At 36.5% G+C, this 45905-nt stretch carries 65 protein-coding genes and 1 pseudogene; 5 read left to right on the forward strand and 61 right to left on the reverse strand.

The features are described 5' to 3' along the window. The 43 genes and pseudogenes from C7Y47_RS21975 to C7Y47_RS22175 all read right to left on the reverse strand — a co-directional run. Positions 1–635, reverse strand: a pseudogene (locus C7Y47_RS21975) (phage tail tape measure protein); the annotation flags it as partial. Between the two features lie 225 nt (positions 636–860). Then, positions 861–1190 carry a hypothetical protein gene (locus C7Y47_RS21980; protein WP_142510691.1) on the reverse strand — a complete coding sequence of 110 codons (330 nt, stop codon included), beginning with the start codon at positions 1188–1190 and terminating at the stop codon, positions 861–863. Positions 1191–1265: 75 nt separating this feature from the next. Next, on the reverse strand, positions 1266–1871 hold the full coding sequence (locus tag C7Y47_RS21985; protein ID WP_142510692.1) for a major tail protein: 606 nt from the start codon (positions 1869–1871) through the stop codon (positions 1266–1268). 15 nt (positions 1872–1886) lie between these two features. After that, on the reverse strand, positions 1887–2210 hold the full coding sequence (locus C7Y47_RS21990; RefSeq protein WP_142510693.1) for a hypothetical protein: 324 nt from the start codon (positions 2208–2210) through the stop codon (positions 1887–1889). Next, a complete protein-coding gene (locus C7Y47_RS21995; protein ID WP_142510694.1) occupies positions 2207–2596 on the reverse strand; it encodes an HK97-gp10 family putative phage morphogenesis protein in 390 nt (129 codons plus the stop codon). Before C7Y47_RS21995 ends, C7Y47_RS21990 begins: the two co-directional genes overlap by 4 nt. Beyond that, positions 2593–2967, reverse strand: a complete 375-nt coding sequence (locus C7Y47_RS22000) for a phage head closure protein (protein ID WP_142510695.1) — start codon at positions 2965–2967, stop codon at positions 2593–2595. The genes C7Y47_RS21995 and C7Y47_RS22000 overlap by 4 nt, the downstream gene beginning before the upstream one ends. After that, positions 2964–3239 carry a hypothetical protein gene (locus C7Y47_RS22005; protein ID WP_142510696.1) on the reverse strand — a complete coding sequence of 92 codons (276 nt, stop codon included), beginning with the start codon at positions 3237–3239 and terminating at the stop codon, positions 2964–2966. Before C7Y47_RS22005 ends, C7Y47_RS22000 begins: the two co-directional genes overlap by 4 nt. Beyond that, positions 3229–3426, reverse strand: a complete 198-nt coding sequence (locus C7Y47_RS22010) for a termination factor Rho (RefSeq protein WP_142510697.1) — start codon at positions 3424–3426, stop codon at positions 3229–3231. Before C7Y47_RS22010 ends, C7Y47_RS22005 begins: the two co-directional genes overlap by 11 nt. A gap of 44 nt (positions 3427–3470) precedes the next feature. Next, positions 3471–4637, reverse strand: a complete 1167-nt coding sequence (locus C7Y47_RS22015; RefSeq protein WP_142510698.1) for a phage major capsid protein — start codon at positions 4635–4637, stop codon at positions 3471–3473. A 25-nt stretch (positions 4638–4662) separates the two neighbouring features. Further along, positions 4663–5373, reverse strand: coding sequence for a head maturation protease, ClpP-related (locus C7Y47_RS22020; protein WP_142510699.1), 711 nt, complete (start codon positions 5371–5373; stop codon positions 4663–4665). Next, the gene (locus tag C7Y47_RS22025; protein WP_142510700.1) at positions 5363–6466 is read right to left on the reverse strand and encodes a phage portal protein; all 1104 of its coding nucleotides are present in this window, start codon (positions 6464–6466) and stop codon (positions 5363–5365) included. Before C7Y47_RS22025 ends, C7Y47_RS22020 begins: the two co-directional genes overlap by 11 nt. Before the next feature lie 76 nt (positions 6467–6542). After that, positions 6543–8255, reverse strand: a complete 1713-nt coding sequence (locus C7Y47_RS22030; RefSeq protein WP_142510701.1) for a terminase TerL endonuclease subunit — start codon at positions 8253–8255, stop codon at positions 6543–6545. Next, positions 8252–8578, reverse strand: a complete 327-nt coding sequence (locus tag C7Y47_RS22035) for a P27 family phage terminase small subunit (protein ID WP_142510702.1) — start codon at positions 8576–8578, stop codon at positions 8252–8254. The genes C7Y47_RS22030 and C7Y47_RS22035 overlap by 4 nt, the downstream gene beginning before the upstream one ends. Before the next feature lie 124 nt (positions 8579–8702). After that, complete coding sequence (locus C7Y47_RS22040; protein ID WP_142510703.1) at positions 8703–9005, reverse strand: HNH endonuclease; 303 nt, start codon at positions 9003–9005, stop codon at positions 8703–8705. Positions 9006–9010: 5 nt separating this feature from the next. Further along, entirely contained in the window at positions 9011–9286 is a 276-nt protein-coding gene (locus C7Y47_RS22045; protein ID WP_142510704.1) for a hypothetical protein, read from the reverse strand. A gap of 16 nt (positions 9287–9302) precedes the next feature. Further along, entirely contained in the window at positions 9303–9656 is a 354-nt protein-coding gene (locus C7Y47_RS22050) for a hypothetical protein (RefSeq protein ID WP_142510705.1), read from the reverse strand. Between the two features lie 3 nt (positions 9657–9659). Then, the gene (locus tag C7Y47_RS22055) at positions 9660–10109 is read right to left on the reverse strand and encodes a hypothetical protein (RefSeq protein ID WP_142510706.1); all 450 of its coding nucleotides are present in this window, start codon (positions 10107–10109) and stop codon (positions 9660–9662) included. 256 nt (positions 10110–10365) lie between these two features. Then, positions 10366–10599: a hypothetical protein gene (locus C7Y47_RS22060; protein ID WP_142510707.1), complete on the reverse strand. Its 234-nt coding sequence runs from the start codon at positions 10597–10599 to the stop codon at positions 10366–10368. Positions 10600–10869: 270 nt separating this feature from the next. Then, the gene (locus C7Y47_RS22065) at positions 10870–11601 is read right to left on the reverse strand and encodes a DNA-methyltransferase (protein WP_255505299.1); all 732 of its coding nucleotides are present in this window, start codon (positions 11599–11601) and stop codon (positions 10870–10872) included. Positions 11602–11629: 28 nt separating this feature from the next. Further along, on the reverse strand, positions 11630–12046 hold the full coding sequence (locus tag C7Y47_RS22070) for a transcriptional regulator (protein ID WP_142510708.1): 417 nt from the start codon (positions 12044–12046) through the stop codon (positions 11630–11632). A gap of 39 nt (positions 12047–12085) precedes the next feature. Further along, on the reverse strand, positions 12086–12226 hold the full coding sequence (locus tag C7Y47_RS25110) for a hypothetical protein (protein WP_185903565.1): 141 nt from the start codon (positions 12224–12226) through the stop codon (positions 12086–12088). Between the two features lie 35 nt (positions 12227–12261). Then, on the reverse strand, positions 12262–12468 hold the full coding sequence (locus C7Y47_RS22075) for a hypothetical protein (protein WP_142510709.1): 207 nt from the start codon (positions 12466–12468) through the stop codon (positions 12262–12264). A 33-nt stretch (positions 12469–12501) separates the two neighbouring features. Further along, positions 12502–12747 (reverse strand): hypothetical protein, encoded by a 246-nt coding sequence (locus tag C7Y47_RS22080; RefSeq protein ID WP_142510710.1) that lies wholly within the window; start codon positions 12745–12747, stop codon positions 12502–12504. Between the two features lie 30 nt (positions 12748–12777). Next, the gene (locus C7Y47_RS22085; RefSeq protein ID WP_142510711.1) at positions 12778–12975 is read right to left on the reverse strand and encodes a hypothetical protein; all 198 of its coding nucleotides are present in this window, start codon (positions 12973–12975) and stop codon (positions 12778–12780) included. 27 nt (positions 12976–13002) lie between these two features. After that, positions 13003–13530 (reverse strand): hypothetical protein, encoded by a 528-nt coding sequence (locus tag C7Y47_RS22090; RefSeq protein WP_142510712.1) that lies wholly within the window; start codon positions 13528–13530, stop codon positions 13003–13005. Next, a complete protein-coding gene (locus C7Y47_RS22095; protein WP_142510713.1) occupies positions 13517–13975 on the reverse strand; it encodes a YopX family protein in 459 nt (152 codons plus the stop codon). The genes C7Y47_RS22090 and C7Y47_RS22095 overlap by 14 nt, the downstream gene beginning before the upstream one ends. After that, a complete protein-coding gene (locus tag C7Y47_RS22100; protein WP_142510714.1) occupies positions 13962–14189 on the reverse strand; it encodes a hypothetical protein in 228 nt (75 codons plus the stop codon). Before C7Y47_RS22100 ends, C7Y47_RS22095 begins: the two co-directional genes overlap by 14 nt. Next, positions 14186–14566, reverse strand: coding sequence for a hypothetical protein (locus C7Y47_RS22105; RefSeq protein ID WP_142510715.1), 381 nt, complete (start codon positions 14564–14566; stop codon positions 14186–14188). The genes C7Y47_RS22100 and C7Y47_RS22105 overlap by 4 nt, the downstream gene beginning before the upstream one ends. Then, positions 14547–14783: a hypothetical protein gene (locus tag C7Y47_RS22110; RefSeq protein ID WP_142510716.1), complete on the reverse strand. Its 237-nt coding sequence runs from the start codon at positions 14781–14783 to the stop codon at positions 14547–14549. The genes C7Y47_RS22105 and C7Y47_RS22110 overlap by 20 nt, the downstream gene beginning before the upstream one ends. Positions 14784–14788: 5 nt before the next feature. Then, on the reverse strand, positions 14789–15328 hold the full coding sequence (locus C7Y47_RS22115; RefSeq protein WP_142510717.1) for an ERCC4 domain-containing protein: 540 nt from the start codon (positions 15326–15328) through the stop codon (positions 14789–14791). 3 nt (positions 15329–15331) lie between these two features. Beyond that, positions 15332–15544: a hypothetical protein gene (locus C7Y47_RS22120; RefSeq protein ID WP_142510718.1), complete on the reverse strand. Its 213-nt coding sequence runs from the start codon at positions 15542–15544 to the stop codon at positions 15332–15334. Beyond that, positions 15545–15967 (reverse strand): hypothetical protein, encoded by a 423-nt coding sequence (locus C7Y47_RS22125; protein ID WP_142510719.1) that lies wholly within the window; start codon positions 15965–15967, stop codon positions 15545–15547. A gap of 291 nt (positions 15968–16258) precedes the next feature. Next, the gene (locus C7Y47_RS22130) at positions 16259–18652 is read right to left on the reverse strand and encodes a phage/plasmid primase, P4 family (RefSeq protein ID WP_142510720.1); all 2394 of its coding nucleotides are present in this window, start codon (positions 18650–18652) and stop codon (positions 16259–16261) included. Positions 18653–18737: 85 nt separating this feature from the next. Further along, positions 18738–19181, reverse strand: a complete 444-nt coding sequence (locus tag C7Y47_RS22135; protein ID WP_142510721.1) for a DUF669 domain-containing protein — start codon at positions 19179–19181, stop codon at positions 18738–18740. After that, positions 19174–20115 (reverse strand): hypothetical protein, encoded by a 942-nt coding sequence (locus C7Y47_RS22140; protein ID WP_142510722.1) that lies wholly within the window; start codon positions 20113–20115, stop codon positions 19174–19176. Before C7Y47_RS22140 ends, C7Y47_RS22135 begins: the two co-directional genes overlap by 8 nt. A 21-nt stretch (positions 20116–20136) precedes the next feature. Continuing rightward, positions 20137–20532, reverse strand: a complete 396-nt coding sequence (locus tag C7Y47_RS22145) for an organic solvent tolerance protein OstA (RefSeq protein ID WP_255505300.1) — start codon at positions 20530–20532, stop codon at positions 20137–20139. A gap of 15 nt (positions 20533–20547) precedes the next feature. After that, on the reverse strand, positions 20548–20910 hold the full coding sequence (locus C7Y47_RS22150) for a hypothetical protein (protein ID WP_142510723.1): 363 nt from the start codon (positions 20908–20910) through the stop codon (positions 20548–20550). A 12-nt stretch (positions 20911–20922) separates the two neighbouring features. Next, the gene (locus C7Y47_RS22155) at positions 20923–21396 is read right to left on the reverse strand and encodes a siphovirus Gp157 family protein (RefSeq protein ID WP_142510724.1); all 474 of its coding nucleotides are present in this window, start codon (positions 21394–21396) and stop codon (positions 20923–20925) included. Between the two features lie 2 nt (positions 21397–21398). Next, positions 21399–22229, reverse strand: coding sequence for a DNA cytosine methyltransferase (locus tag C7Y47_RS22160; protein ID WP_142510725.1), 831 nt, complete (start codon positions 22227–22229; stop codon positions 21399–21401). Positions 22230–22231: 2 nt separating this feature from the next. Next, positions 22232–22504 carry an AbrB/MazE/SpoVT family DNA-binding domain-containing protein gene (locus C7Y47_RS22165; protein ID WP_142510726.1) on the reverse strand — a complete coding sequence of 91 codons (273 nt, stop codon included), beginning with the start codon at positions 22502–22504 and terminating at the stop codon, positions 22232–22234. Further along, positions 22501–22893 (reverse strand): helix-turn-helix domain-containing protein, encoded by a 393-nt coding sequence (locus C7Y47_RS22170; protein WP_142510727.1) that lies wholly within the window; start codon positions 22891–22893, stop codon positions 22501–22503. Before C7Y47_RS22170 ends, C7Y47_RS22165 begins: the two co-directional genes overlap by 4 nt. Before the next feature lie 15 nt (positions 22894–22908). Then, positions 22909–23061: a hypothetical protein gene (locus C7Y47_RS25115; protein WP_185903566.1), complete on the reverse strand. Its 153-nt coding sequence runs from the start codon at positions 23059–23061 to the stop codon at positions 22909–22911. Next, positions 23045–23464 carry a hypothetical protein gene (locus C7Y47_RS22175; RefSeq protein ID WP_142510728.1) on the reverse strand — a complete coding sequence of 140 codons (420 nt, stop codon included), beginning with the start codon at positions 23462–23464 and terminating at the stop codon, positions 23045–23047. The genes C7Y47_RS25115 and C7Y47_RS22175 overlap by 17 nt, the downstream gene beginning before the upstream one ends. 60 nt (positions 23465–23524) lie before the next feature. Between C7Y47_RS22175 and C7Y47_RS22180 the strand changes: the two genes are divergently transcribed. Next, entirely contained in the window at positions 23525–23821 is a 297-nt protein-coding gene (locus C7Y47_RS22180; protein WP_142510729.1) for a hypothetical protein, read from the forward strand. Positions 23822–24163: 342 nt separating this feature from the next. Here the strand turns inward: C7Y47_RS22180 and C7Y47_RS22185 are convergent, their stop codons facing one another. Genes C7Y47_RS22185 through C7Y47_RS22195 form a run of 3 tightly spaced genes read right to left on the reverse strand, consistent with a single transcriptional unit; the run spans position 24164 to position 25393 of the window. After that, positions 24164–24430, reverse strand: coding sequence for a helix-turn-helix domain-containing protein (locus tag C7Y47_RS22185; RefSeq protein WP_142510730.1), 267 nt, complete (start codon positions 24428–24430; stop codon positions 24164–24166). Between the two features lie 14 nt (positions 24431–24444). Continuing rightward, positions 24445–24627 (reverse strand): helix-turn-helix domain-containing protein, encoded by a 183-nt coding sequence (locus C7Y47_RS22190; RefSeq protein ID WP_142510731.1) that lies wholly within the window; start codon positions 24625–24627, stop codon positions 24445–24447. A 16-nt stretch (positions 24628–24643) separates the two neighbouring features. After that, complete coding sequence (locus tag C7Y47_RS22195; RefSeq protein ID WP_142510732.1) at positions 24644–25393, reverse strand: phage regulatory protein/antirepressor Ant; 750 nt, start codon at positions 25391–25393, stop codon at positions 24644–24646. Positions 25394–25776: 383 nt separating this feature from the next. Between C7Y47_RS22195 and C7Y47_RS22200 the strand changes: the two genes are divergently transcribed. The 3 genes from C7Y47_RS22200 to C7Y47_RS22210 all read left to right on the forward strand — a co-directional run bounded on the left by C7Y47_RS22200 (position 25777) and on the right by C7Y47_RS22210 (position 27929). Beyond that, positions 25777–26208 carry a helix-turn-helix domain-containing protein gene (locus C7Y47_RS22200; RefSeq protein ID WP_142510733.1) on the forward strand — a complete coding sequence of 144 codons (432 nt, stop codon included), beginning with the start codon at positions 25777–25779 and terminating at the stop codon, positions 26206–26208. 17 nt (positions 26209–26225) lie between these two features. Then, complete coding sequence (locus C7Y47_RS22205; protein ID WP_142510734.1) at positions 26226–26678, forward strand: ImmA/IrrE family metallo-endopeptidase; 453 nt, start codon at positions 26226–26228, stop codon at positions 26676–26678. Between the two features lie 84 nt (positions 26679–26762). After that, positions 26763–27929: a tyrosine-type recombinase/integrase gene (locus C7Y47_RS22210; RefSeq protein WP_142510735.1), complete on the forward strand. Its 1167-nt coding sequence runs from the start codon at positions 26763–26765 to the stop codon at positions 27927–27929. An 82-nt stretch (positions 27930–28011) separates the two neighbouring features. Here C7Y47_RS22210 and sufB read toward each other — a convergent pair whose 3' ends face one another. The 6 genes from sufB to C7Y47_RS22240 all read right to left on the reverse strand — a co-directional run bounded on the left by sufB (position 28012) and on the right by C7Y47_RS22240 (position 34352). Continuing rightward, complete coding sequence (gene sufB, locus C7Y47_RS22215; RefSeq protein ID WP_142510736.1) at positions 28012–29409, reverse strand: Fe-S cluster assembly protein SufB; 1398 nt, start codon at positions 29407–29409, stop codon at positions 28012–28014. 100 nt (positions 29410–29509) lie between these two features. Further along, entirely contained in the window at positions 29510–29938 is a 429-nt protein-coding gene (gene sufU / locus C7Y47_RS22220; RefSeq protein WP_142510737.1) for a Fe-S cluster assembly sulfur transfer protein SufU, read from the reverse strand. Continuing rightward, on the reverse strand, positions 29928–31157 hold the full coding sequence (locus C7Y47_RS22225) for a cysteine desulfurase (RefSeq protein WP_132361791.1): 1230 nt from the start codon (positions 31155–31157) through the stop codon (positions 29928–29930). The genes sufU and C7Y47_RS22225 overlap by 11 nt, the downstream gene beginning before the upstream one ends. Beyond that, positions 31157–32464, reverse strand: coding sequence for a Fe-S cluster assembly protein SufD (sufD, locus tag C7Y47_RS22230; protein WP_142510738.1), 1308 nt, complete (start codon positions 32462–32464; stop codon positions 31157–31159). Before sufD ends, C7Y47_RS22225 begins: the two co-directional genes overlap by 1 nt. Positions 32465–32482: 18 nt before the next feature. Continuing rightward, positions 32483–33262: a Fe-S cluster assembly ATPase SufC gene (gene sufC, locus C7Y47_RS22235; protein WP_142510739.1), complete on the reverse strand. Its 780-nt coding sequence runs from the start codon at positions 33260–33262 to the stop codon at positions 32483–32485. Positions 33263–33971: 709 nt separating this feature from the next. After that, entirely contained in the window at positions 33972–34352 is a 381-nt protein-coding gene (locus C7Y47_RS22240) for a hypothetical protein (RefSeq protein WP_142510740.1), read from the reverse strand. 410 nt (positions 34353–34762) lie between these two features. Here C7Y47_RS22240 and C7Y47_RS22245 point away from each other — a divergent pair, with 410 nt between their 5' ends. After that, the gene (locus C7Y47_RS22245) at positions 34763–35665 is read left to right on the forward strand and encodes a LysR family transcriptional regulator (RefSeq protein ID WP_142510741.1); all 903 of its coding nucleotides are present in this window, start codon (positions 34763–34765) and stop codon (positions 35663–35665) included. A gap of 27 nt (positions 35666–35692) precedes the next feature. Here the strand turns inward: C7Y47_RS22245 and C7Y47_RS22250 are convergent, their stop codons facing one another. From C7Y47_RS22250 to C7Y47_RS25120, 9 genes are all read right to left on the reverse strand, one after another. Further along, positions 35693–35878, reverse strand: a complete 186-nt coding sequence (locus tag C7Y47_RS22250; RefSeq protein WP_142510742.1) for a hypothetical protein — start codon at positions 35876–35878, stop codon at positions 35693–35695. 25 nt (positions 35879–35903) lie between these two features. After that, positions 35904–36128 carry a hypothetical protein gene (locus C7Y47_RS22255; protein WP_142510743.1) on the reverse strand — a complete coding sequence of 75 codons (225 nt, stop codon included), beginning with the start codon at positions 36126–36128 and terminating at the stop codon, positions 35904–35906. Between the two features lie 192 nt (positions 36129–36320). After that, positions 36321–37367: a glycosyl hydrolase family 18 protein gene (locus C7Y47_RS22265; protein ID WP_142510745.1), complete on the reverse strand. Its 1047-nt coding sequence runs from the start codon at positions 37365–37367 to the stop codon at positions 36321–36323. 21 nt (positions 37368–37388) lie between these two features. Beyond that, entirely contained in the window at positions 37389–39140 is a 1752-nt protein-coding gene (locus C7Y47_RS22270; RefSeq protein WP_142510746.1) for a polysaccharide deacetylase family protein, read from the reverse strand. Beyond that, complete coding sequence (locus tag C7Y47_RS22275) at positions 39137–41002, reverse strand: glycosyltransferase family 2 protein (RefSeq protein WP_142510747.1); 1866 nt, start codon at positions 41000–41002, stop codon at positions 39137–39139. The genes C7Y47_RS22270 and C7Y47_RS22275 overlap by 4 nt, the downstream gene beginning before the upstream one ends. A gap of 5 nt (positions 41003–41007) precedes the next feature. Then, entirely contained in the window at positions 41008–42435 is a 1428-nt protein-coding gene (locus C7Y47_RS22280; protein ID WP_142510748.1) for a polysaccharide deacetylase family protein, read from the reverse strand. Between the two features lie 15 nt (positions 42436–42450). Further along, positions 42451–43776 carry a nucleotide sugar dehydrogenase gene (locus C7Y47_RS22285; RefSeq protein ID WP_142510749.1) on the reverse strand — a complete coding sequence of 442 codons (1326 nt, stop codon included), beginning with the start codon at positions 43774–43776 and terminating at the stop codon, positions 42451–42453. A gap of 568 nt (positions 43777–44344) precedes the next feature. Beyond that, the gene (locus tag C7Y47_RS22290; protein WP_142510750.1) at positions 44345–45508 is read right to left on the reverse strand and encodes a dicarboxylate/amino acid:cation symporter; all 1164 of its coding nucleotides are present in this window, start codon (positions 45506–45508) and stop codon (positions 44345–44347) included. Between the two features lie 142 nt (positions 45509–45650). Continuing rightward, positions 45651–45905, reverse strand: a 255-nt coding sequence (locus tag C7Y47_RS25120; protein WP_185903567.1) for a hypothetical protein, incomplete at its 5' end; no start/stop codon positions are given.

The raw sequence follows: 45905 nt of genomic DNA on the forward strand, positions 1-45905 counted from the left end.
AGTTCTTGAGCCTGACCTCTTAATTTATCGAAATCGGCTCCAGTAGCACCGCTGACAGCTGATACTTTAGACATTTGCTTGTCAAAATCCATACCAACCTTAACTATTCCAGCACCCATTGCTACCAGTGGAGTCGTGACATACATGGACATGTTTCTTCCTATGTCTCTCATTTTGTCGCCGACAGCCTTCATTTTATCACCGGCTTGTTTAGCAGCTTCACCAAACTTGTTCCAACTAGACTGTGATTTGGCTAGCTCAGCTTCTGCTTTTCTTAATTCAGCTGAAATTGCTTTTAATTCAGTTTCGGTACGTGTCATTTCAGCGTTTGCACGATTATATTGCTCTGCTAATTTTTGTGTCTTATCAGCATGTTCACCTTGTTCTGCCTTTGCTTTTTGATATTCTTCAGCAAGCTTTTTAACTTTAGTTTGCTGTCCCTCTAACAGTCGGCTATAAGCATCTTGCTTTTGCTTTAGGCCATCAACAGTGGAACCCCATTCCTTGCCTTTATTTTGAAGCCCTCGTATCTCTTGGCCCATTGCTTTTAGGGTTGTGTTCATGCTTTTTACGGAACGATCAAACTGCGCATTATCCAAGGATAATTTGACCTTTAAATCACCTACTTCTGCCATTCAATTCACCATCTTTCTACCACTGGACTTGATCTGCATAAGCACGTGGTACTTGCTCTTCTTCGGATTTCTTTTTCCAACCTTTGTGGATACTGTGCCTATTCCATAGGGCTAATAGCTTTCGCGGAGTTGTCCTCCACACTTTCTCTTCATCCATCTTCAAATGGACAGTTCCGATGTATATAAAAAAATCCGCTGGCAACTCTTTATCGCCTTGCGGATCGTTTACTTTCCCTCTTCATCTGTGGATGGCATAGCATCGCCAAATGCTTGTGTTAGTGCATCGGTTACAGCTGTTATGTTTTTCATGTTGATTAATGCACCAACTTCTTTTTCGGTAATATCGATGTTCTCGCCATTCGCCAATCCAACATGTAATAATGATCGAATCTTTTTAAAATCTTGCTTTTCTAAACCATCAAAGGCCTTTGTAAAATCACCAAATTTATCTTGCAAGTTACATAAAGCGTTTAAGTCAAAACGCACTTCAAATTCCTTGTTTTCTAACGTGATTTTTACACCTTCATCTTTCATTACTTCTGCTTTACTAGCCATTAAAATCGCTCCCTTTAATTAAATTTGCATAATAAAAAGAGAGCGAGATTAATCGCCCTCTTAAACTTTTTTGTATTAAGGTGTAGGTGTTGTTGAACCGATGTAAACTTTTTTGAACCAATTTTCAATAACTGATGCATCAACACCAGTGTCATCTTCATCCACAAACATACGCTTGATGCCTTCACCTTTAGAGTTTTTAACGATGTCAGAGTTAACAAATACTCCTTTAACTGATGGTGTATTGTACTCGACGCTTTCACCTTTAGTTTTGTAGTTTTCTTCTGGTAGTTGGTAGTTGCCTTTGTAGTACCAGAAGTAACGGTACTTACCATTTGATTTTAAGCTTCGGAATGCTAAAGCAATGTTAGGTGCCACATCACCAGATGCGTCAATTACAACACCATCATCATTAATTTCTTTCCCTAAAATATCAGCGTAGACTGCATTTGCTAACGCATCAATTTTAAACTCCATCTCTGTTTCACCTTCTGCTGAAGTGGACTCTGCAGCACCATCATCAGCGTATAAAACAGTGTTAGAAGTTTTTGGTGTAACTTTAGCCTCAATTGCCTTAGCTAATTTTTGGATTGGGTTAGCAAATGCTGTTGTAACATCTGTAGCCCCTGGTTTGATTTTTGTGTAATGAATATCCGATAAACCGATTAATACTCCTGCCATAATTAAATAGCCTCCTTATTTGTCATAATAAAAACGATAGGCTTTGTGATATATTTTGGTTTCCTTCTCGTAATCTTCGAAAAAGGAATTCCTCACAAATCCTATCGCTTGTAATTGGTCTTTTACGCTCTCTGTTAGCGCTTCTATATCTCCCTTACCCCAAATATCAACTTGAACAGAATGGCGTGTCATTTGCTCTGTATTATCAGCCTGTAACGCTCCACGTTCGTTATATCTAAAGAAGGTAATATAAGTTGTTTCTGTGCCTGTATAAGTCATATACATAACTGGCACCTTTAAAGGTAGCAAGGCATCACGTATGATTTTATTAATACTCATAGCCTCATCCTCGTTTTTAATTCATTTTTCATAACTTCAATAATCCGATTCATCTCTCGCTCAAAAGTAGGGCGCATCCATGGACGAGCTCGCATCTTTGATGTGCCCCATTCATGGAAGTAGAGGTAGAAGGCATCTGTTGATTGGTTACTAACACCAATCGATATAGTTTCATCTTCGTTTTTATCAGCAATAATCATAGATTTTTCAGATCTACCCGTTCGGTATTTAAAACCGAATTGATACACACTCTTTTCCAACTGTTCTCGTAAATGCTCTGCCCCTTTTTGCAATGCTGGATCAACAATGTTTTCCGGATTTAATCGACGTTGTACTTCTTGTTGTAATTCCTGTAGGCCAAGCATTTCAATATCAAACCCACTCAATCACTCACCTTCTTGCCTGTTGAAGTAGCAACAATTGTATAAGTTACCTCTTCTTCATCGTCTTCTAATATCGCTTGAATATCATAGATAACCCCTTTGTGAATGATACGTTGCTTTTCGTGTAAACCATCAGTTGGACGAATAATAAACCTTTTAACTTTCGTATTTACTTCTGCAGCTCCTGAAATAGTTTCATAACCTTTTACAGTTTTAATCTTTGCCCATGGTTTTTTAACTGTTATCCATTCTGGGACAGGATAGCCATTTTCGTTTATTGCCTCAGGATCATACTCTTGAATCTTTATTTGATTACGCATATCACCTGTATTTGATCTTTTTGCTCCATGCATTGGCTTTGGAATACGCTTCATTCGTCTTTTCCCTCCATCGCTTTAGCTAAAGATAAATTTGTAATCTGCGTTGAAAAATTATCGGAGAAATACTCTAATACATCATTATAAACATAGCGTGAACGCTCGAATACAAGCTCTTTAAAGCGTTCGCTAGTGTTTATATCATAATCACCGCAAATGGCTTGTAAATCCTCTACAGACGCTTTTAAAATACGTGTTAAATTATCATCCTCATCATAGCCGAGTTTCATGCGATCTTTAAATTCAACTAAAATTTCATTATTGATCATTGGCAACTTCATCACCTACTTCGACAATGAAAACTTCATTTTCTTTATTGTTCGTCGTTAGTAGCTGTGCAATTCGTGCCTTTGTCGCGCGTTTGCCCTCCACAGGATAGTAGTCATTAACTTTATAAATATGACCGTCATGTTTCACTTCTCTAAAGCGCTTTATGACCTTATATTTCTCTGCCACTCTTTACTACCTCCTTTCATTTTAAAAACGCCTAGAACCTAAAATTAAGGCTCTGGCGTTTCTCCTGGAACAGGGAATTGCACATCTAGGTCATATACTAATGCTGCTTTGTTATCTTTCGGACGACCATTAGCAAAACGTTTAATTGTGTATAGTGTCGCATCTTCCATAGCTAATGTTTGATCAAACTTTTTAAGTTTATAGGCACCTGCAATAGCTGCAATGTATTCACCTTCTACAAAGAATAAAACTTTACCAACAGGGATTTCTTCTGAATCCACAACTGTTAAGTTGTATGGTAGATTCGTGACAAATTGACCAGCTGTATTTTGAATCGTATGGCGAGCTTGTACTGCTAATGAATCAATAGGATTCAGCACCATAACCACTTTATTTAATACTTTTCGATATTTACCTTTTGCATCAGTTGATAAGTTTTTAAGTACACCATATAACTCACCAACTACTACCTCACCGCGTTCTGACGGCGCAAATGTCAATGTCCCACTTGATTTTTTATCAGTAATAGCACCAGTTGTTGAATCAACATCTTTCATTAAACCGACTGGTTCATTTTTCACTGAACCACGACCATTCACTAAGCCATATTCTAAACCAGCTGCTAAGGCTTCAATTAATAACGTCACCATGTAACGGTCAACCCATACTGGACCAAGTTCTAACATATCATTAGGGATAGCTCCGAATGCTGTTAATTTAAGTTGAGTGATTTTTTCATCACGGAATGCAGCATTTACTTGGCCAGAAATTTCACCAAAGATTTCTTTCCATGCATACGCAAGAGTTGGATCAGAATAAATAAATTTAGTTGCTGCTCCTAAGTCCTGTAAGCCGATAGCAGCTAATAATGGGCGTACTTTTGTTAAGCCCTCAAATACTCGTTCTTGTACAGATTCAGGGAAAACTGATTCATCATTGAAGCCGCCATCTGATACAACTTTGTTATAAAACGCCGTTTCTTCAGATGTTAAAATGTGTTGACCACGTGCTACTAAAATTTGAGTGTCGTTTGCTTCATTTCGTGCCTCAGCTGTAATTTTTTCTGATAAGTCATCTTGTAATGCTGTAAACATTTCATCTACTGCGTTTTGTAGCTGCTCTGGTGTTGCGTTTTCGTTATTTAGTAAATCTGTATAAGCTTTCTTTTTAGCTTTAAAATTATCCATTTGTCCTTTAAATTTAATCGTCATTTACGATTACCTCCATTTTTAAGTATTAAAAAAAGAACCCTTTGCGTTTAGCCGCCACTTTTGGTGGCTTTGGCTCCGTTGGTTCTTCACTGTGTTTATCTAATTGAGTTTGTAACTGAATTACTTGATTTTCTAAATCACTAACTTTTTGCATCAACTTGTTATTGCCCTCCACAGTTGAAGAAGTGGCAGCAAGGGTGTTATTAAATTCTTGTGCTTTGTTAGAGAACATTTCTGATTCTACTTCTTCAGCGTTGCCATCGATAATTTCATCGATAAATCCATACTCTTTTGCGACTTTAGCTGACATGAACTTTTCTTCATCGAGTAATTGTTTAACTGTTTCTTCGTCTACACGATGTGTATATGACGCTAAAACAGATTCACCGATACTTTCTAAGTCGTCAGCTACTTTACGTAACTGTTTAGCGTTACCAGCTGCATAAGTCCACGCATGATGTACCATTAGTTGCGTGTTTGAATACATTTTCACTACATCAGCACCCATAGCCATAATAGAGCAAGCACTTGCTGCAATACCTGTAACGATAACTGTTACTGTACCTTTGTGAGCACGTAATGTATTCATAATGTCGATTCCTAAGAAAACATCGCCACCGTAAGAGTTAACTTCAAGCGTAATGTCCTCATCTTCCTTTACGTTACGCATTTTGTTATTAAAATCGTAAATAGTTGAGTTCCAACTGGTGATATCACCTTTAATCTTATGTTTCATCCTGTTCACCTCCTTCAACGGAATCTAATTCTTGATAGTTCTTTGTGAAATAATGCTTGTTCAATCGTTCATCTGTGGAAGGCTCATCTCCAAGCATTACACGAACTTCATTTGGTGTATAAACCATACTTGCAACAAGCTTATCGATTGCGTTTGCTAATTCTAATGGATCCATTTCAGCAACACCGAAAATTTTAATTCGTTCGCCATTCATGTAATCATTTTTATCAATTAATTTTGCATTAAGCTCGTCTTGTATTTTTTTAATCAAGGGTTTTATACAAAATTTGATATAAGCTTTTAAGGCTGTTTCATACTCTGCCATATCGCCATGTATAAGTGTTGCTGGAATACCTAAAATATTTGCCACATGGCTTGTTAAATCTTTCTTAAGCTTTTCTAGCTCCTCTACATGACGACCACTATTCTTTTCGCCTGATGTGATTTCTTCATAATTAAAACCTTTAATTTGTGGAACAATGGCAAAAGCCTTTTTTCGGAACGCATTAAACATTTTATCTATAAAACCTTGTAGCTGCCCGCGACTTTCATCATCTAGCTTTGTATTACCGTCCACACCAGCAATTGCTCGAATTTGATTAGCGTACATATTAGTTTCAATCATACGACTGAAGAGCTCTGTATAATCTTTAAACATGCCGTCTAAAAACCGTGTGAATTTTTCGTTGTTATATGAAATATAAATAACTTCATCCATAGGAAATGTTTTTTTAAATTGAAAACCTTTGACCACAACATTTTTGAAAACATCTGGATAAACAGCATATTCAACACGATCATAGCTATCTGCTATAAGAAAATCGTTTTTATCAGTTGGAATGACGAGTACCTCATTTTCATAAAGGAGCTTGTAAACAAAATCTTGCCAAAAATCAGCTGCGCTTTGGTTTGTGTTAGGTCTCACATTGAGTGAATAATCCCAATTGCTTTTAACCCTTTTCCCGTCTTTCATAAAACGAAATTCTGATAATGAAATGGTTCGGCCAATAAAATTTATACATGTTTCAATCGCTGTTTTTTTAAGATAAGCCCGCTGTTCAATGTCGATTCCGAAAATATCTAAATCCCACATTTCAGCAGCTTCTTGCCCTATTTGCTTATTACGCTTAAATGCATCTAAAATTACCCCAATATATCACCCCCTCTCGTCAAAATGCGATGCTGTCTAAAAAGTCGAGTACCCCATCTACATCGGTATCATCTAAATCACGTGATCCCCAAACGCCGTAGAGGAACATCATAAAACCGTCTGTTTTTCGTTTCACTTCCTCTTTCTTGCGGTATACTTTATTCCCATTAGGTAATCGCTTAACAAGCACATTATTCGTATACCATCGCATTAAAGGATTATTTCCAAATATAACTTGCTCATTTTCAAAAGCGATTTCTATTCGCGGTGCTAATAATCCGCTTGCTGCATCCGGATTTCGTATAACTTCAACTTCAAACCCTTCCGCTTCAAATAACGGTCTCAATATGTCCATCTTGAAACTATCACCAACAATTTTCTTAATGTTCCAGCCTTCATCTCGTTTATCAACAAACCATTTAACAACAAGGTGCGGATCCATCGTTTCAATGTCCAGGACACTCAAAAGACCATCGTTTTCCCACTCCCTAATTGGAGCAAATTTACGATGGTCTTTCTTATTGTTGTTTTCAGCTTTTGGTTTGCTGTATGCGTAGTGCTTATCAGCAAATGGCTTACAGATGTACGAGTGTGTTAATTCCCTTGGAACGAAAAAGTTATCATTCTTCAAAAATAACAATCCCATTGAAACAAAGTCTCGAACAGCAGCGTAGTCCAAGCAACCGATACATTCACGCTTCTTTAATTCATCCAAATTGTATAATTGATCAGTTGCCTTAATTTTCTCCCATGACGTTACACTTTTTTCTAAGTCAACCTTTGGAAGGTTCATACGTTTAGTAATGAACTCCTCATATCCATCTGGATCATGTTCTAATTTGTTGTACTGTTTCATGACCGTTTTAAAAAGTACTTTCGCATAACTTGTTAGCGGTGGATGAAATTGCGAATTTGCCTTTTGCCACATTTCAGGATTGTGCATCTCCGCTTCATCATCCAAATTACACATAAAAGCAAATAGACCATCATCGCGTATGCTGACGTGGCCATCTAAAATGTTATCTGCTCGTTCAATTAATTTATCTGAAAATCCTTCACGTACATACCCATCCGAACCAACATAAAATATTCGCGGGTTTGGTACTTTACCGAGACCAGAAGTAAATACATTTACAGTGGATGAATTCTCGTATTGGTGTATTTCTTCAAATATGACACAACCATCACGCAAACCATCCTTCGTGTTCGCATTTGAAGTGTGATACTGAAATACCGATTTCGTACTACGCGATTCAATCAAAGCTTTTTTATGATTGAAGTGTTCTTTCAACGTGTCGTCTTTATCTATCGTGTTAAATACTTCTGTAAACGACATTTTCGCTTGTTTCTCACTGTTTGCAACGACTGATACATTGTAATTATCTATGCCATGCAAATCGCTAATAAAATAGTTTGCAAGCGTTGAAATACGCCCTGTTTTACCGCCACCGCGCCCTTCATAGTCTAAATGTTCATCAAACACCAAAGAACCGTCGTTGTAGTATAAAAAAATAAAACACGTCTTAAATTTTTGAGTCAATGTGAGTGGGAAGTAATACTTTTCGGTGAATGTAATGTAATTTTCGATTTGTTCATTGTCGAAATACATATCATTCGCTGTGAGTATTTCTCGCTCTATCAACTCAATTAATTTAATACGTCTTTTATTTAAAATTATTTTGCCGTCACGCCACAGCTTAATATATTCATCAATGTACTTATGACTAATCAAATTAAACTCGTCCTGCCTTTGTCATCCACAGTTGAGGAGGGTGCGGATGGAGCTGGTGTATCGTTTTTTATCCCAAGTGCATCCTCAAGCTTTTCTATTTCTTTTGAAATCGCTAGCTTTGTTGCAACTGCTGGATGCTGCTTTAAAAAACGTTGAGAACCATTTTCTATTTCGATTGTCGTTCCATCTTTATCAATATCTTTATCGCAACTTATATCGATTTTTAAAAATCGTATGTAGCGATGTACTTTAGATAATTTAATCGGATCGTCGGCGTGACGTGCTATTAAATCTTTTTCGATTTCTTTAATTCTTACGGCCATGACTCCCCCTCCCTCCTAAGAGTGTTTTTTAACGTTTTATTTTTAGAGAATCGACCCCACGCCGGTCCCAGGGCAAAAATTATTCCCAAAAAGTTTTAGACGGGGGGTATATACTTTTATTTCTTTACCACTTCTCATCATGAATCCATTTGTTTTTCTTTCCATCGAAACGATTGTGTCTTTTGTTGTGGCAGGCTTTGCATAATGTACGGATATTATCTAATTCAAGTGCTAACTCTGGATGATATTCAATCTCCTGGATATGATCGATTTCAAGAACAGCATCATGCTTTGTTGTAACCTTACCTTCTTTAGCACACCAAACACACTCATGGTTGTCTCGTTCGAGTGCTTCAAGTCGTAGCTTCTGCCAGTTGGATGATTTATAGAAGGCGATTTGTTCTTGCTTTGTTTTGTATTGCTGCATGGTTGTTAGTCGCTGCCTTCTAATCGTGTTGGTAGTTCATCAATTTTAATATCTTGGCCATCATACAAGATTGAACACGCATTGCACACACGATGTTTAAATGTTTCACCCGCAAAGTAATCATCGTAATCGCTCTCACCACATCTTGGACATTCCCATCTGTTATCAATAGCATCCAACTCATCAGCCAATGCTTCAGCATGCTTTGCAATTGCTCGTAGCTTTAATTTAGATTTGCTATCAAATCCTAATTCAATTGTGATTCCTCCAACCTTTGCCATTGTTTATCACTCCTTATTATTGTTTGTACAACTCCAACACCTGTGCTTTAAGCTCATCCATTCTAATCTTCAGCTCTTGTTTCATGCCATTCAATACTACGTACTGCTTATCGATTTCAGCTTTGTATTCTTCTTCTGTAAGTCCTGAGTAATCACGTTTGATGATTGATTGATGATACTGTCTGATTTCCTTTTGCATCTTTCGTGCTTGTTTATCGGTAACGAAAGCAATGTATTTCTTTTGGCAATGCGGACATTTGAAATATGTTTCAACTACATAGCCTTTGAACTTATGTGCTGGATGCTCGTATTCTTGTAAGTTGATTGTTATTTTGTTTTGGCAATCATCACAGACAATTTCACTTTTCATTGTTCAAACCTCCCACACTTTATTAACCGATACAGTACGAATAACATGAGATTCTTTATCACAATACTTCACCGTGAAATTATGCTGACCGTTTGAATTTTCATCTAATGTCTCATATTTATAATCAAGACTAACGATTCCCTCAATGTCTTTACCATTCAATTTAATCTTTGGTGGTTTGTTGGCTGAACTCATCTCGATAGAAATTTCATTTGCCATCAAGTTCATAAACAACGCCTTCAATTCGTTATCTCTGCGTTCAAGCTTTGAAATGGTTTCACAATTAATTTGATACTCTTCTTGTAACAATTTAATTTCCAACTCATAACTACAGAAAGGATGAAATGCACCTTCTTCAAGTTTTGCTCGGCACTCCTCAATTCGATCTTTTATTACTTCGTTTCGTGCTGTCAATTTCTCGACTGTGAAGTCTTCTGGTTTGATATAGAACATATAATTAGCCCTCCACAATTAATTATGATTTGCTCATTAGCTTTTATAGTCTGTTTAGCTTTCGACTTTATATCTTCAAGACTGCATCAAACTCGGCCCTATCGGTTACTAGTACTTGCCAGCGCTCCTCGGTATCTAATGTTCCTGAGATACTTGGTCACCCGTAAACTAGTCCTTCATTATTTAATTGGCTGTTTGATACAATCTTCAAGGCATAATAAAAAGCCACACCTTGTTAGATGTGACTTTTTGAATATTAATCTTGTTTACCTTCACTAACATACTTTTTAAGTGAATTAATTACACCTTCCATACCTTCAATAATACCTTCGAGGTATAAGTTGCCATCATTGCCTTCACCGTTTGCTAATCTTTCCTCAAGTTGTTTAGAAAAATTATCTCTTTGCTTACTTGTAATAGTAATTATATCCTCGATATGTTCGTATTTAAGATCTAATAATTCCTTAACCTTTAACTTTAAATCATCCATTCATCTCACCTCCATTACACTAATAATAGAGTAAATGGAAGTCTGTGCCAATAATACAAATCTGATACATAGAAAAGAGACTACCAATTTAGTAGCCTCTCATGCTTGTTTGCGAAATACACGTACAAGCGAACGTGCTTATTATTGTAAGGTTATTTGTTAGCGCATTTCCGTACGCTTTTTATAAAACTTGATAATATCAATTTACTACACTTTTTTGCGAACTTCCCTGGTGTTAACAAGTTCACTTTTTTTCAAGGCGTTTTATTTCTAAATTAAAACGGTTTGTATTGAATTCAACCTTCTTTTAGCTATATCCACGTATTCTTTCTCTTTTTCGATGCCAACAAAATTCCGATTTGTCATAGCAGCCGCAACTGCAGTAGTGCCACTCCCAATACAGTTATCTAAAATTATATTACCTTCGTTGGAATATGTTTTTATAAGATACTCGAACAATTCAATTGGTTTTTGAGTAGGATGAAAGTGTTCATAATCTCTTGGGAAGTACAAGACATCCACTGGGTACCGATCAGTTTGTCCACCGCCATCAATACCTATCTCTGTTTTCCCATAATTACTTCCATCGTTAGAATGCTTTTTGTAACGATTTACTGGTTTATGTCCATACGTTTTTTGTGGATTATAAGTAGGCAGATTTTTATAAAAAACCAAAATGTTTTCATGTACCTTTAAAGGCATCTTTTTAGCGTTTAGGAATCCGGTACCGTTACTTTTCATCCAAACCCACTCATACCGCAACATCTCTAAGTTACTTGCTCCTAAAACCTTATCGAATGGTGTTTGTGCTGTTAAAACAATTGCTCCGTTATCTTTTATGAGCCTCTTATATTCATTCCAAAGGTCATTCAGCGGTATAACTGAATCCCACTTATTTTGAGTGGTACCGTACGGTAAATCGCACAGTATCATATCGAAACTCTTATCAGGAAATGTAGGCATAATCTGCAGACAATCACCATGAAATATTTGATTAATCAACTTATCACATCCTACTGAATTTTTTTTTTTATACCCAACCAATTCTTTCTGCTGTTTTATCGATAAGGATGTTCCTTTTGCGAAGAACCTTATGGCGGGAAATATACAATTTATCCGAGATGTCCTCCCATTCGTAACAGCCATCCTTGTCCCAGTAGCGCATATCTACGATTGTCCGCATATCATCATCTAACTCACTGTATAGGTCCTCCACAGTCTTGATGATGCGTTTTAAATTTTGATAATAGGCATCGTTAGCAAGTACCATAGCTTTCTTGGCTGTAGTATCAGAAATCGTATTACTACGACCACCAACCATTTCACCGCCTTGATTATGTGGATGCAACAACTCCCACTCACGGTATTGCAATTTCTTCTTATATTGTTCGTATTCAATCCAATATTTCTCGATGTTCTGTATTTCACTACGCGATAACGTAGGCATGTGCAGCACCTACCTTGTTTGTTTATTTACTCATATTGTTCAATGTTCCAATTTTTCACTTAACCAATTAACCAGTTTGTCTATTTTGAAAGTTTTAACAAACGCCTCAAACAAATCCTTTCGTGCTTGTTCATACCTTCTTAGTTTTTCAAGGTATTGCTCATTTTCCTCTTGTTTCATAACTACCTCCTTATTACGACATATACTCATATTGTTCAGTACGATTTAAGAAACTTAATAAAGGTATTTGGAGAGTTACTTCCATTTTCAATACAGTCAATATATAGGTCTGCCACTGTATCATTTTCGTAGTACCCTTTGCTATCCAGCCAATCTCTAACAATCTTTTCGTTTTCTCTAGCAACTTGAAACGACACTCCTGCTACTTTAATCGCTTCTTGAATTTCTTTTGGCACTCTCATAAGTAATTCTCCTTCCTGCATAATATCTTTCGATTAATACATACTGCCGGTACTCATTGCACTTGAATTTGGTTTTAAGGATGTTTGAAACCTTGCTTCTGCTCTACCTTTAGCATTTAAAATAGATTCATATCCTAAAATGATTTTTGTACCAACAACATAATCAATTTGTTTCTCATGAATATCATCATGTGTTGCTTTATTTAATATGTCTTGCAATTGTTGAGCGCTCATACCTTCCGTTTCAATGACTTGGTAATGTCTGTATGATTCTTTCATAACGACTGCCTCCTGAATAATTTTGTTCGATTAAAGATTAGACATATCATCTTTTAACCACTCTTCATTTTTCCCATCATCGTAACCATAGTCTGTTACAGTGCCTTGTGTACCTTCTGAACACCACTTATCACATGTGCCATCTACTTTAACTGTATTGTTAAATTCACCTGTTACAAAGCAACCAAAAGCATAATGACCGCAAGTCCAGCAAACTTTTTCACACATAAATTGCACCCCCTGCACAAAATCTTTCTACTGCACCGTATCTACTCGCTTTTTACTATCCTCAACATTGAATGATTCTGGATAACGTTTTTTCAATTTATCGATGTTCATTTCGCAAATTTCTTCAAGTGTTGTTTCGTATTTTTCAGCCAATACAATCAAATTTTTAATTAACATTTTCAATGCTATTTTGACTTTAGATGAATTTAATTCATGACGATGAAACACAAATTTCTTAACTTGTTCTGAAATCTCGCCTGATAGGATAATGATTTTATCGATTAATTTTTCTTTTGAGCCTTCCACAAAATAATTATCTAATGGCTCGTATTTCTCACCCAATAAGGTTAAAATCCCAAAAGCATAATGCGAAACGTCACCTAATTCCTTTAATGTTGCATCTCGCTCGTTAGCAGCACTCAATACTTCCGCACATTCACCAATCAAGCCCATAGCGTAATTTGTTAAGCCGTTTTCATATTCAATATTGTTTTTCGGCTCACCTTTAAATGGCATAGTTCGCTTTGATAACTCTTGAAATTTATTTAGTTCCATTTTGTAGTTCCTCCAGTAGTTCCGGATTTTCATAAATATTGCCGATGACTTCAAATTCATGTTCCCCTTCAACGTAATAAACTATAGGACCATCAGCTGTTGGTGTTTCGTCCCAGAAGTCTCTTGAAGGTTTTAAATCTTCTAAGTAAAAACAAGCGTAAGCATCGTTGAATGTGATTTTAGATTTTCTAGTATAAGAACATTCGTTTTTAGCTTCTAACTCTAAAGAAACAATATCCCCCTCATAAATCTCCTTGTCGTTCTTGTCCTTTAAGCCTGTGTATTGCATTTTAATAACCTTATCTTCTTTCATAATTACTCCTAGTTGTGCCGTTTGCCAACATCCATTTTTACCTATAAAAGCTTTGTTGTACCAACCGTTTTCATCCATAAAAACCGTTCTGTTACCTTCTTTACTCCATGCTCTAAACTTAATCTCTCGCATTCTGCATTTCCTCCATTTTCTGTTTTAAAACTGTTAAATAAACAAGTTCATCCATTAACTCTTGTCTAGCATGCTCAATCCATTCGATTGCTGTGTAATCCATTGGATTGACCGTTGAACCATACTTCGCTAAACCTTTTGCAGTCTGTAATTCTAGTAAATTTTGCATCTCTCGTAATATTGGATTTGCTAAGATTTGTTCTTCAATTGTCATTTCGCTTTATAACTCCTTCTTATTACACGCTCAGTTACAATGTTATTTGCTATTTTCCAGTTCTTAATTGTTCCTGGAGATACGCCACACATTTCAGCAATTTCCTTATCTGTTTTATCAGCGCTTTTAAATTTCAGATATTGTTGCTTTGTTAATTGAACTTTTGAATTTTTAACGGGTACAAAATCATCTAAATCAATGAATTTATTAGACTTTCGTTTATTTACTAATCTGAGTAGTTTTTGACCATAAAAAGCAATTTCTATGCAGTTTGAACATGATTCGGACTCCATAGCTGATAAACAATCACATTTAGGTAAAAGAGCATCGATTTTCTTGATTATCTCCCTACGCTTCTCAAGCATTTTTTCGTTCATTTATCTCCCACACTTTCTCGGTATGCCAGCCTTCCTCCATATACTGCTGCACCCATTCATATTTGTAAGGCATAATAACACTTGCTTCACATCCATCAACGATCATTGCCATTTCTATATAGCGTGTAATCGGATTAGGTATAGCCATCCACAATCTATCCTGTGGTTTCTTACTTTTCACCGACTGAACAATAGGAATCCCATTGCGCATGTTCATATTGTTTAAAACACCCCATTTTTCAATAAGTCCTTTGCTTGATAATAAAAGTGGTAATAAATAAAATTGCCGCTATATTTTTTATCCAAATATACAATTTCGAAATTGTAACGGTATTTGAAACTATTAAGCATTCCTAGTAAAGATAATGGCTTGTACTGACTTCGATATTCACCGCGAATCATTTTTCCGTAACCATCTGCATCTTCACAAATTAATGTAAATGGAATATCCTTCGCGCGAATCAATTCGTTTTCAAAAGCTGTTTTCGTATCTTTTTGTAAGTTGCCAGTAATCTCATCCATATGGGCTTTACGTTCAATGCGGCCTGATAACCAAATGTCACGTTTGATACCTAATTCTTCATTTGCTGGAATCATACATGCGTAATCGCCTGTCTTAATCGCACGCGTTACAAACGGCATTTCATATTTACGGAAATGTCGTAAGATATGGTCGTTCACTTGCTCGCGCGTATCGACGACAATTGTAAGTGTTTTTAAAATTTTGTTGATTTCTGCATCAGTGTATTTGTAGTGAATCAATTGCTACCCCTCCACAATTTCGAAAGCAGTCGCCTTTACGATTACCGACCCTTTAAAAAATCGCTGTGAACGTTTTGCTTTTGTTAATGTATCGTGCGCTTTTACACTAGCCTTCGTACTACTGCCACCACCCATAGGAAAGTTGATTACATTTCCATTTTCATCTACATTGGCGACTATATATAAATCGCTATTTGCTGATTTTGTATCTAGCATTTATTTCGCTCCCTTCGCAAATGCCACCGCACATGCATGGATTTCTTTTTTTAACTTTGCCGATTCATCATTTTCATACTGGCGCCAATCAACATAGATTTCCTTCCAGCCATTGACCGCCAACTTTGCCTGGTAATCACAAAACAGATTTAATGCAACTTCATCATTATTTAAGAAATTGCTAATCGATTCATTTTTCTGCCAACCACATAATGCAACGATCATTTTCCATAAAGTCTTATCTGCGCCTTTCATGCCTTCCACAGATTTTAGGTATGTGTCGATTTCACCGAAAATCGGTTCTGCAGCCTTTAAAACTTCACCTGGTATCTTTTCGTGATTTTTCAATTCCAGTTGTCCATCCGGTAAACGTTCGATAACGCCACCAAATTTCCAAATCTGAGATAAAATATATAAAACCATTTATTTACACAACCCTTCAAAAAAGAGTTACTAAAAAACCGTCATCTGTTAGCGAAAATTACTTAATTTCGCCCCTTTTTCGTGGTGTTTTTCAAAAAGTAACACGCTATAAACCTTAGAGCCACAAGGGATTGAACTAAACTTGTTACAAAGTGTTACCTATTTTGAGTATTAACGCTCCTAATAGAATACTTTTTATATTTTTTATTTTTTTGTTTATATATAAAATAAATAACAAAAATAATAAATATATAAATATAAGTACTTTAACACCTTGGTAATACTGATTTTCTAGCGAATCACGAATGTGTTACTTTTTGAATTTCCGACCTCATTTTTGTCCGAAATCGGTAACTTTTCTTGAATTTCGTTAACTTTTCGCTCCTGTAAAGTAACACCTTTTATATAGAATTTATTTCCATTGCCACGTTCCTTTTTAAAACCCTTCGTTTCTAGTGCTCGATAAAAGGCACGATTTTTTAAAGCAAATTCACCATTCGCATAGCACCAATTCGAATACACTTCGTAAAGTTCTTTGGCGGTGATTTGCTGGCTTGGTCCAACAAAGCAACGTTCATACAAAAATGGACCAAGGATATCCATGTCATCTTTGTAATCGCCTGTTGCCCGTTTCACTACCGCTGGCTCCTGCAACCCATCCTTCTGCCACTTCGAGCACCCTTCAATTGCCCAATTCAAAATGCCTGACATTTCAAGGGAAAGCTTTTCCGAAAGTTTTAGATCGCGCTTTTCTTTTGGTAGTTGAAGATTGAACGGAACTAATTTAACGCGGCGCCAAATCCCTTCATCTACACCTTTGATTACTGGCTTATGATTCGTAGTGAAGAACACTTTAAACTCAGGGATAAACTCAAAATATTCCTGACGTAGGAATCGGGCCAATACTGGCTCACCACCCGTAATTTGCTTTACAAATGCTTCAGAAAGTTGTTCGCCATCTTCAGACTCGATAGCAGAAACGAAACGAGCTCCTACTAATCGAGCAATGTCGTTATTCGCTCCAGTTTCTTTTTTCTTGATAAACGTGTCTGACTTTGCCTGTTTGCCATATTCGCCCATCAAATCTTTTATTGTATTAATAAATGTCGATTTACCATTGGATCCGCCACCAATTAAAAACACCATGCTTTGTTCACTGATTTCCCCTGTTAAGCTGTATCCAATCAATCGCTGCATATATTCGATAAGCTCTTTGTCGCCCTGAAAGATTTGGTCTAGGAATGATAACCAGGTCGGGCATTCAGCACCTTCTACAAATTCAACGTTTGCAAGTTTGGTTAATTTTAATTCGCGATCATGCTGCAGTAATGCTCCCGTCTTTAAATCAACGGTGCCATTCAATACGTTGAATAAATATTTTTGACGGTCAAATTCTAAACGCTCACCTGGAACTAATGGCATTAAATCCTTAATGCTGTTCATTCGAATGTTTCTGCGTTCGCACATACGCGACCACTTTTGTTCTGCTTCATCTTCTGATTTAGACATGCCTCGTAAAACCTTGTTGCAGATACGTTCAATTTCTCGTTTTGTATCAAAGCGCCAACGCTTACCGTCCCAAATCATCCAGCCGATTTCTGATACATAACGGATAGCGTGACCGTATTCGTAGGCAATACGCTCAGCGTTACCAAGTTCAGTTAATCGAAATTTCTTCTTAGGTAATTCCGGCTTATCCTCTTCAACAGCATCATTACTGTGGAAATCAAAAGAAAATTCAGCGTATTCTGCTTCGTGCTTATGATCCAATATTGTTGTTGTAGTAGAAGAAATAGCCATTGAAATTGTACGCTCGCCATATGTCTCACCAGTGTCCGTATGATGGACTCTATCCCATTTATCACGCATTAATGATGTTTCTCGGAACATATTATCCATTCGTGTGGCACTTCGGCCTGTCCAAAAAGCTAAATGATTACATAACGCTAAATCTGTTGATGAATGGTCATCATTAATCAAATGGCCATTAAACATAGAACGTATTTCATCGCCTGACTTGCTGCGGAACATTTTCTCCCAAAGAGCCTCGTTCGATAATTTAATTTCGTCTTTCTCGTAATCTTGTAAACGAATGCGACCTTGAATATCACTATCGTCAAAATACTTTTCAAGGAGCTCGTCTAATTCTTCGGTACGATCAAATATGTCGTTCGAATTTTCACGATTGCCAGTCATTGTAAAGAAGCGACCGTATTGATAAACCTCTAATCCTAGTTTGCTATTTTTGCGTCCTGTCCCACACACCGATTGCGGGAGACTGCCTTTGACAATGATATGAATGCCTGTGCCACTGACACTAAATTCTGTATAGCTATCGAATAAGTCGATAATCTCTTTACCAAATTCATTAATTATGGGATTAACACGCTTTTCATCATCCGAACGATAAGTGACACATCCATCTATATCAATCCCAACGAAATTATCACGACGACTAAAAACGAAGCCGATACCATTTGAATCTGTTTGTGTGTAAAACTTAACTGCGGTCGGAAAAGTTGACCATGTACGTGGATCGTTCGAACGAGCTTCATTACCGTCAATTTGATATGGAATTTTGGTAATTTTACTGTTGCCCTTTGTTTCAGCTTTCCACAGAATCCAGTTAGGCATTTGTCTAAGCTCCGCCGGTATATCATTGAAGTTGTATGGAATTACTTTCATGGTGTCACCTTCATTTCGCTGTTTTTGGGTATAAAAAAGAGAAGTCCGCTAAAAACAGACCTCTCTATGAAATTTTATTTACTAATCAAAATGGCACGTCATCCTCATTTACTGTAATTGGACCACTACCTTGTGGCGCGCCTGCTGTTGATTCTTTAAACGCTGTAACCTCCGGGTAAGTTTTGCCATTATGTTCACGGTGTCCGACTGTTATAACTAAATGCTTGCCGACTAATGTGTCTGCCCACTCTTTGTATGATTTGAAGTCCATACCATCCGGGAACTGTGCTGCTTTTGAAATTGCTTGTAAACGCCACATTGCTTTTTCTGTAACTGTGAAGTTGTCGAATAAAATCTTTTGCCCTTGGTGAGGTTGATTTACATCACTACGAATTTCGTAATCTACAACCACTTGATTGTTACCTGTACTTGCTTTTTTTAATTCATAATTGTGAACCGTCACTTCATAGTCACCTTTTGCGATTAATTCGAATCCACCTTTTGCTTCTTCATGGTTAATTTTAAACATTTAATTTTCCTCCAATTAATTTGATGATTTTATCGACCATAGGTACGGTCATATTTTCTAGTTGTATATTTGCTTTAAATTCACAATCTGAAACTATTTTTGCTGCATTAGCATCTGTGGAAGACAACTCACGGATTTTAGCTACATTGCTTAATCGATTTGCTTCTTCTTCTTCACGTCTAGCTCGTTCTTCTGCTTGTACATCAACGCCCAATTCTAAGTAACGATATAGTTTACGCCCTACTTCTTCATTGAGTTGAATTTCTTCGTCTTCAAATAAATTAGTATTATCTTTTGTCGCAATTGCAAGGTGATCCATATCAACACTGAAATTCAACATGAATTCATATTCCATATCATCTTTCTGGACAGGTTTCGTTCCTATTTTTCTGGGCTGTTGCTTACCTTTGTCATTCAATTCCATGACATATTCATTTTTGGTACGCATGGTTGCTAGAATATGAATGTCATTGCTTGATAAAGCTTTAATCATATCGGTTACATGTTTGTTCATTTTGTTCCAGTTTTGAAAACTGTTCCCCGTCATGTTACCGTGCTGTTCTAAAATACCACCATCACCATTCCAGTTGTGAGATAAGCTATCAAAAACAACTACTTCTACACCCGCATTTTTAAGCATTAACAACGCTTGCAAATAGCGTTCTGTTGTATAAGGTGGTTCGAAATTTATGTGCTTGAATGAACCGATACGGACACCACTAAATTGTTGATCAACATATAACATTGAACGCTTGTGTTCCGTATCTGCTACACCGATTTTCTTCCATACTTCTTGTTCAGAAAGGTCAGGATATGCTTCTCGCATCATTCCATAAGCAGTTAAGATAGCACCGACTGTTTTACCTGCACCAGACGGACCAATGAATCCTACAAGTGCCTTTTGCTTTTCTCGTACACTATCTGTTACTTGCATGCCTTCCACACTCCTTTTCTATTAAAATTGCCCATTTTCATCAGAGTCATCTTTTTTTACTTCTACATCAGCGAATGGATCTTCGAACTCTGGTAATTCTTCATCAGCATTTTTCGTTGTCACACTACCATCTGACTCAACTTGATACGGAATACCTTCATGTTGGTTCACTTCATCAATGCTCATTTGACCGTCTGGAGCATCGTCTTTTTCAGGACGTTTTTCCATTTCTTCTTTCGCTGTGCTGTATGTGCGTTCAAGGTCTACAAGGAAATAAAAGCCTTTTGAATTATGCTTTTCGTGAATTTTATGCATAGTTAGCGAATCATCTTGTTTAGCTTCACTAACAATTTCCTCTGCTTCTTTTGATGAATCTGCATACCAACGTTCTTTTTGATTTAATAATGTTTTTGCCATTTATGTGTTTCCTCCTTATTCGTATATGAATCTTTCAACTTTTTTCTTTTCAACAATATCAATGCTAGGTGGTTCAAAATCTCCACCGTCCTGTGATTCAGTTGCAGGCAATTCACGTGTTATACGTACATAAATCGTTTTCGAATCATGATAAAATCGATAAACTTCAGTTTTATAATTTGACCATCTGCCACCTTCTTCGAACTCTTCGTGTTCCTTTTTCCCAGCTGATTCAATGAGTTCAACTCTATCAGCGATTGATAAATTTTCAGCATCAACCTCATGCTCTTCCTTCGTTTTAGCAAATAGATTTTCATGGTCATATTCTGCCAAAAACATAATGTGTAATTTGAATAATAAAGAATCTAAAATTTCCATATTAATTTCCTCCTATCGAATGCTTAATGATTGATTTTCAACCAATTGAACACCTTCTATTTGCTCTCCTGCTTTAAGTGCTTTTGCTAAATCTGCACGGCTGATAGTACGCTCTACCTTCACATATCGCTGTGGAAGGCTATCAATGTTCGAAACTTCAACCTTTGATGATTTGCGGAAACTAAATGTAAATTTCTCGGTTTTCAATTTATCTTGTCCACTACTTCCAAGCGTTTCAGCAATAGCCTGTTTCATCCTATTAATGCCGTTCTCCATAACTTTCCGACGTTCAGCTAATCTCTTTTCCTCTGATTTAATACCTTCTACATCTGATTCAATGTTTTTAATAACCATTGCATAAGCTTCAAGCTTTTCTTCCACAGCATCAGTAATGGAAGCTAATGTATCTTCTAAACCTTCTTGACCCTCCTCAATCATCTGTTGAAGTTGGGCGTAGGCATTGTTTAATTGATAAAGACTAGCCATTGTCAGCCCTCCTGTGTTAGAATATCTTTGTCATTTATAAAATTTTCACGCTCGCCATTGGTTCCCGCCTTTGACGAGTTTTTTTGTGCCTCAATTTGGGCATTCTGTACGTCTTCGATGTCTTGCCAGTAATCTGATTCACGATCATAAACATCAGCGTGTGTGTAGCCTATACGCATGGAATCACCTACCTCACAAATAGATACGATATGTTTACATAACTGCAAAGGAATACGACTACGCTCTACTTTCGAAAGGCCTTGCGTCCCTGTCTTGCTGCCTCGTGGTGCTGCTTCATGGCATGGTGCTCCATTCCTACACATCGGCTTGAATTGTGGATTAGGATGATTTGTCCAAATATCAGTAGGCTTCATACGCCTTTCGTTTACTGGCTTTTCGGTTTCATATTGGCAATACGTAACGGTGTGTCGAGGTAAATCTTGCATGAATCGCATCTTACGCATACCGCCGCGTGGATTTTCTATAAAGAAATACTTCGGATTTAATTCACGGATTAGCCGTAATACATTAGTGTTTACCGTATCGCATTGCTTTGCGTACGATGACTTAGGCGCCAAATTTCCATCATCTTCACGCGTTCTATGATTCGAGATAGCTGCGATAGAGTATGTCGTGCAATCTGGTGACGCCCAAATTATGTCTGGCTGTCCGAACTTTGCGATGATGTCAGCGGCAGTAATTCCACCTATATCTACGTACCAATCGATATTAGCGTGTTGTTTGTCCCACTCAATACTAAAAACCTCATGCCCTTTAGTTTCAAAAGCTTCTCCAATAGAACGAGTGCCAGCAAATAATTCTAAAATTTTCATACCTACTTAGATCGCTCAATTTCAGCAATTAACTTTTTCGCACCCTCTGGACTTAGAACCAATTTTCCACCTAGTAAACTGAAATTATCGTCAGAGACTTCACCAGTAACAGCACACGTCATATGAACCACGTATTTTTTGATAATCACCTGTTCACCACTTGCAAAGAATTCTACTGGATCTCCTTCATCAATCCCCAATGCACGACGTAATTCTTTTGGAACTACCACACGACCTAAATCATCTACTTTGCGTACTATCCCTGTTGACTTCATTTGATTTCTCCTCCTTGTAATGCTTGACGTGCAATATGGCCACCATCTTTATCAACTTTAGATCCGTTGTATTGTCCGTGTTCATCGAATATAGGAGCGATGTGGTTTTTTTCATCTGCATAAAATTTAAGTGCTTCACGTAGACGCTTGTTTTCATCTAGCAATGCAAGAATGTCAGTTTCATCTAGATAACCTTGCGCTCGTAATGAATAGAGTTTCGAAACACCTAAAATTTCAACCAATTTGTTTAGAGTTTTTACTGAAGCATTCCTTTCGCCACTCTCTATTTGAGAAATGTATGGTTGTGAAACACCACTTAATTTCGATAGTTGGCTAATACTTAGCCCTCTAGATTTTCGTCTTTGACGAATTTCTTCTCCTGTTAACATCCGAATCACTTCCTTTCAATCGTGTTTAGCACGTTTAAGCGCCAATGTTTTTAGTAAAATTGTATACAAGGCATCTTCTAACGGTTGTCCATCTATACTGTGGATGCCAAGCTTATTCAATTGCTGGATTACTGCTTTACGCTTCAACTGCTTATGCATAGTTGTCACGTTTAACTACCTCTAACGCTGATGCAACACCATCAATGTAATCACTGTGTTCCTTGTATTCTTTTGCTAGATTAGGAAGGACGCTATCTCCAAATGGCAATCCACTATGGACCAGCACTTCCTGAATAATTTGATTTCCTAAGTCCTTTAGATGATCTCTAGAATCTATTAGTAGTTGATTGAGGTCCTCCACAATCTTCTTATTGGTATCCGGATATTCGAGAGCTTCTTTTAAATCAATTACGCTTGCTCCTTCTGGAACATATAAAGCATGTTTGCTATCGTAATGCGTTGTAACTTTCCCATCTCCATCTAAAGCTTGTACACTTGTTACTTGGTCCTCATGGATATTAAGACCAACCACTGATAACTTCGTACCCTTAATGTTGATTACTGCTTGCATATTTATTCCTCCTTATATTTCCTTTCTGTTAAACTATTGGTAGAAAGGTAGGTGTTATTTTTGAATTTTTCGATTTACATAAAGCTACGGATTGCCACAACGTTCGGTAAAGTAAAAATCAGACCGAAATATAAACATTTAGAATACATGACTGATAACAATCTTATTAATCCAATAAATGATAAGTGGTATAATGTTTCTGGCTGGCCAGTTCTTACCCATAGCGATTGGTATACAATTACTTCTGATGGTAAAAAAGCTATGTGGGATAAAGGCAATTTGTTAGTTACTAGAATAATTGCTTGGCTAGCACTATTAATTAGTTTCACTGCACTATTGGTTAACTACTTAAAATAAGAATTAAAACTATAATAGAAACTACCAAAGAAAGTACCGATACCTTAATATCCTTCTCCCTTGTTTTCGCTTCAATGTTGTTAGGGTTTCGACAATATGAGCAGTAGTTGTCGCTTTTCAGAATCAACGAACCACAACGATCACACTCTATTCGCTGTTCCTCGCTCGTTGTTCCAGCAACCTGTGAGGCTTTTTTATTGCCATCCACACTCTTCACTCTCCTTTCATAGTTTGATAGATTTACTTCTGACGTGCTGATACAGCTTTATTAATCGCATTGCTGATTAACGCTAAACGCTTCTCAACTGGTAATGCCAACCACTCTGCTACTTTGATTTTCATTTAGTTCACCCTTTCCAAAATCCATTTTCGTAAAAACGCTTCTACTTCCTTTGCTGGGTAATACCATTTGCCCCCGACCTTTGCTTTCGGGAAATCTTTATCATGAAAAAAGTTATCTTGGATGCTATTCCAACTCATACATGTTCTACGCTTAAGTTCGTTAGAATCCCAATATACGAATGATGCGTCGAACTCCTCTAATTTCTTACCAATTGCATCTAAGTAAATTTGTTTAGCTTCTGCATCGTTCACTTGTACCTGTAACACTTTTTTCACCTACCTTAAATATCTAAAATCTTACGAATGTGTTTTATATGTTCCTGAGCCTTCGGACCATCTTTACGGCCACGAATTATGTCTGATAGATAAGCATTTGAAATACCGACCATTTCAGCCAATTCCTTTTGTCTCATTTTCTTTTTAAATAGCTCTGATCTAACTAAAGCTCCTAAATCTTCTGGCATGTCGGAACCTCCTTCCTTAATTCAATTGCAAAGTTAATTGTCCATCATGTAAAAATTTATTAATGAAGAACATTAAACCTTTACCAGTAACAACTACTTGCCTATTAACTTTCAGCTCACCTTCTGAATCGAAATATTGTTGAGCATGTATTTTCATCAAACCTTGATTTAATGATTTTTGAGTAGGCATGTTATACTCTCGACCTCTGCGACTAACTAGGTAACCTTGTCCGCGTAACCATTTAAATAATCTGTCACGACCAATGTTTACACCGTTTTGTCGCATGTACTTTGCGGCGCCTTCAATTAAAAGTCCTTCATCGCTTGTAGTAATTGCATTCGCTAGAACAACTTTTTCTCGATCATTTTCAATTCGCTGTTTCAACTTGTCGTTTTCATCCACAGATTCAGCGAGCATATAAAGTGCTTCTTTGAATGTGGAAGGCAGATGATAGTCTGGTTGTTGTTTAATTAACTTTTGTTCCATTTCGTTGAATCGTTCAATATACAAAGCAGCAAATTGCGTACCTTTAGCACCTGTCATACGTGTACCGTATAATTCACAACCTTTTTTAGTTAACTTAAAACAAGGTCGTGTTTTTCCTTGAGAATCCAGATACTCATTTTCGATAAAATATGCCGGCTGATTTTTCAGCCCACCTAAATGTTCAATAATAGTGCGAATATCTTGCATAACATTTTTATGTTGACGCCCTACCATTTCAGCAACTTCTAAACTTGTTAGTGTTTGCTCTAGTTGTTTCAATTAGTTCACTCCTTCCGGTTTACTTTAACGTTGCTACCGTCATATAAGCTATAAGTCCGAATACTATACCGTCATTGGCTCGCTATCACAGCGCTTTACTTATTTGGAAAATATTAAGCTAAATTATTAGCGAATTACGTTGACTAAATTTAGTCTTTAATATAGAATGTAAACATAGCTAAATAAGACTTTTTAAAAGCCTTTAAACCAACATTTAAACCGTTCCCCAACGAAAAATGTTTATAAATAGGTCGTATTTTTTATTGTCTTTTTAGCCAATTAATTAGCTTATGAACAAAGTATATTAGTCTATGAACTAAAAGTCAAACAATTTTAGTTAAAAGATTAAAAACTTTTACTCATAAGTCATGAGGATGGTTGGTATGACTACATTTGATAGATTAAAAAAACTTTGTGAAGAACAAAGAATCTCTATTGTTGAATTAGAAGAAAAACTAGATTTTGGCAGGAATTCTCTCTATGGTTGGAAAAAGAAAGTTCCAAATGGTGCTAACTTAGAGAAAGTAGCAGATTATTTCGATGTATCCGTAGACTACCTACTTGGTCGTACAGATAAAAAGCGATACTTTGATCTAACTAAAAAAGATGAACAATCTATACAAGAAGAACTACAAAAAATGGTAGAAGGTCTATCTAAAAGTGGACACGCATCCTTTGACGGTAGAACTCTTGATGAATTAAGCGAGGAAGAAATAGAAGATAGAGAATTATTATTATCAAGTTTAGAAAATTCATTAAGACTAGCTAAGCGAGTAGCAAAACAGAAATTCACCCCTAAAAAATATAGAGATTAACGGGAGTGTTGGATGCCATGTCAATAAAGTCAATTGTTAATCAGTTAATTAAAAAATACGGAACTAACGACCCTTTTAAGCTCGCTGAGTACATGGGTGTACTTATTGTGTTTGAACCTTTGGGAAATGCGCTTGGATACTATAATAAGCATTTTAGAGTACCTATGATTCACATTAATGAAAATGCTGATAGGAAATTACAGATTTTTATTTGTGCTCATGAATTAGGTCACTACGTTCAACATGAGGATATTAACACTTCATTTTTAAAAAAACATACTCTTTTTTCTACAGATAAAATAGAAATAGAAGCTAATACATTTGCAGTTGAATTGTTATTACCTGACGAACTATTTTTGGAGCAAGATTATTATTCATGTTTTACCATCTATGATGCAATTAAAGAAAAAGGAGTTCCAAAAGAGCTACTTTCTTTAAAAACTATAGATGGTAAAAAAATTTTACCCTAAAGAGGAACAAATATTCCCATCAAAGGTGGTGATATTTAGTTTAGGAATTAATTATAAATAATGCAACAAGGAAAGGAGATCTTTATGGCTACATTTAGAAAACTTCCAAGTGGAAAATGGCAAGCAAGAGTATCAAACGAAGGTAAAGAACGAAGCATTGGCACATTTCGAACTAAAAAAGAGGCTGAAATCGAAGCAGCAAAAGTTGAGGAACGTATTTATTACGGTCAAACTCTTAATGATCGTAACATGATATTTGATGAAGTCATAGAAGAATGGCTGAAATATAAAAGAAGAAATGTAAAGGAATCTACTTTCGAACAAGTGGAAGTAATAACACGTTTACACATTAAACCTTTTTTCGGAAACAAACGTGTTATGAAAATAAGAAGGAGTGATATAAAAGATTGGCTTGACCATTATGTTGAATTAAAAAATAAAAAAGGTGAAAGTGCTTATTCATTTGGAGCACGGTTAAAATATCTATCGGTTATGAAAAGCTTATTACATTATGCAGTTCATGAATTAGAGGTTTTAGAAAAGAATCCTGCAGATAAATTAAAAGTTCCAGTGAAAGATAATGTTGAATTAAACAAAGATGATGTTAAATATTACAGCTTAAATGAATTAAGACAAATACTTGATTTCATGAAAACGTACAAGCATCAAAGATACCAAGACTATCAGTTATACTATATGCTTATGTATTTTTTAAGCGAAACAGGATTACGAATTAGTGAAGCATTGGCTTTACGTTGGTCAGATATTGAAGATAATAAAGTAAATGTTGAACGACAGGTAAGACGCGATAACAATAATAATCCAAAAATAACAACATTAAAAAACACATCATCATACCGTACCATAGGAATAAGTAATGAATTACTAAAGGAGCTTAAAAAATTTAAATTAAAACAAAATGAAATGATCTTAAGTAACAAATCCTTCAAGAAAAATAGTGATGATATAATCTTTCAAAACTACCTTGGAAATTACTTAACTCCATCCACAGTTAGAGAAAGTATCGAGAAGTATTGCAAAGCAGCTGGCGTAGATTATAAAGGAACTCATTGTTTTAGACATACACATGCTGTTTTACTTTTAGAATCAGGAGCAAGTATAAAATTTGTTGCTAATCGTTTAGGACATAAGACTATTAAAACAACTTCTGATACTTATTTAGATATTACTGAGAAAATAGAAGAAGACGAACTAAAAAAGTTCGCCTCCTACACTAAAGATAAAATCTGAATCGGCACGTTTTCGGCACGGCCGATTTTCATTGTACTTCAAAAACCTCTAAAACCCTTATATATCAGGCGTTTCAGGTGCATTACCCGATACTGCCCTCCATCTCAAACTTGATAAGACGGTTCATTTCTACTGCGTATTCCATTGGTAATTCTTTTGTGAATGGCTCGATGAAGCCCATTACGATCATTTCTGTCGCTTCTTCTTCAGAAATACCACGAGACATTAAGTAGAATAATTGTTCCTCTGATACTTTTGAAACTTTCGCTTCATGCTCTAAAGAAACATTATCATTTAAGATTTCGTTGTATGGGATTGTATCTGAAGTAGATTGGTTGTCCATGATTAACGTATCACATTCGATGTTAGCACGTGCACCACTTGCTTTAGGGCCAAAACGAACTTGACCCATATACGTTACCTTACCACCTTGTTTAGCAATCGATTTAGAAACGATTGTTGAAGATGTGTTTGGTGCCATATGAATCATTTTTGCACCTGCGTGTTGGTGTTGACCTTTACCTGCTAGTGCGATTGATAATGTCATACCACGAGCGCCTTCACCTTTAAGGATACAAGCAGGGTACTTCATTGTTAACTTAGAACCGATGTTACCGTCGATCCATTCCATTGTACCGTTTTCTTCAACAACTGTACGTTTTGTTACAAGGTTGTAAACGTTGTTTGCCCAGTTTTGAATCGTTGTATAACGGCAGTACGCATCTTTACGTACAACAATTTCTACTACCGCTGAGTGTAAAGAGTTTGTAGTGTAAACAGGAGCTGTACAACCTTCAACATAGTGTACGTGAGCACCTTCATCTACAATAATTAACGTACGTTCGAATTGGCCCATGTTTTCAGAGTTAATACGGAAGTAAGCTTGTAATGGCGTTTCCACTTTCACACCTGGTGGTACATAGATGAATGATCCACCTGACCAAACAGCTGAGTTTAGTGCAGCAAATTTGTTATCAGTGTAAGGAATCACTTTGCCCCAGTATTGTTTGAAAATATCTTCATTTTCACGTAAAGCTGAGTCAGTATCTTTGAACACAATACCAAGGTCTTCAAGGTCTTTTTTCATGTTGTGATAGACAACTTCTGATTCGTACTGAGCAGATACACCTGCCAGGTATTTTTGCTCTGCTTCTGGAATACCTAATTTATCAAAAGTAGCTTTAATTTCATCAGGTACTTCATCCCAAGATTTTTGTGTAGCTTCTGATGGTTTTACGTAATACGTAATTTCATCAAAATCTAAATCTCCTAGGTCGCCACCCCATTGCGGCATTGGTTTTGTATAAAACGTTTCAAGTGCTTTTAAGCGGTATTCAAGCATCCACTCTGGCTCTTGTTTCATAGTTGAAATTTCACGGACGATTTCTTCAGTTAAACCACGTTTTGAACGGAAAATTGATACGTCCTTGTCATGGAATCCGTATTTGTAATCGCCAATATCAGGCATTTTTTTAGCCATCGTTTCTCCTCCGTTCATGCATTATTGTTATCTTGTTTCAAGCTCAGCTATCTTGCTTTGAGTGAAAGTACCTATAGTGACTTTCACCCAAATTTAGATATTATTGATTCACACCTTTTTCCATCGCTTTCCAAGCTAATGTCGCACATTTAATACGTGCCGGAAATTGAGAAACACCTTGCAGTGCCTCAACATCCTCAAGGTCATATTTTTCGCTATAGTCTTCGCCCATCATCATTTTAGAAAAAATTTCAGCAAGCTCTAATGCTTCCTCTACTTTTTTCCCTTTAATGAGCTGCGTCATCATGGAAGCAGAAGACATTGAAATTGAACAGCCCTCACCGTCAAACTTCGCATCTTCTACAATACCGTCAGTCACTTTTAGCGTTAAGTGAATACGGTCTCCACAAGTCGGATTATTCATATCGATAGTAACAGCATCTTCTTCAATAGATCCTTTATTACGAGGATTTTTATAGTGATCCATAATGACTGAACGATATAGTTGATCTAAATTATTAAAAGACATCGCCAAAATACTCCTTCGCAGAACGTAACCCTGCAACTAGGCGGTCAATATCTTCCTCCGTGTTATATAGATAGAAGCTTGCACGCGCTGTCGCTACTTGTTGAAGACATTTCATTAGTGGCTGTGCGCAATGATGTCCTGCACGAACAGCAATACCATTCATATCAAGAACCGTTGCCACATCATGTGGATGTACATCGTCTAGGTTAAACGTTACAAGTCCACAACGTTTCATTGGATCACGTGGGCCGAAAATTTTAAGTCCGTCAATTGTTTCAAGCTGATTCATCGCGTAGCCTGCAAGTTTATGCTCATGCTCCGCAATGTTATCTAGCCCAATTTCAGTTAAGAAATCAATAGCGGCTCCTAAACCTACTGCACCTGCAATAATAGGAGTTCCACCTTCAAACTTCCACGGTAATTCCTTCCACGTTGAATCGTAAAGTCCAACAAAGTCAATCATTTCGCCACCAAATTCAATTGGCTCCATCTTTTCAAGGTGTTCCTTTTTACCATATAGTACACCTATTCCAGTTGGTCCGCACATTTTATGACCTGAGAACCCTAAGAAATCTACATCTAAATCCTGCACATCGATTTTCATGTGTGGTGCTGCTTGTGCACCATCCGCTACCATTACAGCACCATTAGCATGCGCGATTTGAGCGATTTCTTTAATCGGGTTAATCGTTCCAAGGACGTTTGACGCCATTGACACCGACACAATTTTTGTTTTAGGTGTAATTGTCGCACGAACCTTTTCTAGGTTAAGTGTGCCATCCGCTTCAAGCTCAATATATTTCAGCGTTGCATTTTTTTCCTTTGCTAGTTGTTGCCAAGGAATAATATTAGAGTGGTGCTCCATGTGAGTAATCACAATTTCATCACCTTCAGCAACATTAGCACGACCATAACTTGATGCAACTGTATTTAAAGCAGTTGTAGTACCGCGAGTAAAAATAATTTCTTGTGTTGATGTAGCATTAATAAAATTACGAACCTTTTCACGCGCCCCCTCATACTTGTCAGTTGCACGGTTCCCTAATGTATGCACACCACGGTGAACATTGGAATTATCGAATTCATAATAATGCTTCATTGCTTCAATCACTTGAATAGGCTTTTGAGAAGTTGCTGCGCTATCAAGGTAAACAAGCTTATGACCGTTTACTTCCTGATCTAAAATTGGGAAATAGCTTTTAATGTCTTTATTCATCATTAGCGAACTTTCCTTTCAATAACCTCCGTCAGTTGCTTTTGAACTCCTTCGATAGGTAATTGCTTCACAACTGGCGCAAGGAATCCATGGATAACAAGGCGCTCTGCTTCTGCTTTCGAGATACCACGACTCATTAAGTAGTAAAGTTGTAGTGGATCTACTCGACCAACAGATGCTGCGTGTCCTGCTGTTACATCGTCTTCATCGATCAATAGAATTGGGTTTGCATCGCCACGAGCTTTTTCAGAAAGCATTAACACACGTGATTCTTGCTGCGCATCCGCTTTTGTCGCACCGTGTTCGATGTAACCAATACCATTAAAGATTGATTGTGCTGCATCTTTCATTACACCATGCTTTAAGATATGACCATTTGAGTTCTTACCCCAGTGACGAACCTCAGTAGTAAAGTTAAGTTTTTGTTCACCGCGACCAACAACTACTGTTTTTGTATCAGCATGAGAACCGTCACCGATTAGATGTGTAATGTTTTCAGAAATAGTATCTGAGTCATTCATTAAGCCAAGAGCCCAATCTACTTTCGCGTCACGAGCTAGTCGTGCACGACGATTTACATAAGTAGTATATCCTTTCGCAAGTACATCAACCGCACCGTAAGTTACTTGTGCATTGTCTTGAACTACTACTTCTGCAATAATGTTTGCTTGACCTTTTGCTTCTTCAACTGTTGAAATATATGTTTCAACATAAGTTACAGCTGAATTTGCTTCAGCAACAACTAACACGTGGTTATATAATGAAGCTTCTGCATTATCATTTAAGAATACTACTTGAAGCGGCTGTTCGATAATGACATTTTTAGGTACGTATACGAACACACCACCGTTAACAAGTGCCGCATGAAGCGCTGTTAATTTATGCTCATCAACTTTTACAGCTTCTGTCATAAAGTACTTTTTAACAAGGTCGCCATGTTCACGAACCGCTGTTAAAATATCTGTAAAAATAACACCTTTATCAGCTAGTTCTTGTGATGTTTTAATGAAAGCTGGTGTGTTATTGCGTTGAACATAAAGATTTTCTTGTGCCTCAAAATCAATTAAACCTTTTGCTTCTTCTGGTAATGCATCAAGTGAAGAGAATCCTTCACTGTCAACTGTGTGAGTTGGGAAATTTACGAAATCCCATTTTGTAATATTTGTTCTGTCTGGTTTTGGCAAATCTAAACCAGTTACTTTGTCTAGTGCTGCCGCGCGAAGTTCTGTAAACCAAGCCGGTTCTCCATTTGCTTCCGAGAACGAGCGCACGTCCTGTACTGTTACAGGCAAGTTAAGTTCCACTGTCATGCTAGTTCGTCCTCCCTCTTATGCTTCTTGTTCTTCAGTTTCTTCTTCGATACCTAATTCTTTTTTAATCCAGTCATAGCCTTCAGCTTCTAAACGTTGCGCTAATTCTTCTCCACCTGATTTAACAACGCGACCTTGCATCATTACGTGTACATGGTCTGGTGTAATGTAGTTAAGTAGGCGTTGGTAGTGAGTGATCATTAAGCAGCCAAATCCTTCTCCACGCATTGCATTGATTCCTTTAGAAACAACTTTTAGTGCGTCAATATCAAGACCAGAGTCAATTTCATCTAAAATTGCGAAAGCTGGTTTAATCATCATTAATTGAAGAATTTCGTTACGTTTTTTCTCACCGCCAGAGAAACCTTCATTTAAATAACGTTGTGCCATATCTTCGTGCATTTCAAGGAAATCCATGTTTTTATCTAATTCACGGATAAATTTCATTAGAGAAATTTCATCGCCTTCTTCACGGCGTGCATTAATAGCTGAGCGTAAGAAGTCAGCATTTGTTACACCAGCGATTTCAGAAGGATATTGCATTGCTAGGAATAAACCAGCTTTAGCACGCTCGTCCACTTCCATTTCTAGTACATTTTCGCCATCAAGTTCTACTGTACCAGAAGTTACTTCATATTTAGGATGACCCATAATTGCAGAAGCTAGTGTTGATTTACCAGTTCCGTTTGGTCCCATGATTGCATGAATTTCATTTGTATTAATTGTAAGGTTTACGCCTTTTAAAATCTCTTTCCCGTCGATTTCAACGTGAAGATCTTTAATAACTAAAGTTGACATGAAAATACCTCCATAGTGTGTTCAGTGAATGGTGAACCATTCCTTAATTATCATCATTCTAATCTTAACTGAAAATCGTTCTCTATGCAAACCATTTCAATCACTTTCATTTTCATCTGAAACAATCCTTAATAATAAAGAGTTTGTAAGCATTTTCAGATTATTGCTAATCGTCATTGACAATGAGAATCAACTTTCCTCATTTTCAATGAAATAATTCTAATTGAGAATCAGTTTCATCTAGCTACATAGTGAAAACCCCGCAGAAAGTGCGAATTGTAGCTGTTTTGTGACAAAAATGTATAAATAACAATACCAATACTATAACCATTTTTATTAGAATAGAATCAAATAAAGGAAAGTCTCTCGAGAGTACTAGTTAATATAACATGGGGTTAATTTCCGTTCCGGCTGGGCGATTTCATGGAGGCGTCAGCCGGAACGGAAATCAACTTATAAACATGGTATTAGTTTTAACCAATGTTGTTCCATACTTTGGGTGGGCCAAAATTATTATTTTTCCCTTTGCCTATTTTATATAGATTGTTCCTTGAAAATATCGATTATGATTGAATATGCAGTTTCAGGAGGCGGTCAAAATGTGGAGATTTGTGTATGTATGAAGCAGTAAGTAAATTAAAGAAGCAGACCAACAAACTTTATTATTTAAGACACTTGAACAAGGTCTCTATCTAAAAGAAGGAAGTAATTAATATAGAAGTACAGATATAAAAGAAGAAACTATTATGCCAATACCAAAACTCAACGACAGCTTATTGATTTCTCTCAAATCACCCGATTCCTTTTTCATCTCTTTGAAAAATTTTGTCGTCATAAACACGCCGCCCATCAATAACACACAACCGATAGACGCAACGATGTCCGCTCCTACAGCTTTACCCATTTCGATGGCCGCTACCGCTATAAAGTATATGCAAGCAGCAAACAAATATAGAGCTTTTTCCTTCCTCTCTAATTTTCTACTTTTCTTTTTCTCCACTTTATACCAATTCTTCAAATCTTCTTGCGACACATACTGCGCAACAACGGCTTCTACTTGTTTCGCACATTTTTTTTGGACTTTGACCATATAAAAACCTTCGTATTCTTCAGGCGACCGCTTTAAAATTCTTTTATTCTTATTTCAAACGGAATGTAGGACAGCTTCTTCTGAATGTCCAATCAACATTTTCTTTTTAAACAAACTCAGCACCTCTTACGAATAAGTTAAATTACGCTTAATTATATTATTCCATTCGCCTTTTCCACCAATCCAAAATATTCCACAATCTTTTAAATATCTGACTCTTTCATTTAACAACAATCTTTGAGAAAACTGCCTTCTTCTTACTTCCTTGAGCTCCAATGAAGTTACTAAGCATCTCCTTCAATTAAAACTTGCTAGCCAACATTTGTTTATTTACAATTATTTTTCATCTTAATAGTATATAATTGAGATATAATCAATCGTATTTTTCGATTAATAGAGGTGAAGATCTAGTGGAGTTACGTCAATTACGTTATTTTGTTGAAGTTGCTGAGCGTGAACACATTTCAGAAGCTGCCGTACATCTTCATGTTGCTCAATCTGCAATAAGCCGACAAATTGCTAATTTAGAAGATGAATTAGGCACACCACTTTTTGAACGTGTCGGACGAAATGTTAAATTGACACCGATTGGAAAAATATTTCTCGAGCACACTATTACTGCTTTAAAAGCCATCGATTTTGCCGCAAAGCAAGTTGAAGAATATTTAGATCCTGCTAAGGGTACGATAAAAATCGGTTTTCCAACGAGCTTGGCTAGCTATGTATTGCCAACTGTTATTTCAGCCTTTAAGCGTGAATATCCAGATTTGCAATTCCAGCTCCGCCAAGGCTCCTATCGTTTTTTAATTGATGCAGTCAAAAATCGTGAGTTAAATTTAGCTTTTTTAGGCCCTCTTCCACCAAAGGACGAATCGATCCATTCAACAATATTATTTACTGAAAATATTGCCGCATTACTGCCAGCAAAACATCCATTAGCCAAAAAAGAAAGTATTCAGCTTGCCGATTTACGTAACGATTTATTTGTATTATTCCCAGATGGATACATATTACATAAAGTAGCTATGGATGCCTGCCGAGCTGCCGGCTTCTCGCCAAACGTCATCTCCGAGGGTGAGGACTTAGATGCACTAAAGGGTCTTGTCGCTGCAGGCATCGGGGTCAGCTTATTACCAGAAAGCTCACTGTATGATTCAACTGCTCGCTTCACAGTAAAAGTACCGATTAAAGCACCAGCGATTCCAAGAACAGTCGGTATTATTTCACCTGTAAACCGTGAAATTGCACCATCAGAAAAAATATTTTTAGACTTCGTGACAAATTTCTTTTCACGCCTTTCTCAATTCCAATAAAAAAAATCGCCGTAGCTGGCGATTTTTTTAGTTTAAGGTGCTTTCATTCTTCAGTTCGGCGGTTTTATCCGTCACCTTGGCTCTTCTTTCCGTCTCATCGGCAATTCTATCCACAACTTTGGCTGTTCTATCCACGATTCTGTCGTTTCTATCCAAGACTATGTCGGTTTTATCCGTCACCTTGACTCTTCTTTCCGTCGCTCTGGTTTCCATCCGTCACTTCGGCTCTTCTTTCCGTCTATCTCGCCTTTCCATCCGTCGCATCGGCAATTCTATCCGCAGCTTTGGCTGTTCTATCCACGATTCTGTCGTTTCTATCCACCACTTTGGCTGTTTTATCCACGATTCTGTCGTTTCTATCCACCACTTTGGCTGTTCTATCCACGATTCTGTCGTTTCTATCCACGACTTTGGCTGTTTTATCCGTCACCTTGACTCTTCTTTCCGTCGCTCTGGTTTCCATCCGTCACCTCGGCTCTTCTTTCCGTCGCTCTCGCCTTTCCATCCGTCGCATCGGCAATTCTATCCGCAACTTTGGCTGTTCTATCCACGACTTTGACGATTCTATCCACGACTTTGGCTGTTCTATCCACGATTCTGACGTTTCTATCCATGACTTTGGCTGTTCTGTCCGTCACTCCGGCAATTCTTTCAATCATTCCTTTGATTGTTCGTTAATCCATTGTAACGTTTTTGAGCCTAGACCTCCGGCACGCCATAAAACAACCTCATGGTAACTTCTCTTTTGCACGTGCGCTGTCCATTTTTTAAGTGTTTCAAGATCGGCATACCAAACTTCATGCTTAACATTTTGTTCATCTAAAAAAGTGAAATAAGCCGCACCACTTGCTTGATCGCGTTGTTTAACTGCTTTCGTTTTGTTTAGTAAGTCCTCTGCCTCAACCTCCGTTAAAGCAACCGTCTTGCCTTGATTTATCCATTGGAATCCGCCAGTTGAGAAAGCAATCGCTAATTTTTGATTAGACTTTTTAATTTTTTTTACTAAGTCATTTAAAAATGAATAGGTCGCCTTTGCACCTGGGCCACTATGATATCCATGCACATTATAAGCCATCACAGTATATTTAGGCCCATTCGGTAATTTAATATTAAATGGAAACTCTGGCTCTAGTACGACATGTAATGAAACATCCTTTTTTAATAGCTGTTCATAAAGTTCATCTATGAATTGGACGTACCTAGAGAGATCCTCTTTAGCAACCTTTTCATAATCAATTTCGATACCATTCATATTGTATTGTTCAACAACCTGCATAATATTATCAATATGTTGCTGCCTTGATGATGCATCTTTAAACAACCGATGTAATAACGCACTATCCTTCTGAACTATTGGGGCGTTATCTGTAACATAATCGTTAATTAACGTGAGTATAACATGATGTGATTCATTAAATTGTTGCTGTGTTTGTTTCAATGTTTCTATCGCATCTTCAGTAAATAATAATTGGTCATTCTCATTAAAATAAGCACCAAAAACGTGAATGTCTTGTAAGCCCTGTTGTGAATTTTTCACATCCTCGATGGCAGATTTATTTTGCCATTCAGGTAACCAAATAGACAATTGAAGCTTGTCTTTGTACTTCAACCCTTCCCTTGCCTTAACAGGTGCTTCTTTACTATTACTACAAGCTGTGATAATTAGTAGTGCTATACAGATAAACAGAATAATTTTTTTCACTTGAATCTAGTTCCCCCCGTTTTAGAAGGTTTCAATAAAGAAATCAACAACATTATTAAATAAAGTCAATGTTTTGTGCTTTACTTTATCGAATTTCGTATATTGGTTAGTAAAAAGCGTCTGATCGTTAACATCTGTAATCAAAATATCTTCGATGAATGTATCATAAATATCATCTGCATACTGTTCATGCGATGTTTCCTTTTTGCTGAACAACGCACCAAATCCAATTTTAGATCCTTGAATGTCAGGATTTACTTGAATTGTCTTGGATAATACCTTATCTACACCTATGTTAATTTTACCATTTTCTACATAAATGTTAAATACTCTCGTTTTTGTTAAGTTTCGTGGATACTCTTCCTCGTCAATTCTAGAGCCTTTTTGCGTATCCAGATAATCGTATACAGTAGCCTTATTAAATGCATACTCTTCTTCATTCCACTTTATTTCGTTTAACGGAAAACGTTCTTTCTCAACAACGCTTGATTCTGGTGATTTTTCAAAAACAACAATCTCATTATCGATTAATGCCACCCGAATATAGCTATTATATTTTTCATCATAGTTTAAATAAATAGATTGTTGTCCTACGACATTCCCTTTAAAGGCAAAGTTTATATTATATTTCTCTGGCAGAGTTTCCTTCAATATTACCCGTCCTTCACTAGAAGGTTCCGATGTTATTGTAATCTCATTATTTTCAAATTCTGCTGCCCCCTTCAATACAGACCATTCTTTTGCCCGTTGACGATCTCCGACTTCAAATTCTACATTTTGCTTACTAGCTTGGCGGATTTTCATCATCACATGATTGGTAGACCAATAGGGGGATACTTGTAATCTACTTAAATTGTAGAGATTAGCATCCGCATCATTATATGCCCCTAGCTCCAAATTGAAATGCATTTTAAATATATCTTTAATTTCTTTAGTATTCGCACTTTCAACTAACGAATCCATATTATTATAAAGTGAGTTGGCATGCATAATAGCATAGACCTTTGGAACTTCTCCTAATTCCTCCTCATAAATATCATGCATTAGCTTGTAATCTTTTCGGATACGCTTTTCCATTTCTTGTCGCGTTTCACTTGGAATCATATATTGATTGCGGATGAAGTCCATTAAATAATGATTATAATATTCGATAGTCGTTTTATTCGGCACATTATTTTCATCTTTTACACCTAACGACTGTCCTTTATCGTTATACATATTAATATATGTCAGACGGTACCCATTAGAGCCCAACTCCCAATAGCCACTTTTCTTCATGAGTAATAAGTCTTTCGGCTTTAAAAATTTGTTGTCCCGTGTATCCATTTTATTGGCGTACGTAAACATGGTAGCTTTAAAATTTAGATCCTCCATGATGTTTTGGGCAAATATACTAGAATCTGTACGTCCATCTTCAAATGATAAATACAACGCCTTTTCTGGCAATGGTTTGTTTTTCTGATAAAAATCTAAAATATCCTGCTGAGTAACGGTTGTATAGCCTTGACTTTCAAGCAGTGCTAGTTGTTTTCTCAAATTCTCTTTAGATACATATTTAGGAGATTCACCCCTGCTCACCCCAAAATATGATAATGCGATGAAACCATCTTTATTCACTAAAGGAACCGTTTCCTCTACCCTTTTATCCGTTAAAAATACCACACGTATTAAAATAACAGCTAAAAATACAACGATAATCGTTTGAACAATTGATCGTATTATTTTCCTTCGATTCTTTTTAGCTGGATTTAATACAACATTTTTTTCACTCATTCCTTCTCACCCATTTTGCTAATTTTTAGAATCGAAAATCGAGATTTTCGTAATTTTTGTTTTTCTAATTTCTTTTCTTTGGCGATGACATCTTGAGGTGTTTCTCTCGTACCCCAAGTTGATTTCCAAAATGTAACCCATGCAACAGGCATTTGCCACAGCAAAATAAATTCATAGAACAGTACAAAGATAAAACCAAACGTCCACAATTTACTTTTTCTAAAGAAAAGATGGGCCAAGCTCATTAACATTGCCATCAATAACAAGCCCATTAAAAATGTAGTTGGAAAAATGCCATGCATAATTGGCACATAACCTAAATTGTAAACAACAACAATAGGCGCTGCTATTGGTACGATTAAACCGATGATGAAGAAAAGAAACATAAAAGGTTCCTTCTTCCACATAAATAAAAATGCTCGTAACGATTCGCGTAGCCATGATCGTTTCCATCTCATTTGTTGAGATAAAAAGACTTTTGTATCGGATGGAACAATTGTAGAACATACAGCATTGTCCTGATATCCCGTTCGATGTGTTTTCAAAATATAGTTTGTCATACTACGGTCATCCCCGAATGTCGCAGGCTGTCCAAGAAATTTTTGGTTTAACCATGCTGTCTCGTTCTTCAAAATAAGCTCTTTTCGATAACATGCTAAAGGACCAGATAAACAAGTGACTGTATCGAACCAAGATTCAGCAGCTTTCATGATCCGAAAGGCGATATAATAGCGAACTGTTTGCAATTTTGTCAAAGCATTTGTAAATTTATTTTCCACTTCTGTTCGTCCAGCCACACCACCCATTTTAGGATCTTGGAAAGGCTGTACTAAATTTCGAATGGCATGAGGTTCTAAAAAACTATCAGAATCTACGAAAACAACTAAATCATGTTTAGCAAGATGCACCCCTGCCACTAAAGCCTCTCGTTTCCCCCCATTTTGAGGTAGTTTATAGAAGCTTAAACGATCCTCCGTTTTAAAACGCTCACCCTCGTTATGAATAAGGTCAATCATTTCTTTTGCTTTTTCCTCAGTTTTATCTGTTGAACAATCATCTACAACAATAACCTCTAGTTTGTCTACAGGATAATACTGATTAATACAACTTAAGACTGTTCTATGAATCCATTGTTCTTCGTTAAATACTGGAATAATAATAGAAACGCCTGGTTCAAACTTAGGGTTTATCGGAACAGTCCTATAGAAAATACCAAATAAATATCTACTTAAAAGAAAAGTTGCAGCAATAATACTATATAGATATAAGAATTTATTGAATCTAAAATAAATGACACTTTCAGCCCGCATTAACATAACGATTAGAGAAACTACCAATAAAAATATACTTGCCATAAAGATTGATAGTCCCCATCGTTTTTTTATCATATAGTCATTTAAAGGCTGTAAAAATTCACATGCATAATAGCATCTAGTTTCACCATCTACTTCTTTTGTAAAGTGACGAACAACTTTCGCTTTTACCTTTACCTTAGATTCATAGCCCTCCGGCATCGCACCACCAGGTATGGTGAATTTCATCGTAATAATTTCATCTATTAAAAAATGATTAGGACTATTTGAAAATACAAGGATACCTGTTACCGAAATATCCTCCGCATAATGTTTATCACTACCCTTTTGCTTTGCTCTTTTAATTTGTACTTCAAAATTCGTTTCATAGCGTAAACTTAACAGCTGTAAACGATATATTTCATTGACATCTGTAGGGTCGATTTCCTCCTTTTGATACGAAGCACCTCGACGATTAACGAGATTTCGTACATGTTCTGGGTCAGGAATATTCGATAAAATGCGTCGATCAGAGCGTGGTATCGTTAAAATCTCTTTTTTCTTATTCATGATTATCAATTCACTTTCTTATTTGAATCTTCTTCAATCCAAGTCGACATTTTCGCAAAACTATACCCATCTTTTTGCAGCTTTTCAATGATTAACGGCAATGCTTCAACTGTTTTTGTACCGTCTAAAATGTGCATAACAATCACCTTTCCTGGAGCAATTCGAGTCATCACACGATTATAAATATCTCGAACGGTATATTTTAAATTCCAATCGAATGATGCTATATCGTACATAGCAATAGATTTAACACCTGTAGCGGCAATAATTTTCGCTGACTCCTCATTAATAGCACCTTTATTAGGTCTGAAATACAGCAAAGGTTCTTCCTGTAAGGCGTATGTTAACGCCTTATGTGCCATCACGACATCCTGTTGTAACTCTTCTGGTGTCATTGTCGTAACATCAAGGTGATTGTAAGAATGGCTTGCAACCTCATGTCCTCTCTCAACAATTAATCGTGCTAATTGCGGATCCTTTTCTACACCTTTGCCAATTAAAAAGAATGTAGATTGAACATGATACTTATCAAGAACATCTAAAATTTCTTTAATTCTCTCCTCACTTGCCCAATCATCGAAGGTTAAAGCAATTTCTTTTTTTGAAGTATTTTTACGGTAGAACATATTTGGTTTAACATTTTTGTAATCTGGGTTCATTTTAATAGCATCATAGCCTGCAATTTCCTCTAAGGATTTTGCTAAATATCGTTCAGCTAATACATCCGTTAATGTAGAGAAAACGTATCCTTTTTCTTCCCCTACTTTAGACAGTAGTGGTATAACATCAATAATCGCAGGATTAATGTACGTGTTTAAATGAATAACAGAGCCGCTGTTGATAAAGCGATGAATATAATCCACTATTTCCTCAGCACTTTGCATATTTCGATCTTTCGGATTAATGGAAGACTCTACAACTCCCTTCATATTGAGGGTTTTAGCCGCTAAACGCATATTGTCAGTTGAGTCACCGGAACGACTACGAACGTATTTCGGTGTATAACCTAATTGCTCTTCAAAAACTTCATTCGCTAAATAAATTTCTTTATACGTTTCTTCATAATTTAAATCAGTCATTTCAGTAAATGTTAATGTTCCGTTTTCTACCTCGTGACCTTTAGTTAAAATGTCCTTCACTAACTCCGGATCTTGCGCTACTCGTGTACCTTCTACAAAGAATGTTGCCTTCATGTTAAATTGATCTAATACCTTTAATAGACGCTGCATTGTTTCATTGTCTGCAAGCCCATTAAAGGTTAATGCTACCTTTGGACTAATAATACCTATGTGACTATAAGTATCACTCATCGTCCCATCATGTTCCTTTACCTCAATTGTTGAATCAACTGGTTTAATCTGATTTTGAGTAGACGATTGACACCCAGCTAAAAATAAAATGATTAATAGACTACATAATTTTAGTCGTATCATTTCTAAAGAATCCCCTTATAATTTGTAATAATTTTCACTTTTAAATAGATATTGGGTATTTCTCGTATCAAAAATTAAAGCAGCATGTTGATCAATTAATGAATAATCAATAGTTGCATGATTCGTTAAAATGACGACAGCATCAGCTTTTTGAATTAATTCTCGTGTTAGTGAAACAGTGTTAAAAATGTCGTTATCAACTGAAAATGTTCCGATAAATGGATCAACAACCTTTAGATCACACTGCTTTTCCTTTAATTTCTTAATAACATGTAGTGCTGGTGATTCTCGGAAATCATTAATATTAGGCTTATAGGTAATTCCAATAACTACAATCTCTGCTTCACGTATCTCTTTTTCCTGTGCATTTAAATAATTTTCTAGTCTTTCAACTACAAAGTTCGGCATGGAATCATTAATTTTATCTGCTGCCTCAATTAATGTTGCAGAAATACCATGCTGCTGGCCGGCCCATAATAAATATTTAGGGTCTACTGGTATACAATGACCGCCAACTCCAGGGCCAGGTGTAAATGGCATAAAACCATAAGGCTTTGTTGAGGCGGCTTCAATAACTTCCCACACATCGATATCCATCTTATGGCAAATCTGACTTAATTCATTGACTAGGGCAATATTAATTTGTCGAAATGTATTTTCTAGTAACTTTTCCATTTCAGCAACGTTTGGACTTGTTACAGCAAACACATTTGTATTGATTACTTTTTCATAAAAAAGCTTGGAAACTTCTAAACAAGCTGCTGTTATGCCGCCAACTACTTTAGGCGTATTGGAAACTGAAAAATTTAAATTCCCAGGGTCCACACGTTCAGGAGAATAAGCTAAAAATATATTATGCCCAATAACGAAGTTACCTTTTTCAAGAATTGGTTGAACTATTTTTTCGGTTGTTCCGGGGTAAGTTGTACTTTCAAGAATTATTAAAGTATTAGGGGACATGTTTTGTTCGATTGCATTAGCTGCATCAACAATATACGAGATATTAGGTGTTCCATCTGCAGTCGTAGGTGTCGGTACACAAATAATAATGACATCTACATGTGCAAGTTTAGAAAAATCATTTGTCGGCTCAAGGTTCTCTTCATAAATTGCTTTTTCGATGATTGCATTAGACATATCAGCAATATAGCTAACACCACTTTTTAATTTAGAAATTTTTTCATTGTCTTTATCGAAACCAATTACTTCAAAACCTTTCTTGACGATCTCCAAGGCTAATGGGAGCCCCACATAGCCAAGTCCAATAACCCCAATTACAGCACTTCTTGTTTTGATTTTTTTTGATATAGCTAATATCGGTGACTCAATTTTTATTCCCATAAGCAATTACTCCTTGTCTAAGTTATTTTAAATTCAAAGACTACTTCTCAATTGCTAATTCTTTTACGCTTCATTCATTTGTATTATGAATTCCCCTCATCCACACACCCATTCTCAGTAATATAATCCACAAATTTGAAATTTATATCTCTCCACACATATAGTACTAAATAAAACTAAACATTTTCTAAACAAATTCCATACAAAATGAAAAAACAACTATCTTATCGCATTTTTTTCTAACAAAATCTTAAATTCAATTCTTTAGCACTACGTTTTTTCAATAACTCTCTACATAATCATTAAATTTTATTAAATTTTAACAAGCACAAACTGTAATAATTTGTAACAAAAAAATTCACACTATTCTTTTAAGGCTATTTAATTATTAGTAAATCCATGAGAAACGCTTTATAATCACAAACTGAAAAATGCACTCTCTCATTAATCTTTAAGAAAACTCCAACATCTGTATACTCGATTAGCAATAAATCCTAAGCAAAAAAAAAATCGCCGTAGCAGGCGATTTTTTTTTGCTTAGATGATGCTGTCCATGACTCATCCTGTATTAATTAGGTTTTTTGTTGAAACGATCAACAATCATAGATAATGCGCCATCTCCAGTTACATTTGTAGCTGTACCAAAGCTATCTTGCGCTAAGTATAGTGCGATCATTAGTGCAAGCATTGTATCATCGAAGCCGAGCATTGTTTGTAGTAAACCTATTGCTGCCATAACTCCCCCTCCAGGGACACCTGGTGCAGCAACCATTGTAATACCTAGCATAAAGATAAAGCCGATATATTGTGCAAAACCTATATCCATACCATTCATCATCATAACACCTAAAGAACAAGTGACGATTGTGATCGTACTACCTGATAAATGAATGGTTGCAAAAAGTGGGATTGTAAAATTCGTTACTTTTTCTGAAGCTCCAGTTTTTTGTGATTGTCGCAATGTAATCGGAATAGCTGCAGCTGATGATTGTGTGCCCAATGCTGTAAAATACGCAGGTAACATTGTTCGAAGTAACATAAGTGGATTTTTCTTATTTAAAGTTCCCGCAGCAGTGTATTGTACCAGCAATATTACCCAATGCATCACAATTATAAGTACGAAGACAATTGCGAAGACAGATAAAATTTTTGCGACTTGCCCACCAAATGTCATGTTCAAGAAGATCCCAAAAATATGAAATGGTAAAAGTGGAATAATAACAAATGAAATTAATTTTTCAATGATCTTATTAAACTCTTCAAAACCGCGTTTCATCACATCACTTTGAATGGCTGTCATTCCAATCCCTACGATAAATGCAAAAATTAATGCTGACATAACACCCATTAATGGCGGCATTTCAACTTTAAAGAATGCCTGTGCTAAAAATCCCTCTGGGTTTTTCATGCTTTCCATAGCACCATTTGATATGAAATTGGGCAACACATTTCGCGCTACCAAAAAGGCAAATATTCCTGCAATGATTGTTGAGAAATAGGCAAAGAATGTTGCCAAACCTAATAATTTCCCGGAGCCTTTCCCAAGCTGAGCAATGCCCGGAGCAATAAATGCAATAATAATAAGTGGTACAACAAAATTTAAAAAATTACCGAATAAGCCATTGAATGTTGCAAATATACGTACAATTGGCTCTGGCATAAAGCTTCCGAGTATTACCGCTAACAAAATAGCGACAATAATTTTTGCCAATAGACCAAATTTAAGCTTCATTATATTGTCCTCCTTAAAAATACAACTGTCTTTCTAGAATGTAATATTAGTAATTTAACATAAACAATCGTGAGAATATACAGTTCAATAAATAGACGGAATTATAAAATATTTTTATATTTTCAAACAAAATAGTTCATTATCATAACGTGGGGTCGATTTCCGTTCCGACTGGGCGCTTTGTTGCTGCCGCTTCGCTTTCGCTACAGAAAACATTTGTTGCTGCCGCTTCGCTTTCGCACAGAATAAACATTTGTAGCTGACGCTTCGCTTTCGCTACAGAAAACATTTGTTGCTGCCGCTTCGCTTTCGCACAGAATAAACATTTGTTGCTGCCGCTTCGCTTTCGCACAGAATAAACATTTGTAGCTGACGCTTCGCTTTCGCTACAGAAAAC

This window comes from Lysinibacillus sphaericus, assembly GCF_006864135.1.
GTDB lineage: Bacteria > Bacillota > Bacilli > Bacillales_A > Planococcaceae > Lysinibacillus.

Excerpts from the sequence above, each read along its gene's own strand:
- C7Y47_RS22080 (WP_142510710.1), bottom strand. The coding sequence starts at position 12,747 with ATGAAAGAATCATACAGACATTACCAAGTCATTGAAACGGAAGGTATG.
- C7Y47_RS22200 (WP_142510733.1), top strand. The coding sequence starts at position 25,777 with ATGACTACATTTGATAGATTAAAAAAACTTTGTGAAGAACAAAGAATC.
- C7Y47_RS22125 (WP_142510719.1), bottom strand. The coding sequence starts at position 15,967 with ATGGTTTTATATATTTTATCTCAGATTTGGAAATTTGGTGGCGTTATC.
- C7Y47_RS22190 (WP_142510731.1), bottom strand. The coding sequence starts at position 24,627 with ATGCCAGAAGATTTAGGAGCTTTAGTTAGATCAGAGCTATTTAAAAAG.
- C7Y47_RS22210 (WP_142510735.1), top strand. The coding sequence starts at position 26,763 with ATGGCTACATTTAGAAAACTTCCAAGTGGAAAATGGCAAGCAAGAGTA.
- C7Y47_RS22025 (WP_142510700.1), bottom strand. The coding sequence starts at position 6,466 with ATGTGGGATTTAGATATTTTCGGAATCGACATTGAACAGCGGGCTTAT.
- C7Y47_RS22175 (WP_142510728.1), bottom strand. The coding sequence starts at position 23,464 with ATGCAAGCAGTAATCAACATTAAGGGTACGAAGTTATCAGTGGTTGGT.
- C7Y47_RS22275 (WP_142510747.1), bottom strand. The coding sequence starts at position 41,002 with ATGAATAAGAAAAAAGAGATTTTAACGATACCACGCTCTGATCGACGC.
- C7Y47_RS22140 (WP_142510722.1), bottom strand. The coding sequence starts at position 20,115 with ATGCAAGTAACAGATAGTGTACGAGAAAAGCAAAAGGCACTTGTAGGA.
- C7Y47_RS22020 (WP_142510699.1), bottom strand. The coding sequence starts at position 5,373 with ATGAAACATAAGATTAAAGGTGATATCACCAGTTGGAACTCAACTATT.
- C7Y47_RS22100 (WP_142510714.1), bottom strand. The coding sequence starts at position 14,189 with ATGACAATTGAAGAACAAATCTTAGCAAATCCAATATTACGAGAGATG.
- C7Y47_RS22060 (WP_142510707.1), bottom strand. The coding sequence starts at position 10,599 with ATGGATGATTTAAAGTTAAAGGTTAAGGAATTATTAGATCTTAAATAC.
- C7Y47_RS22240 (WP_142510740.1), bottom strand. The coding sequence starts at position 34,352 with ATGGTCAAAGTCCAAAAAAAATGTGCGAAACAAGTAGAAGCCGTTGTT.
- C7Y47_RS22095 (WP_142510713.1), bottom strand. The coding sequence starts at position 13,975 with ATGCGAGAGATTAAGTTTAGAGCATGGAGTAAAGAAGGTAACAGAACG.
- C7Y47_RS22040 (WP_142510703.1), bottom strand. The coding sequence starts at position 9,005 with ATGCAGCAATACAAAACAAAGCAAGAACAAATCGCCTTCTATAAATCA.
- C7Y47_RS22105 (WP_142510715.1), bottom strand. The coding sequence starts at position 14,566 with ATGAACGAAAAAATGCTTGAGAAGCGTAGGGAGATAATCAAGAAAATC.
- C7Y47_RS22055 (WP_142510706.1), bottom strand. The coding sequence starts at position 10,109 with ATGTTCTATATCAAACCAGAAGACTTCACAGTCGAGAAATTGACAGCA.
- C7Y47_RS22130 (WP_142510720.1), bottom strand. The coding sequence starts at position 18,652 with ATGAAAGTAATTCCATACAACTTCAATGATATACCGGCGGAGCTTAGA.
- C7Y47_RS22280 (WP_142510748.1), bottom strand. The coding sequence starts at position 42,435 with ATGATACGACTAAAATTATGTAGTCTATTAATCATTTTATTTTTAGCT.
- C7Y47_RS22270 (WP_142510746.1), bottom strand. The coding sequence starts at position 39,140 with ATGAGTGAAAAAAATGTTGTATTAAATCCAGCTAAAAAGAATCGAAGG.
- C7Y47_RS22255 (WP_142510743.1), bottom strand. The coding sequence starts at position 36,128 with ATGGAAACCAGAGCGACGGAAAGAAGAGTCAAGGTGACGGATAAAACA.
- sufU (WP_142510737.1), bottom strand. The coding sequence starts at position 29,938 with ATGTCTTTTAATAATTTAGATCAACTATATCGTTCAGTCATTATGGAT.
- C7Y47_RS21985 (WP_142510692.1), bottom strand. The coding sequence starts at position 1,871 with ATGGCAGGAGTATTAATCGGTTTATCGGATATTCATTACACAAAAATC.
- C7Y47_RS22225 (WP_132361791.1), bottom strand. The coding sequence starts at position 31,157 with ATGATGAATAAAGACATTAAAAGCTATTTCCCAATTTTAGATCAGGAA.
- C7Y47_RS22120 (WP_142510718.1), bottom strand. The coding sequence starts at position 15,544 with ATGCTAGATACAAAATCAGCAAATAGCGATTTATATATAGTCGCCAAT.
- C7Y47_RS22090 (WP_142510712.1), bottom strand. The coding sequence starts at position 13,530 with ATGGAACTAAATAAATTTCAAGAGTTATCAAAGCGAACTATGCCATTT.
- C7Y47_RS22155 (WP_142510724.1), bottom strand. The coding sequence starts at position 21,396 with ATGGCTAGTCTTTATCAATTAAACAATGCCTACGCCCAACTTCAACAG.
- C7Y47_RS22250 (WP_142510742.1), bottom strand. The coding sequence starts at position 35,878 with ATGGAAACCAGAGCGACGGAAAGAAGAGTCAAGGTGACGGATAAAACC.
- C7Y47_RS22070 (WP_142510708.1), bottom strand. The coding sequence starts at position 12,046 with ATGCCTACGTTATCGCGTAGTGAAATACAGAACATCGAGAAATATTGG.
- C7Y47_RS22000 (WP_142510695.1), bottom strand. The coding sequence starts at position 2,967 with ATGAAGCGTATTCCAAAGCCAATGCATGGAGCAAAAAGATCAAATACA.
- C7Y47_RS22290 (WP_142510750.1), bottom strand. The coding sequence starts at position 45,508 with ATGAAGCTTAAATTTGGTCTATTGGCAAAAATTATTGTCGCTATTTTG.
- sufB (WP_142510736.1), bottom strand. The coding sequence starts at position 29,409 with ATGGCTAAAAAAATGCCTGATATTGGCGATTACAAATACGGATTCCAT.
- C7Y47_RS25110 (WP_185903565.1), bottom strand. The coding sequence starts at position 12,226 with ATGAAACAAGAGGAAAATGAGCAATACCTTGAAAAACTAAGAAGGTAT.
- C7Y47_RS22085 (WP_142510711.1), bottom strand. The coding sequence starts at position 12,975 with ATGTGTGAAAAAGTTTGCTGGACTTGCGGTCATTATGCTTTTGGTTGC.
- C7Y47_RS22050 (WP_142510705.1), bottom strand. The coding sequence starts at position 9,656 with ATGAAAAGTGAAATTGTCTGTGATGATTGCCAAAACAAAATAACAATC.
- C7Y47_RS22145 (WP_255505300.1), bottom strand. The coding sequence starts at position 20,532 with ATGGCAAAAACATTATTAAATCAAAAAGAACGTTGGTATGCAGATTCA.
- C7Y47_RS22160 (WP_142510725.1), bottom strand. The coding sequence starts at position 22,229 with ATGAAAATTTTAGAATTATTTGCTGGCACTCGTTCTATTGGAGAAGCT.
- C7Y47_RS22075 (WP_142510709.1), bottom strand. The coding sequence starts at position 12,468 with ATGAGAGTGCCAAAAGAAATTCAAGAAGCGATTAAAGTAGCAGGAGTG.
- C7Y47_RS22005 (WP_142510696.1), bottom strand. The coding sequence starts at position 3,239 with ATGATCAATAATGAAATTTTAGTTGAATTTAAAGATCGCATGAAACTC.
- C7Y47_RS22170 (WP_142510727.1), bottom strand. The coding sequence starts at position 22,893 with ATGTTAACAGGAGAAGAAATTCGTCAAAGACGAAAATCTAGAGGGCTA.
- C7Y47_RS22165 (WP_142510726.1), bottom strand. The coding sequence starts at position 22,504 with ATGAAGTCAACAGGGATAGTACGCAAAGTAGATGATTTAGGTCGTGTG.
- C7Y47_RS22205 (WP_142510734.1), top strand. The coding sequence starts at position 26,226 with ATGTCAATAAAGTCAATTGTTAATCAGTTAATTAAAAAATACGGAACT.
- sufD (WP_142510738.1), bottom strand. The coding sequence starts at position 32,464 with ATGACAGTGGAACTTAACTTGCCTGTAACAGTACAGGACGTGCGCTCG.
- C7Y47_RS22045 (WP_142510704.1), bottom strand. The coding sequence starts at position 9,286 with ATGGCAAAGGTTGGAGGAATCACAATTGAATTAGGATTTGATAGCAAA.
- C7Y47_RS22015 (WP_142510698.1), bottom strand. The coding sequence starts at position 4,637 with ATGACGATTAAATTTAAAGGACAAATGGATAATTTTAAAGCTAAAAAG.
- C7Y47_RS21980 (WP_142510691.1), bottom strand. The coding sequence starts at position 1,190 with ATGGCTAGTAAAGCAGAAGTAATGAAAGATGAAGGTGTAAAAATCACG.
- C7Y47_RS22135 (WP_142510721.1), bottom strand. The coding sequence starts at position 19,181 with ATGTTTAAAATTAACCATGAAGAAGCAAAAGGTGGATTCGAATTAATC.
- C7Y47_RS22285 (WP_142510749.1), bottom strand. The coding sequence starts at position 43,776 with ATGGGAATAAAAATTGAGTCACCGATATTAGCTATATCAAAAAAAATC.
- C7Y47_RS22035 (WP_142510702.1), bottom strand. The coding sequence starts at position 8,578 with ATGGCCGTAAGAATTAAAGAAATCGAAAAAGATTTAATAGCACGTCAC.
- C7Y47_RS22110 (WP_142510716.1), bottom strand. The coding sequence starts at position 14,783 with ATGAACATGCGCAATGGGATTCCTATTGTTCAGTCGGTGAAAAGTAAG.
- C7Y47_RS21990 (WP_142510693.1), bottom strand. The coding sequence starts at position 2,210 with ATGAGTATTAATAAAATCATACGTGATGCCTTGCTACCTTTAAAGGTG.
- sufC (WP_142510739.1), bottom strand. The coding sequence starts at position 33,262 with ATGTCAACTTTAGTTATTAAAGATCTTCACGTTGAAATCGACGGGAAA.
- C7Y47_RS22150 (WP_142510723.1), bottom strand. The coding sequence starts at position 20,910 with ATGGAAATTTTAGATTCTTTATTATTCAAATTACACATTATGTTTTTG.